Annotated in this window: 53 protein-coding genes (1 of these 53 only partly in view); 18 read left to right on the top strand and 35 right to left on the bottom strand. The window is 71.2% G+C overall.

The window, feature by feature from the left end; all coding sequences use genetic code 11:
• The 3 genes from pstA to pstS all read right to left on the bottom strand — a co-directional run.
• On the bottom strand, positions 1-488 hold the beginning of the coding sequence (gene pstA / locus AB0M26_RS20930; RefSeq protein WP_365263303.1) for a phosphate ABC transporter permease PstA. Its footprint begins 589 nt before the window's first position; only the first 488 of its 1,077 coding nucleotides appear in the window; its start codon is at positions 486-488; the stop codon falls past the left edge of the window.
• Positions 485-1,471 carry a phosphate ABC transporter permease subunit PstC gene (pstC, locus tag AB0M26_RS20925; protein ID WP_365263302.1) on the bottom strand — a complete coding sequence of 329 codons (987 nt, stop codon included), beginning with the start codon at positions 1,469-1,471 and terminating at the stop codon, positions 485-487. The genes pstA and pstC overlap by 4 nt, the downstream gene beginning before the upstream one ends.
• A gap of 124 nt (positions 1,472-1,595) precedes the next feature.
• Entirely contained in the window at positions 1,596-2,726 is a 1,131-nt protein-coding gene (gene pstS / locus AB0M26_RS20920) for a phosphate ABC transporter substrate-binding protein PstS (RefSeq protein ID WP_365263301.1), read from the bottom strand.
• Positions 2,727-3,067: 341 nt separating this feature from the next.
• Here pstS and AB0M26_RS20915 point away from each other — a divergent pair, with 341 nt between their 5' ends.
• Positions 3,068-4,144: an NlpC/P60 family protein gene (locus AB0M26_RS20915; RefSeq protein WP_365263324.1), complete on the top strand. Its 1,077-nt coding sequence runs from the start codon at positions 3,068-3,070 to the stop codon at positions 4,142-4,144.
• 60 nt (positions 4,145-4,204) lie between these two features.
• Here the strand turns inward: AB0M26_RS20915 and AB0M26_RS20910 are convergent, their stop codons facing one another.
• Positions 4,205-4,735, bottom strand: a complete 531-nt coding sequence (locus AB0M26_RS20910; protein ID WP_365263300.1) for an O-acetyl-ADP-ribose deacetylase — start codon at positions 4,733-4,735, stop codon at positions 4,205-4,207.
• Between the two features lie 168 nt (positions 4,736-4,903).
• Here AB0M26_RS20910 and AB0M26_RS20905 point away from each other — a divergent pair, with 168 nt between their 5' ends.
• The gene (locus tag AB0M26_RS20905) at positions 4,904-6,268 is read left to right on the top strand and encodes a SpoIIE family protein phosphatase (RefSeq protein ID WP_365263299.1); all 1,365 of its coding nucleotides are present in this window, start codon (positions 4,904-4,906) and stop codon (positions 6,266-6,268) included.
• 88 nt (positions 6,269-6,356) lie between these two features.
• Here AB0M26_RS20905 and AB0M26_RS20900 read toward each other — a convergent pair whose 3' ends face one another.
• The 7 genes from AB0M26_RS20900 to AB0M26_RS20870 form a co-directional block, all read right to left on the bottom strand.
• Complete coding sequence (locus AB0M26_RS20900) at positions 6,357-6,695, bottom strand: DUF2516 family protein (protein ID WP_365263298.1); 339 nt, start codon at positions 6,693-6,695, stop codon at positions 6,357-6,359.
• Between the two features lie 202 nt (positions 6,696-6,897).
• The gene (locus AB0M26_RS20895; protein WP_365263297.1) at positions 6,898-7,512 is read right to left on the bottom strand and encodes a hypothetical protein; all 615 of its coding nucleotides are present in this window, start codon (positions 7,510-7,512) and stop codon (positions 6,898-6,900) included.
• Between the two features lie 19 nt (positions 7,513-7,531).
• Entirely contained in the window at positions 7,532-7,927 is a 396-nt protein-coding gene (locus AB0M26_RS20890; RefSeq protein ID WP_365263296.1) for a helix-turn-helix transcriptional regulator, read from the bottom strand.
• 380 nt (positions 7,928-8,307) lie between these two features.
• Entirely contained in the window at positions 8,308-9,000 is a 693-nt protein-coding gene (locus AB0M26_RS20885; RefSeq protein WP_365263295.1) for a hypothetical protein, read from the bottom strand.
• A 509-nt stretch (positions 9,001-9,509) separates the two neighbouring features.
• Entirely contained in the window at positions 9,510-9,758 is a 249-nt protein-coding gene (locus tag AB0M26_RS20880) for a helix-turn-helix transcriptional regulator (RefSeq protein WP_365263294.1), read from the bottom strand.
• The gene (locus AB0M26_RS20875) at positions 9,758-10,381 is read right to left on the bottom strand and encodes a DUF2975 domain-containing protein (RefSeq protein ID WP_365263293.1); all 624 of its coding nucleotides are present in this window, start codon (positions 10,379-10,381) and stop codon (positions 9,758-9,760) included. The genes AB0M26_RS20880 and AB0M26_RS20875 overlap by 1 nt, the downstream gene beginning before the upstream one ends.
• Positions 10,382-10,700: 319 nt before the next feature.
• Positions 10,701-11,597 (bottom strand): aminoglycoside phosphotransferase family protein, encoded by an 897-nt coding sequence (locus tag AB0M26_RS20870; RefSeq protein WP_365263292.1) that lies wholly within the window; start codon positions 11,595-11,597, stop codon positions 10,701-10,703.
• 139 nt (positions 11,598-11,736) lie between these two features.
• Here AB0M26_RS20870 and AB0M26_RS20865 point away from each other — a divergent pair, with 139 nt between their 5' ends.
• Both AB0M26_RS20865 and AB0M26_RS20860 read left to right on the top strand, forming a co-directional pair.
• Complete coding sequence (locus AB0M26_RS20865) at positions 11,737-12,177, top strand: cupin domain-containing protein (RefSeq protein WP_365263291.1); 441 nt, start codon at positions 11,737-11,739, stop codon at positions 12,175-12,177.
• 321 nt (positions 12,178-12,498) lie between these two features.
• On the top strand, positions 12,499-13,263 hold the full coding sequence (locus AB0M26_RS20860) for an ATP-grasp domain-containing protein (RefSeq protein ID WP_365263290.1): 765 nt from the start codon (positions 12,499-12,501) through the stop codon (positions 13,261-13,263).
• Positions 13,264-13,438: 175 nt separating this feature from the next.
• On the opposite strand, the gene AB0M26_RS20855 is transcribed toward AB0M26_RS20860, so the two are convergent.
• The 3 genes from AB0M26_RS20855 to AB0M26_RS20845 all read right to left on the bottom strand — a co-directional run bounded on the left by AB0M26_RS20855 (position 13,439) and on the right by AB0M26_RS20845 (position 16,602).
• Entirely contained in the window at positions 13,439-14,509 is a 1,071-nt protein-coding gene (locus AB0M26_RS20855) for a phosphotransferase (protein WP_365263288.1), read from the bottom strand.
• 432 nt (positions 14,510-14,941) lie between these two features.
• Complete coding sequence (locus AB0M26_RS20850; RefSeq protein WP_365263286.1) at positions 14,942-15,634, bottom strand: HAD family hydrolase; 693 nt, start codon at positions 15,632-15,634, stop codon at positions 14,942-14,944.
• Between the two features lie 59 nt (positions 15,635-15,693).
• The gene (locus AB0M26_RS20845) at positions 15,694-16,602 is read right to left on the bottom strand and encodes a GntR family transcriptional regulator (protein ID WP_365263284.1); all 909 of its coding nucleotides are present in this window, start codon (positions 16,600-16,602) and stop codon (positions 15,694-15,696) included.
• Between the two features lie 349 nt (positions 16,603-16,951).
• Between AB0M26_RS20845 and AB0M26_RS20840 the strand changes: the two genes are divergently transcribed.
• Positions 16,952-17,149: a hypothetical protein gene (locus AB0M26_RS20840; RefSeq protein ID WP_365263282.1), complete on the top strand. Its 198-nt coding sequence runs from the start codon at positions 16,952-16,954 to the stop codon at positions 17,147-17,149.
• Positions 17,150-17,176: 27 nt separating this feature from the next.
• Here the strand turns inward: AB0M26_RS20840 and AB0M26_RS20835 are convergent, their stop codons facing one another.
• The 3 genes from AB0M26_RS20835 to AB0M26_RS20825 form a co-directional block, all read right to left on the bottom strand.
• Positions 17,177-18,424: a GNAT family N-acetyltransferase gene (locus AB0M26_RS20835; protein ID WP_365263280.1), complete on the bottom strand. Its 1,248-nt coding sequence runs from the start codon at positions 18,422-18,424 to the stop codon at positions 17,177-17,179.
• Positions 18,425-18,625: 201 nt separating this feature from the next.
• The gene (locus AB0M26_RS20830; RefSeq protein WP_365263278.1) at positions 18,626-19,675 is read right to left on the bottom strand and encodes an asparaginase; all 1,050 of its coding nucleotides are present in this window, start codon (positions 19,673-19,675) and stop codon (positions 18,626-18,628) included.
• Positions 19,672-20,232: an ABC transporter substrate-binding protein gene (locus tag AB0M26_RS20825; RefSeq protein WP_365263277.1), complete on the bottom strand. Its 561-nt coding sequence runs from the start codon at positions 20,230-20,232 to the stop codon at positions 19,672-19,674. The genes AB0M26_RS20830 and AB0M26_RS20825 overlap by 4 nt, the downstream gene beginning before the upstream one ends.
• 143 nt (positions 20,233-20,375) lie before the next feature.
• Between AB0M26_RS20825 and dtd the strand changes: the two genes are divergently transcribed.
• Positions 20,376-20,801 (top strand): D-aminoacyl-tRNA deacylase, encoded by a 426-nt coding sequence (gene dtd / locus AB0M26_RS20820; protein ID WP_365263275.1) that lies wholly within the window; start codon positions 20,376-20,378, stop codon positions 20,799-20,801.
• A 143-nt stretch (positions 20,802-20,944) separates the two neighbouring features.
• Here the strand turns inward: dtd and AB0M26_RS20815 are convergent, their stop codons facing one another.
• The 5 genes from AB0M26_RS20815 to AB0M26_RS20795 all read right to left on the bottom strand — a co-directional run bounded on the left by AB0M26_RS20815 (position 20,945) and on the right by AB0M26_RS20795 (position 27,779).
• Entirely contained in the window at positions 20,945-21,856 is a 912-nt protein-coding gene (locus AB0M26_RS20815) for a carbohydrate ABC transporter permease (protein WP_365263274.1), read from the bottom strand.
• The gene (locus AB0M26_RS20810) at positions 21,853-23,241 is read right to left on the bottom strand and encodes an ABC transporter permease subunit (protein WP_365263272.1); all 1,389 of its coding nucleotides are present in this window, start codon (positions 23,239-23,241) and stop codon (positions 21,853-21,855) included. The genes AB0M26_RS20815 and AB0M26_RS20810 overlap by 4 nt, the downstream gene beginning before the upstream one ends.
• An 11-nt stretch (positions 23,242-23,252) precedes the next feature.
• A complete protein-coding gene (locus AB0M26_RS20805) occupies positions 23,253-24,614 on the bottom strand; it encodes an ABC transporter substrate-binding protein (RefSeq protein ID WP_365263270.1) in 1,362 nt (453 codons plus the stop codon).
• Positions 24,611-26,266: a glycoside hydrolase family 13 protein gene (locus AB0M26_RS20800; RefSeq protein WP_365263268.1), complete on the bottom strand. Its 1,656-nt coding sequence runs from the start codon at positions 26,264-26,266 to the stop codon at positions 24,611-24,613. Before AB0M26_RS20800 ends, AB0M26_RS20805 begins: the two co-directional genes overlap by 4 nt.
• A gap of 238 nt (positions 26,267-26,504) precedes the next feature.
• Positions 26,505-27,779 (bottom strand): ABC transporter substrate-binding protein, encoded by a 1,275-nt coding sequence (locus AB0M26_RS20795; RefSeq protein ID WP_365263266.1) that lies wholly within the window; start codon positions 27,777-27,779, stop codon positions 26,505-26,507.
• 204 nt (positions 27,780-27,983) lie between these two features.
• Between AB0M26_RS20795 and AB0M26_RS20790 the strand changes: the two genes are divergently transcribed.
• The 3 genes from AB0M26_RS20790 (at position 27,984) to AB0M26_RS20780 (ending at position 31,914) form a co-directional block, all read left to right on the top strand.
• Positions 27,984-28,490: a PadR family transcriptional regulator gene (locus tag AB0M26_RS20790; protein WP_365263264.1), complete on the top strand. Its 507-nt coding sequence runs from the start codon at positions 27,984-27,986 to the stop codon at positions 28,488-28,490.
• A 245-nt stretch (positions 28,491-28,735) separates the two neighbouring features.
• Positions 28,736-29,485, top strand: a complete 750-nt coding sequence (locus tag AB0M26_RS20785) for an ABC transporter ATP-binding protein (RefSeq protein ID WP_365263323.1) — start codon at positions 28,736-28,738, stop codon at positions 29,483-29,485.
• 5 nt (positions 29,486-29,490) lie between these two features.
• Positions 29,491-31,914 carry an FtsX-like permease family protein gene (locus AB0M26_RS20780; protein WP_365263262.1) on the top strand — a complete coding sequence of 808 codons (2,424 nt, stop codon included), beginning with the start codon at positions 29,491-29,493 and terminating at the stop codon, positions 31,912-31,914.
• 197 nt (positions 31,915-32,111) lie between these two features.
• On the opposite strand, the gene AB0M26_RS20775 is transcribed toward AB0M26_RS20780, so the two are convergent.
• The 3 genes from AB0M26_RS20775 to AB0M26_RS20765 all read right to left on the bottom strand — a co-directional run bounded on the left by AB0M26_RS20775 (position 32,112) and on the right by AB0M26_RS20765 (position 34,419).
• Positions 32,112-33,077, bottom strand: a complete 966-nt coding sequence (locus tag AB0M26_RS20775) for a folate-binding protein (RefSeq protein ID WP_365263260.1) — start codon at positions 33,075-33,077, stop codon at positions 32,112-32,114.
• A gap of 10 nt (positions 33,078-33,087) precedes the next feature.
• Positions 33,088-33,684 carry a transcriptional repressor gene (locus AB0M26_RS20770; RefSeq protein ID WP_365263258.1) on the bottom strand — a complete coding sequence of 199 codons (597 nt, stop codon included), beginning with the start codon at positions 33,682-33,684 and terminating at the stop codon, positions 33,088-33,090.
• Between the two features lie 171 nt (positions 33,685-33,855).
• On the bottom strand, positions 33,856-34,419 hold the full coding sequence (locus AB0M26_RS20765; RefSeq protein WP_365263256.1) for an FABP family protein: 564 nt from the start codon (positions 34,417-34,419) through the stop codon (positions 33,856-33,858).
• 281 nt (positions 34,420-34,700) lie between these two features.
• Between AB0M26_RS20765 and AB0M26_RS20760 the strand changes: the two genes are divergently transcribed.
• Positions 34,701-35,063, top strand: coding sequence for a DsrE family protein (locus AB0M26_RS20760; protein WP_365263254.1), 363 nt, complete (start codon positions 34,701-34,703; stop codon positions 35,061-35,063).
• 314 nt (positions 35,064-35,377) lie between these two features.
• Here the strand turns inward: AB0M26_RS20760 and AB0M26_RS20755 are convergent, their stop codons facing one another.
• From AB0M26_RS20755 to AB0M26_RS20725, 7 genes are all read right to left on the bottom strand, one after another.
• Positions 35,378-35,635: a DUF3099 domain-containing protein gene (locus tag AB0M26_RS20755; protein WP_365263251.1), complete on the bottom strand. Its 258-nt coding sequence runs from the start codon at positions 35,633-35,635 to the stop codon at positions 35,378-35,380.
• Positions 35,636-35,828: 193 nt separating this feature from the next.
• Entirely contained in the window at positions 35,829-36,119 is a 291-nt protein-coding gene (locus tag AB0M26_RS20750; protein WP_365263248.1) for a DUF1416 domain-containing protein, read from the bottom strand.
• Positions 36,120-36,165: 46 nt separating this feature from the next.
• Positions 36,166-37,005 (bottom strand): sulfurtransferase, encoded by an 840-nt coding sequence (locus AB0M26_RS20745; protein WP_365263245.1) that lies wholly within the window; start codon positions 37,003-37,005, stop codon positions 36,166-36,168.
• Between the two features lie 551 nt (positions 37,006-37,556).
• The gene (locus AB0M26_RS20740; RefSeq protein WP_365263242.1) at positions 37,557-38,267 is read right to left on the bottom strand and encodes a DUF2993 domain-containing protein; all 711 of its coding nucleotides are present in this window, start codon (positions 38,265-38,267) and stop codon (positions 37,557-37,559) included.
• A gap of 272 nt (positions 38,268-38,539) precedes the next feature.
• Positions 38,540-39,811: a hypothetical protein gene (locus AB0M26_RS20735; protein ID WP_365263322.1), complete on the bottom strand. Its 1,272-nt coding sequence runs from the start codon at positions 39,809-39,811 to the stop codon at positions 38,540-38,542.
• Positions 39,812-40,139: 328 nt separating this feature from the next.
• Positions 40,140-40,397, bottom strand: a complete 258-nt coding sequence (locus AB0M26_RS20730; RefSeq protein WP_365263321.1) for a MoaD/ThiS family protein — start codon at positions 40,395-40,397, stop codon at positions 40,140-40,142.
• A gap of 338 nt (positions 40,398-40,735) precedes the next feature.
• On the bottom strand, positions 40,736-41,701 hold the full coding sequence (locus AB0M26_RS20725) for an alpha/beta fold hydrolase (RefSeq protein WP_365263239.1): 966 nt from the start codon (positions 41,699-41,701) through the stop codon (positions 40,736-40,738).
• Positions 41,702-41,985: 284 nt separating this feature from the next.
• On the opposite strand from AB0M26_RS20725, the gene AB0M26_RS20720 reads away from it, so the two are divergent.
• The 5 genes from AB0M26_RS20720 (at position 41,986) to AB0M26_RS20700 (ending at position 47,548) form a co-directional block, all read left to right on the top strand.
• On the top strand, positions 41,986-42,846 hold the full coding sequence (locus AB0M26_RS20720; protein WP_365263236.1) for a response regulator transcription factor: 861 nt from the start codon (positions 41,986-41,988) through the stop codon (positions 42,844-42,846).
• Positions 42,847-42,870: 24 nt separating this feature from the next.
• The gene (locus AB0M26_RS20715; protein ID WP_365263233.1) at positions 42,871-43,893 is read left to right on the top strand and encodes a LacI family DNA-binding transcriptional regulator; all 1,023 of its coding nucleotides are present in this window, start codon (positions 42,871-42,873) and stop codon (positions 43,891-43,893) included.
• A 177-nt stretch (positions 43,894-44,070) separates the two neighbouring features.
• On the top strand, positions 44,071-45,219 hold the full coding sequence (locus AB0M26_RS20710) for a trypsin-like peptidase domain-containing protein (protein WP_365263230.1): 1,149 nt from the start codon (positions 44,071-44,073) through the stop codon (positions 45,217-45,219).
• 77 nt (positions 45,220-45,296) lie between these two features.
• A complete protein-coding gene (locus AB0M26_RS20705) occupies positions 45,297-46,028 on the top strand; it encodes a response regulator transcription factor (protein ID WP_365263227.1) in 732 nt (243 codons plus the stop codon).
• Positions 46,025-47,548 carry a HAMP domain-containing sensor histidine kinase gene (locus AB0M26_RS20700; RefSeq protein ID WP_365263224.1) on the top strand — a complete coding sequence of 508 codons (1,524 nt, stop codon included), beginning with the start codon at positions 46,025-46,027 and terminating at the stop codon, positions 47,546-47,548. Before AB0M26_RS20705 ends, AB0M26_RS20700 begins: the two co-directional genes overlap by 4 nt.
• A gap of 193 nt (positions 47,549-47,741) precedes the next feature.
• Here the strand turns inward: AB0M26_RS20700 and AB0M26_RS20695 are convergent, their stop codons facing one another.
• Positions 47,742-49,229, bottom strand: coding sequence for a DUF2993 domain-containing protein (locus AB0M26_RS20695; RefSeq protein WP_365263221.1), 1,488 nt, complete (start codon positions 49,227-49,229; stop codon positions 47,742-47,744).
• Between the two features lie 150 nt (positions 49,230-49,379).
• Between AB0M26_RS20695 and AB0M26_RS20690 the strand changes: the two genes are divergently transcribed.
• Entirely contained in the window at positions 49,380-49,916 is a 537-nt protein-coding gene (locus tag AB0M26_RS20690) for an archease (protein ID WP_365263218.1), read from the top strand.
• A gap of 285 nt (positions 49,917-50,201) precedes the next feature.
• On the opposite strand, the gene AB0M26_RS20685 is transcribed toward AB0M26_RS20690, so the two are convergent.
• Positions 50,202-51,617: an RtcB family protein gene (locus AB0M26_RS20685; protein WP_365263215.1), complete on the bottom strand. Its 1,416-nt coding sequence runs from the start codon at positions 51,615-51,617 to the stop codon at positions 50,202-50,204.
• A gap of 303 nt (positions 51,618-51,920) precedes the next feature.
• Positions 51,921-53,729 carry a bifunctional metallophosphatase/5'-nucleotidase gene (locus AB0M26_RS20680; RefSeq protein WP_365263212.1) on the bottom strand — a complete coding sequence of 603 codons (1,809 nt, stop codon included), beginning with the start codon at positions 53,727-53,729 and terminating at the stop codon, positions 51,921-51,923.
• 677 nt (positions 53,730-54,406) lie between these two features.
• Here AB0M26_RS20680 and mshD point away from each other — a divergent pair.
• Together mshD and AB0M26_RS20670 are read left to right on the top strand one after the other, a co-directional pair.
• Positions 54,407-55,285 carry a mycothiol synthase gene (gene mshD, locus AB0M26_RS20675; protein ID WP_365263320.1) on the top strand — a complete coding sequence of 293 codons (879 nt, stop codon included), beginning with the start codon at positions 54,407-54,409 and terminating at the stop codon, positions 55,283-55,285.
• Positions 55,286-55,362: 77 nt separating this feature from the next.
• Positions 55,363-55,562: hypothetical protein (locus tag AB0M26_RS20670; RefSeq protein ID WP_365263209.1), on the top strand; the 200-nt coding region annotated here is incomplete at its 3' end.

Here is a 55,562-nt window from a genome sequence, read left to right as displayed (position 1 = left end):
GCGGTGAGCAGGCCGATCGGGGCGGCGATCAGCGTCGCGATGCCGACCTGCTCCAGGGTGCCGATCATGGCGTGGTAGACGCCACCGCCCTCGTCGCTGCTGCCGAGACCGGCCATCGAGTGCGAGAGGAAGTCGGCGTCCAGGACCTCGGCGCCGCGGTCGATCGTGCCCCAGGCAAGCGAGACCAGCGGGATGATCGCGACGATGAAGCTGACCCAGACGAGGCTGGTGGCCACGCGGTCCTTGGCCTGCCGCCTGCCCTCGACGGAGCTGGTGATCGCGTACGTGGCGAGGACGTAGAGCAGACCGGCGATCAGGCCCCACTGGACCTTGCTGTGCCAGCCCGCGCCGACGCCGATGCCCGCGCCCGCACCGAGCGCCCCCGCGGCGATGCCGAGCGGGGCCCAGCGCGGCAGGCGGCGGTGGGTGAGGGTGGACGGGCCGGGGGCGCCGGTGACGGAGGGCTTTTCCATGACGAGGTTGCTCATGCGTTGGCCCCCGAGTACTCCTTGCGGCGGGCGATGATCAGGCGAGCGGTGCCGTTGACCAGCAGCGTGATGACGAAGAGCACCAGACCGGAGGCGATCAGCGCGTCACGGCCGTAGTCGTTCGCCTCGTTGAACTTCGCGGCGATGTTCTGGGCGAACGTGCCGCCGCCCGGGTCCAGCAGATGGCCGGAGAAGAGGAAACTCGGGGAGAGCACGGTGGCCACGGCCATCGTCTCGCCGAGCGCGCGGCCGAGGCCGAGCATCGAGGCGCTGATGATGCCGGAGCGGCCGAAGGGCAGCACCGACATGCGGATGACCTCCCAGCGCGTGGCGCCGAGGGCCAGCGCGGCCTCCTCGTGCATCTTGGGCACTTGGAGGAAGACCTCGCGGGTGACGTTGGTGATGATCGGCAGGATCATCACGGCCAGCAGGATGCCGACTGTGAAGAGTGAGCGGGCCGGGCCCGAGCCCTCCTTGTCGAAGATGTACGTCCAGCCCAGGTACTCGCTCAGCCAGCTGTTGACGCCGCCCAGGTACGGGACGAGGACGAGGGCGCCCCACAGGCCGTAGATGATGCTGGGGACCGCGGCGAGCAGGTCGATGACGTACGCCAGCGGGGCCGCGAGCTTCCGCGGCGCGTAGTGCGAGACGAACAGGGCGATGCCGACCGCGATGGGGACGGCGATGACCATGGCGATGATCGAGCTGACGACCGTGCCGTAGGCCAGGATCGCGATGCCGAACTCCGGCGGGCTCCCCGCCGGGTTCCACTCGAAGGCTGTGAGGAAGTTGGCCTCGTCCTCGGAGACGGCCAGGTACGCGCGGTAGGTGAGGAAGACCGCGATGGCCGCCATGATCACCAGCAGCAGAATGCCCGAGCCGCGCGAGAGGCCGAGGAAGACCTTGTCGCCGGCGCGGGTGGCTTTGCCCTTGGGGGCGGCGGGTGGCGGTGGCGAGGCAGATGCGGTGGGAGTCATGTCCATGTTCGCTCCGGTCTGTGAGGACCACTCCTGATGGGGGTGGCCCTGGCGGCGGTGCACCGGATGGGTGACCTCGGGCGTACGGCCCCGCCCTGTTTCTGAAGATGGGCGGGGCCGTACACCGAGGTCAGGAGAGGGTCGGGACGGTTTCGCGGACCTTGTTCGCGATCTCCTCGGGGAGCGGCGCGTAGCCCTCCTCGGTGAGGATCGACTGACCGTCCTTGCTGGCGGTGTAGGTCAGGAAGGACTTCACGGCGTCGAGCGTGTCGGCCTTGTTGCCCTTGTCGCAGGCGATCTCGTAGGTGACCAGGATGATCGGGTACGCGCCCTCGACCTTGGTGGTGTAGTCGAGGTCCATGGCGAGGTCCTTGCCCTTGCCGACGACCTTGGCGGCCGCGATGGCCTTGGAGGCGTTGTCGGAGGTGGCCTCGACGGGCTCGGCGGCACCGGTGTCGACCTTGACGGTGTTGATCTTCTGCGAGGTCGCGTAGGAGAGCTCGAAGTAGCCGATCGCACCGTCGGTCTGCTTGACCTGGGAAGCGACGCCGGAGGAACCGCTGGCGGACTGGCCGCCCTTGGCGGGCCAGGACTTCTCGTCCTCGTAACCCCAGTCCTTCGGCGCGGCCTTGCCCAGGTACTTGCCCAGGTTCTGGGTGGTGCCGGACTCGTCGGAGCGGTGGAACGCCTGGATCTCGGTGGAGGGGAGCTTCGCGTCCGGGTTCAGCTTCTTGATCGCCGGGTCGTCCCACTTCTTGATCTTCGAGTCGAAGATCTTCGCAATCGTCGGAGCGTCGAGGACCAGGTTGTCCACGCCGGACACGTTGTAGCCGATGGCGATCGGGCCGCCGAGCATCGGCAGGTTGATGCCCTGGCCACCCTTGCAGATCTTCTTGGACTCGGTGACCTCCTCCGGCTTCAGTGCGGAGTCGGAGCCGGCGAAAGCGGTCGAGCCCTGGAGGAACTCGGTGATACCGCCGCCGGAGCCGATGTCCTTGTAGTTGATCTGGGTGTCCTTGCAGGCCGTGGTGTAGGTCTGCACCCAGGCGTCGATGGCGTTCTTCTGCGCCGAGGATCCGGAGGCCAGGAGCTGGCCCGAACCGTCACACTTGATGTTGCTGGCGGCGGCCGTGTTGGTGGCCGCGCCGTCCTTCGCGTTGTCGTCAGAACCGCAGGACGTGAGGACAAGGGCACCGGACACTGCGACCGCGCCGACGGTCAGGGCGCGCAGTCCGCGGCCGTTCTTACGCTGAAGCTTCACCTTCGAGGTTCCTTCCTGGGGCCCGCCGGCGGACGGCGAAGCAGAGAGGGTGATTTCCGCATGGTCCGGCGGACGCACCGGCCCACCGGTAAGGCTGAAATTAGGCAGATCAGGTGAATCGATCGACGGGCACGAGTGAACGTGAGGTGAACCTCGACCGTCGGAGCGGCGACTCTGCCGATGGGGACCACTACGTGCCTCTGTTGCATTGCTGATGGAGACCACTACGTGCCTCTGTTGCATTACGGAGAGGCATGGCAACATCCGCACCGGGGACAACACGACACCAACGCGGATCGGTCGGTCGATACAGGAGGTGGCCGGTGAGGCGGCAGGGGGGCATGGGCGTAGGGCTCGTGACGGCGACTGCTCTGGTCTGTGCGATGAGTGCGCTGGTCGTACCCGGAGTGGCGAGCGGGGCGCCCCGCGAGCCCGCGCCGAGACCGTCGGCCGACCGGAGCCTGGAGGACGTCCGGAAGCAGGTCGAGAGGCTCTACCGGAAGGCCGAGGCGGCCACCGAGGCGTACAACGCCGCCCGCAGCGCCTCCGAGAAGCAGTCCCGGGAAATCGTCCGCATCGCCAAGGAGATCGTCCGCGCGCAGAAGAGGATGGACCGCCTCAAGAACCGCGCGGGCGCCCTCGCGCGCGCCCAGTACCGGGGCGGTTCGCTCCCCGACCAGGCCCAGCTCCTCCTGAGAAGCAGGCCCGAGGAGTTCTTCCACGACGCCGACCTGGCCCGCAAGGGCCAGCAGGCCACGAAGAGCCTGATGGGCGCGCTGGCCCGGACGCAGAGCGATCTGGACGAGTACGCGCACTCGGCGAGCGAGCAGTGGCAGAAGCTCGAGGAGAACCGAAAGAAAAAGGCCACCGCGAAGCAGGAGATCAAGAAGCGCCTCGCGGACGCCAAGAAGGTGGAAGAACGGCTCGAGAAGGACGAGTTGAAGCGCCTGCGCGAGCTGGAGGACGAGGTCGCCCGCGAGGCGCAGGCCAAGTGGCTGGACTCCGGCGTGCTCGACGAGATCAGCGACCGGGCTTCGAAGAAGGGCCGCAAGGCGATCGCCTTCGCCACACGGCAGATCGGCAAGGACTACGTGTGGGGAGCCGAGGGCCCCGACACGTACGACTGCTCCGGGCTGACGTCACAGGCCTGGCTGGCGGCGGGCCGTCCCATCCCGCGCACCTCGCAGGAGCAGTGGCGGCAGTTGCCCCGCATCAGGATCCGGGACATGCGCCCCGGAGACCTGATCATCTATCACCACGACGCGAGCCACGTGGGGATGTACGTCGGGAAGGGTGCGATCGTGCACGCCCCGCGGCCCGGCCGGCAGGTGACGCTCGCCGGCGCGGGTTCGATGCGGATCCTCGGGGTCGTACGCCCGGACAAGCAGCCCACCGGCCCTGCCGCGCCCAGGAGTTGACGGCGCGACAGGTGCGGGGAGCGCGGGGCGTGCGCTCGGGGGGTTCGCCGCGCGTGCCGGTCAGCGCTCCTCCCGCAGCGCGTCCCATGCTGTTGCGAACGCGTCGTACGCCTCCCGGCCGAAGAGCACGAAACGCGCCTCCGTGACCACCGTCGTCTTCGCGTCGCGGACCGCCGAGAGCGCGATGCGCGCGGCGTCCTCGAGCGGCCAGCGGTACACGCCTGTCGAGATGGCCGGGAAGGCGACCGTACGGGCGCCCAGCTCGTCGGCGACGCGCAGCGACTCGCGGTAGCAGGAGGCGAGTGTCTCCGACCGGTCTTCGCTGTCCGACCAGACCGGCCCTACCGTGTGGACCACCCAGCGGGCGGGGAGCCGCCCTGCCGTCGTCGCCGCCGCTTGGCCTGCCGGGAGCCCGTCCTCGTAGCGCGAGGCGCGCAGCGTCCGGCACTCCTGGAGGATCTCGGGACCGCCGCCGCGGTGGATGGCGCCGTCGACGCCACCGCCACCGAGAAGTGAGGAGTTCGCGGCGTTCACGACGGCATCGACCGTCTGGTCCGTGATGTCGCCCATGGACAGGGTGATGTTCGTCATTCCCCGATTGTCTCGCTTCCGGTCAAAAGCCCAGCAAGGAGCGGCATATGACAGGTGCGGTTTCCGATTCTCCATTCCGCATTGGTGCGATGGAACGCTAGGGTCGCCTGTCAGCGTCCGTCGTCGGGCGTTTGCTGTGCCCTCGGGGGGAGGGAAGGAAGAAGAGGAATGCCCGTACCCGTACCGCAGCAAGGGGAAGCTCTCGCTGCGGGAGGTGCCTCGGCCGGCACCCCGGTCCGCTCCGGGGCGGAACGGCCGGTGCTGCCGCAGCAAGCCGGGCCGGTCGACAGCGCCGGGCCCGGCCATACCTCCATACCCGGCTCCGGGCCCGCGGCCGCCGGTGAGGCGCCTCACGGTCCCGGGCTGACACTGCTGGTGATCGAGGACCACCCGGCCGTTCCGCTGAACCTCCCGGAGATGCTGGACGCCGAGGGCAAACGGGTCCGGATCCGCACCGCCCGCAACCTCACCGAGGCCGAGCGGCTGCTCACCGACGACGTGCACTGCATCCTGCTCGACCTCGCCCTGGCCGTCCCGGGCAAGGGGAAGGGCGAGGGCGACGAGCTGGACACGCTGCGTCATGTGCTGGAGCTCGCACCGCGTCACGCGGTGCTCGCCCTGACCGCCGAGGCGGACGCCGAGCGCGGCGCCGAGGCCGTACGCGTCGGGGCGCAGGACTACCTCTTCCGCAACGAGCTCGACGAGCAGTTGTTGAACCGCGCCATCCGCTACGCCGTGGAGCGCAAGCGGGCCGACGTGGCGCACCGCCGCCTCACCGAATCGGTTCTGCGCAGCCAGGAGAACTCCCGGCTGGAGCGCGGCCTGCTGCCCCGGCCGCTGCTCGACGGCTCCGACCTGCGCTTCGCTGCCCGTTACCGCCCCGGCCGCAGCCGGGCGCTGCTGGGCGGGGACTTCTACGACACCGTCCGCACGCAGGACGGCACGGTGCACGCGATGATCGGCGACGTCTGCGGGCACGGCCCCGACGAGGCCGCGCTCGGCGTCGAACTCCGCATCGCCTGGCGCGCCCTGACCTTCGCGGGCCTGTGCGGCGACGAACTGCTCGGCACCCTGCAGAAGGTGCTGGAGAACGAGCGGGCGGACGAGGAGATCTTCGCCACGCTCTGCACCGTGGACATCGCGCCCGACGGCCGGCGCGCCGGGCTGTGCCTGGCGGGCCACCCCGCACCCCTCGTCGTCCGCCCCGGCCTGGGGCCGCAGCTCCTGCCGTACGAGGAGGGTGGCCCGGCGCTCGGTCTGCTGCCGCGCGCCCGCTGGCCGCGGCTCCAGGTCGAGCTGGGCGGTGACTGGAGCCTGATGATGTACACCGACGGCCTGATCGAGGGCCGCATAGGGCAGGGCACGCAGCGGCTCGGCCAGGAGGGCATGGTCGCGATGGTGGCCCGCCTGCTCCGTACCGGCATGCGCGGGGAGGCGCTGCTGGACGCGGCACTGGCGGAGGCGCGCTCGCTCAACGGCGGCGAGCTCAACGACGATGTGGCGGTGCTGCTGCTCGACCGCGGGCAGTGCTGAGGCACCAGCGGCCGAAAGACCTTGAGGGAACGTTCCTCCGGGGCGAGGGAACGCTGATGGCGTCCACGTCCGACGCCATGGCCAAGGGTCAGCGCCCGCCGTTGAAGGGCCCGTACGGGCCGTCGGAGCTGCTGCCGCGCCGCTTGCCGCCGCGGCCACCGCCCGGGAGCGACTTGATCGCGGGCCGGACATCGACGATGTAGACGATCGCCGCGATGAGCCCGATGACCACGAGGAAGAAGAACTCGAAGACGTTCACGACGACCGCGAGACCGAGGATGATCAGCCAGAACGGCTTGGTCTGCTTGTCCGCCGCGCGGAACGCGTCCTCGCGCCGGAGCAGGGCGTCGCCGAATGCGAACCCCGTGAACAGGAGCACGCCGAGGGCGAGCCAGTCCAGTACGTCGTTGAAGCCCTCACGCAACACGCCGTCCACCACCTAGAGAGAGCCGTGAGTCCATCGGACGCGCTGCGTCCCGCCCGCCACCGTACCCGTGGCGACCGGTCCCGTGCACGGAGGGCGACCGGCCTCCGTGCACGGGACGGGGGCACACCGGGCTCCGTGCGACGACCGGAGGGCCGGGCACGCGGTGCGCGCCCGGCCCTCCGGTCGTTCCCGGCGCCGTCGGTCACTGTCCCGGCTTCGCTGCCGGCCTCTTGGCGACCGGCTTGCGGGCCGGGGTGGGCTTCTTCGCGCCCGCCGACTTGGCCTGCTCGGCCTTCGGCTGCTGGGGCTTGCCGTTCGACGCCTGTACCTCGGCCTCGGCCTCGGCCTCGGCCTCGGCCTCGGGCTCGGGCTCGACGGCCACGGCGATCTCCGCGATCTCCTCGGCGGTCTCACCGCGCCAGGTCCGGACGGCCCGCTGACCGCGCTCGGCGAGCTCGTCGTACGTCTCACGGGCCTTGACCGCGTACTCGGCGGCCTTGCCGACGCCCTGGAGCGCGATGTCCTGAGCCTGGTCGCGGAACTTCTTCAGGTCGGTGTCGAGGTTCCCGATGACCTCGTTCACCTTGGCCTGGACGACGGTCTGGGCCTCCTTCGCCTGCTTGGTCACCCGCTCCTGAACGGCCTTGGGGTCGGTGGACCGTACGGCCGCGATGCGCTCGGGAGCCTCGGCGCGGAACTTCTCGATCAGCGCCGGCACCTCACGGAGCTTCTCGGCGGCGAGGTCGGTGGCCCCGGCCGCGACGTAGAGGGGGGTCGGGTCGGTCAGGGTCTTGCGCAGGTCGTCGGTGATGGCCATGGCTATGGGTTCTCCCGGATCAGTTGGAGGGTTTGCTGGCTTCGTGGTCCGGCTTGTCGTCGCCCGTCACGAGTCCGTTCTCCTTGCGGAACGACTCGTAGATCTGCAGCAGCACCTGCTTCTGCCGCTCGTTGATCGTCGGATCGGTGAGTATCGCGCTCTGCACCTCGACTCCCTCCCGGTCCCGCTCGTCGAGGATCCCGGCCTGCACGTAAAGGGTCTCCGCGGAGATGCGCAGCGCCTTGGCCAGCTGCTGCAGGATCTCCGCGCTCGGCTTGCGCAGGCCGCGCTCGATCTGGCTGAGATACGGGTTGGACACTCCGGCGGCGTCCGCGAGCTGTCGCAGGGAGAGCTGCGCGCTGCGCCGCTGCTCCCGCAGGAACTCGCCCAGGTTGCCGACGTTGAGTGAAGCCATGGTTCAATCCTGCCTCCGCGTGCTAACTTTTGCAAGCAGGCGCTTGCAAAAGTGTCGTACCCAACATGTCAGGGCTGGGGACTGGGACCGGGCGGGATCGGTGTCGTGCGTGCAGGACAACCGATGTGCCGAGTGCGGTCCGCCCCTCGGAGAATCGTGGTCACGGGCACGCCCCTCGGTCCGGTGTATCCGCGATCCGGGATGACGCGCACACAATTCCCCGGGGGGCGTCGTCTCGGGGGCCGGGAGAAGATGGGCGGCGCCACCGAGGTCGGTCAAGGCTCGTCGCCTCTGCCGCTTTGCTGCGGAGCGGCGTGCCCGGAGGCGGAGCGACCCGGATCTGCGGGGGCCCCCGGGGCACGGTCGGGCGTGCCGGGAGGTCAGGGAGTGAGCTCGCCGAGACTCACCTCATCCGCCTGGCAAACGCTGAACACGCCCACGTCGCCGCTGTCGTCGGTCACGTCGACATTGCGGTACTCCTCGTCGGGCAGGGCGACCTGGACCTCGCTCGCCTGCAAGCAGCTGTCGGGGTCTTCCCCGCCCTGGGGGACGTCGGGGTATGCGACAGGGGCCGACACGCTCATTCCCGGCCCCACCTCGATCGGCTTGTCGCTGAGCTCCGCGTTGTCGACCATCACGGCGTCCTCCGCCGAGAACTCGATGCCGCCGGTGATGAGACACGTTTCGTCAGTGATGTTCTCGATCGTCACATGGGACGTCGCGTACTCGGTCTCGGACCCTTCCTCCCCGAGGGCGAAGCTCACGTCGGTGATGTCGTTGGTGCAGGGCGGCGCCTCGTCCTGGCCGGCGCCGTCACCGCCACCACTGCCGGAGATGTCGCCGTTGTCGCTGTTGCCAGAATTGCTCTTTCCGGAACCGCCGTTGCCCTTGCCGTCGTTGCCGGAGCCGGAACCGCTGTCGCCCTTGCCCTCGCTGCCCTTCGAAGTGGCCGACGCGGACGAGGTGGGTTTTTCGCCTCCGGCGTTGTCGCCCTTGTTTCCCTCGCAGCCTGTCAGGCCCAGGGTTGCCACCAGGAGGGCACTCGCGGTGGCGGAAATGGCTCGAACTCGCATCGATGTCTCCGTCCGGAATCTCGCCTCGGCCACGGCCCTACGAATCGGGCATGGCCACGTCACGTAGGCAGGAGACTCGCGATCGGCCGAGGGTTCAGCTCCTCCGGAGTGACGCACGTCACGCCGGAAGAGGGTCCGTAGGTCGTCACGCCATCTTCACAAAACTCAACTCACTGCAGCAGGGCCCAACTGGATGTCCGCCGCTCCGTTCTGGATCGCCCCTTTCATCAGGAGGACCGGCCCGCCCCCACCAGCCAAACGGACGGGCGGACCGTCGCTCCGCCATGTTGAGAGATAGGGAGATCAGTCGTCGGACGTCTTACTCGGGCTTCATCAATCATTCACATCGCTGGGAGCGGCGATTCACCGATCCTCCACCGGATGCCGACGGTTCGGTCACGGTGGTGCGGGAGCCCTCGGCCCACCCGTCCGGTCGCCTTCGCCGGACTCACCGACATCGTCCACCGACATCGTCCGCGGGGCCGAATGCCGCATCGCACGGGAGGGGTTCACGCGGGGCTGTCCGCGGCCGCCTCCCTGTGCGCGAAGGTGAGGAGCTCCCCGGGCTGGCATTCGAGTTCACGGCAGATGGCGCTCAGTGTGCTGAAGCGGATCGCCTTGGCCCGGTCGTTCTTGAGGATGGACAGGTTCGCGACCGTCACGCCGACCCCTTCGGCCAACTCCGCCAGCGTCATGCCCCGTTCGCCGAGCAGCCGGTCCAGGTGGCAGGTGATCTGGTGCGGCTCCTCCGGCGGCATCAGACCAGCCCTTCGGTGTCGGCGTGCAGGCGTGTGCCGCGGCGGAACGCCTCGGAGGCGCCGCCGACGAGCAGTGCGAGGAAGACGACGCCTACCTTCAGGTCGTACGGGGTCCAGACGGTGGACTGCACGTCGTGCCCGCTGACGAGCAGGTGGGTGGTGATCACGTCCAGGGCCGGGACGACGGCGCCGATCAGGAACAGGGTGACGGCGATGACCCGGAGGCGCCGCGTGTTCCGGGCTGCGAAGAAGTCGCGCACCTGGAAGGTCTGCGCCAGGTGCAGGACGGCCAGGAGCATCACCACGACCAGCACGCCCCGCGTGAGTGTCGGAAGCAGGAGCAGTACGCGTTCGATGAGGTCGGGATCGGCGATGTTCAGCACCGCGTGATCGGTGCCGCTCACCGACACGGGCCCGCGGTCGAACCCCGAAGCCGCGGCGTCGGGTATCTCGGTGGTCGCCCGGACGTGCACGGCGCGGACGTCGTGGGAGCCGGATGCCGGGCCAGCGATGGCGACGAGCGGGATCAGCACATCGGCGAAAGCCACCAGCAACAGGCCGAGGCCGATGATCAGTTCGAGAGCCCGGTTGTTGAGCCGCGCCCACCAGGTGGTGTCGTTCATGGTTCTCCTGCTTCCCTGGGTCATGCCGTTTTTCGATATTATCGATAAACGATATGGCGTCAAGGGGTCGCGCAACCGGGTCCCCGACGCCGGCGTCCATCCGTCCAAGCCCGAGATCGCGACCCGTCGGTGCGGTTCGTGGACATCTGCGCTTGCCCGGCTTCCGTCCGGAGGCGCTGGTGGGGGGCGTAGGGCGGTGGCGCGGCGGGTCGGGGGCGTAGGGCGGTGGTGCGTGGTCGGGAGGTGTGGGGCGGTGGCGCGTGGGCGGATGCGTACGGCGGCGCGCCCCCGTGCGGTCACACGCGCCGGCGGCCGCCGGTCACACGCTCCCGTGGTCGCCGAGGACCTCGCCGATCACATGGCGGGCGTTGGCCGCCATCGCCGGGTTCGTGTCCCGGTAGTACGGGAGTTGGATGAGCGCCATCGACAGAGCCCGTCCGCGTCCCCGTGCCCAGGTGGCGTCATCGACCGCGAGCGCGGCGCGGAAGGTGCCCCGCGCGCCGGGCGGGAGGAGGTTCCAGGCCGGAATCAGATCGCAGGCGGGGTCGCCCACGCCCACGGTCCCGAAGTCGATGACCGCGCTGAGCCGCCCGTTCTCGACGAGCAGATTCCCCGGCATCAGGTCGGAGTGGACCCATACGGGCGGCCCGGACCACTCCGGCGCCTCCGAAGATGCCTCCCAGGCCGCCGTCGCCGCATCGGTGTCGATGATTCCCCGCAACTCCTCCAGGGCCGACCGTGTCTCGGCGTCCTGCGTCGTCAACGGCCCGCCGCGGTAAGCGGGTGGCGCGTCAGCGGGGTCGATCCGCCGGAGCGCCGAGACGACCGCGGCGAGATCGGTGGCGAGGCGGGCGGGCTCGGTGAGGCGGCCGACGACCGGGTGCTCCCCGTCGAGCCAGCGGTGTACGGACCAGTGCCAGGGGTAGCCCTCCCCCGGCACTCCCTTCGCCAGGACGGCGGGGACGGCGACCGGAAGCTTGGGGGCGAGCCACGGCAGCAAGCGGTGCTCGGTCTCCACGTCCTTCGCGCCGCCTTCGATGCGGGGCAGCCGTACGGACATGGCGTCGCCGAGCCGGTACACCGCATTGACCGTCCCCGACGACGGGAACGGTTCGACGGGCAGGTCCGCCCACTGCGGGAACTGCCCGGCGATCAGGCGGCGCACGAGGTGGACGTCCGTGCTCGGCTCGTTGGCGTGCATCGTGCCGACGCTCATCAACACCTTCTTCACCGGAGCGGACCTCGACGGCCATGGGAGCGCTCCGGGGTCGTGCCCGTCAACCGCCTTTCGGCGTGGCGGAGGGGGGGCCTTCGAGCGGGTGGCTCCGGGGCACATCAGGGCGCAGGATGGTGGGGTGAGCAACCGACCGACGGAGCCGATCGACCTCCGGATCGCGCTGAGCGCCTTCGATGCCCTGTGGAGTCCGCGCATCGTGACGCGGGTGAACGACTACGACGTACGGATCGCCAAAGTCGCCGGCGAACACGTCTGGCACGTGCATGAGGACACCGACGAGTTCTTCCTCGTCCTCGACGGGGAGCTCGACATCGCCCTGCGTGACGCCGGGGAGGGGGCGGACGGCGAGGGAGCCGCGGGGGCCCGAGGCGGTGAGCGAGTGGTCACGCTGGAGCGCGGTGCCGTGTTCGTCGTCCCGCGGGGCACCGAGCACAAGCCTTCCTCGGCGTCGGGCGCCTCGATCCTGATGTTCGAGCCTGCCGGGACGCCTTCGGTCGGCGACCGGCATGACCCGGTGCCCGATCACGTCGACGCGACCACCGGGCACGAACTCGGCTGATCCGGAAGGGAATCGGCCGGCTGACGGCCGTCGTGCGGCGGCATCCTCGGGGGTGTGGGCCCGCTCCCGGTGTGCTGTTCAGCCGCCGTACGGCCTGACGCCGCCGCATCGCCGCACCCGGGCCACCCCCGTGCGGCCGCCCGTACCCCTCCCGAGGAGTGCCCTGGGAGCGGATGCGGGCGGCTGCGTAGGATCCGCACATGAGCCAAGATCCGACAGCAGATCCGACCGCCGCTGCCCTGCCCGGCCCCGACGCGAAGACCGGCTTCCCGCGGATCCCGGGCCGGAGGCCATGGGCGCTTCCCGGCCCGGAGTGAGCCTGTGACCCACCCCGGACTGCTGGTTCTCACCTCGCAATACACCTCCTCGGGCGCACTGCTCGCGCAGGCCGCGGCAGATCGCGGGATGCTCGTCGAACAACTGCCGCCATGCCGCCGGGTACCGGAACCACTGCGGGACATACGCCCCGCGCATCTCTACGGTGGGCCGCGCTTCACCGCCGCCGTGGCACCGCAGATCGGGGTGAAACCGCTGGAACCGGCGGCGCGTTGGCTCTCCCGACTGCCCTACCGTTTTGTCAGCCGGGCGATCCGCGAACTGCCGCTCTCCGCGGCCCGCCAGCTCCAGCAGCCCTTCTTCGCCAAGCCGCTCGCGGACAAGGCCTTCCCCACCGACGTTTACGCATCGGGGGTGCGACTGCCGGGGGGTCTGCCCGACGCCACCCCGGTGCAGGTGAGCGAAATCGTCACTTTCGCCGCCGAGTTCCGCCTCTTCGTCCTCGACGGCGAGGTCCGAACGGGCAGCCGGTACGCCACCTTCTGCCGTCTCGACCCGGCCCCGCTCACCCACTGTCCCGAGCGTGACGAACTGCTCGACTTCGCCAAGGACCTGCTGACGGCCCGCGCCCGTTCGCTGCCCCGCGCTTTCGTCCTGGACCTGGGCCTGATGGCCGACTTCGAGGGAGCGGGACCGTGGGCGGTGGTGGAGGCGGGACCGGCGTGGTTCAGCCCGCTCTACGCCTCGGAGGCGGGGGAGGTGCTGGACGTGGTGCTGGAGTCCGTCGCCCCGGCCGACGAGGCGAACTGACCGGTCCTGGCACCCGTACACCCCTGACCCGCACCCGCACCGGCCCCACCGGCACCGGCACCCGCACCCCCCACCGGCACCCGCTCCCCCCACCGGCACCCGCACACCCCCACCGGCACCGCACCCGCACACTCCACCGGCACCCGCACCGTAGGCCGTACGGGCTGGGGCGGCACTAGGTACCGGACCACGCCCGGAATGTCGCCTCCACCTCCCGCACGCCTGGCACCCCGCTCATGCCCAACGCCCTCTCCGCGCGCGCGAGTACGGGTGCGATCCGCTCGGCGGCGTCCCGCAGGCCCGCCCGCGACGGGGCGTCGCCCAAGGACAGCGCGGCGCGGATGACGTCCGTGCAGACGGACTGGGCCCGCTTGAAGTCGAGGTGGAGCGGGAGGTCTTTCTCCCAGCCGTTCAGGCAGGCGGGCCGGCTGGCTGCGACCGCGTCGCGCCAGCAGGCGATGGCCTCCGCCTCCTGCTCCTCCGGGTACCCCATGAGGTGGAGGTGGGTGGCGAGGTCGTACAACGGATCACCGATCGCGGCGAGTTCCCAGTCGATCGTCCAGATCCGGCCGTCGGCGTCGACGATGAAGTTCTCGCGGTGGAGATCACCGTGGAGGAGGCAGAAGGGGCGGTGGGCGAGGTCGGCCGCCCGCTCGTGCAGACGGCCCAGCCCGTCCTGCGGGACACCCAGCGCGGAGAACAGCTCGCCGTACTGGGCGTTGTGGCGGCGGAGGACCTGGTGTTCGGTGAAGTGGATCAGACCACGGAGGAAGCCGGTGGTGTCGCCGTCGGGGTTCCGCGATTCGCCGCCGCATCCGGGCTCCACCGTTAGTTCGCCCGGCTTGACGGCGACGAGCTGCTCGAAGAGCTTTCCCAACTGGCGCAGACAGCCGGGTGGTAAGCGGGTGCCGACCGGGTGGCCGGCGCCGAGGGTACTGCCCTCGATGAAGCCGTGGAGCGGGAAGCCCTGGCTCATGTCGATCACCGGTATGTGCTGGATGCGCCCGGCCAGCGCGGCGAGGAGCCGGGTCTCGTTCCCGAAGGAGCGGCGGTCGAACCAGAGGAGACCGGGCCGCGGTTCGCGGAGCTTGGCGCGGCGGAAGTGGCCGCTGAGGGAGCTGGCCGGGGGGAGGGGGACCGCGTACGCCTCGTGGTGGTAGCCCTTGAGAGGACCCTCGACCTCCTGGTCGGCCGTCAGCCAGGCGGCTTTCCGCGGGCCGGAGGGCGAGGCCGCCGTGGGTGTCATCGAGGGGCACTCTCCGGAGAGTGAGAAGGAGCAGCGTAGGGCTCTTGCCCGCCTTCTCCGTGCTTAACGGCCCGCGCCTCCGCGGCTGCGGGGCCACAGCCCGTCACCGCCGTTCCTGACGTGACTCCGCCGTTCCTGAGGGGACACCGTCGTTCCTGAGGGGACTCCGCCGTTCCTGAGGGGACACCGTCGTTCCTGAGGGGACTCCGTCGTTCCTGAGGGGACACCGTCGTTCCTGAGGGGACTCCGTCGTTCCTGAGGGGACACCGTCGTTCCTGACGTGACTCCGCCGTTCCTGAGGGGACACCGTCGTTCCTGAGGGGACTCCGCCGTTCCTGAGGGGACTCCGCCGTTCCTGAGGGGACTCCGCCGTTCTTGACGTGACACCGCCGTTCCTGAGGGGACACCGCCGTCCCTGCCGACGCCTCGTCGTCAGACGACGGCCACACGGAGCAGGGCGTCGTGGATCTCTCCCATGCTGCCGACGACGTGGTCCGCCCCGGCCGCCCTCAGTCGTTCCGCCTTGCCCGGGGAACAGGCGTACCCCAGGAAACCGGTGCCGACGGCGGCGGCGGCCCGGACATCCGGTTCGGAGTCACCGATCAGCAGACTGGAGCGGGGCGCGGCACCGAGCGTTCCCAGGGCCCGTTCCAGGACATCGGGGTGGGGCTTCATGCGCCGGTGGTCGGCGGAGCGCCCGAAGACACGGCCCTCGAAGACCGTCAGGAGACCGGTGCGGCCGAGCAGGACACGGATCGCGTCGGCCGAGTTGTTGGAGGTCACGGCCAGAGGGACGCCGAGCCGGTGCAGTTCGCACAGGACGGCCTCGGCCCCCGGTGTGGGGACCGCGCTCTCGGTGGCGGCCGCCATCTCCTGGTCGTCCAGACAGGTACGCAGCGCCGCGTCCAGGGCCTCCCGATGCGGCGTACTCGGCCGGTTGCGGAGGCTGTCCAGCGCCGCGCAGTAGAGGGCGAGCGGGTCGTCGGGGTTCGGCAGCGCCGGGAGCAGTTCGTCGTGCTCGACGAGAATCTTCTCCAGCAGCCGCGCGGTCTCGGGGGCACGGCGCGGTACGCCGGGGCGGCGGGCGGCGTAGAAGTCGAACATGGGGCCGTCGAGATCGAACATGACGGCCCACCTCTCGTGGACCACCGTCGAGAGGAGGCGGGTGAGGTCGGAGATCACGATCAGTCGTCGAACCTAGCGTCGTGGGCCAGATGGTCCCAAAGCGAATCGAACCACCGCTGGGCGTGATCCACGAACGTCGCGTCCTGGGACACCGTCTCCGTGTCGCCACAGGTGAAGGGGAAGAGGGTCGCGCCCAGGCCCATGACGTCGAAGATCTCGAGCTTCTCCGTCCTGCCCGAGTCGTCCGCCGCTCTCACGTCCACCGGCCGCTTGACCACGCGGTACATGCCGAACAGCGCATGGCGGCGGTTGATGATGTAGAGCTTGGCGATCGGCGTCAGGGGCATGGTCCTGATCTCGACCGAGACGTCCTCCACCAAGTCGCGGTTGCGCAGCTCGATGATGGCGTCGCGCAGCGCGCCGGCATGACGCTTGGTCAGCATTCGATGCCGGTCGCGCGGGCGCTCGTCGTTCGGATCGGCGACGGAGCGCGGCAGCGCGAGGGTGATGTCGGTGCTGGGCAAGAGTAGCCGTACTGCGATGCGCTGTGGCTTGATTTCTTCGCTGTGGATGCGCAGTGTCTGGGCCCGAATATGCGCGTCCATCGATTCGGCCGTGAGGGTCATCAGGTCGAGCGTGACCGTCGGCGCCTCGAACGCCTCTTCGATGTACGGCTTCAGATGCACCATCGGTGACGACGGGCCCGTGTGGTGCGAGGGTCTGCGGGCCACCACGGCGCCACTGCCCTGACGGGACTCGATCCAGCCTTCGTGCTGCAGGTCCTGCAGGGCCCGGCGGACCGTGTCGCGGGAGACGGCGAACCGCTGGACGAGTTCCCGCTGGGTGGGGATGCGCTGGCCGTAACGGTACTGGCCGTCGCTGATCTCCATCCGCAGCACGTCCGCAACGTGCTCGAACTTCGGGTCACTCGCCTTGGCTTCGCCCGGAGCGGAGCGGTCCTGAGTCACCTCACCACCCTACAACTGCGTCGTGCCTGTACGTAATTGGGCTGCTGAAGGTCGAGTGTGTTCCTGTGCGACCGGGCCGATGTCCGGTCCGACGCAGGAGACTTGGTGAGGTTATGCATGCGGATGTATGGCCACGTTGGCCTTCGTGTCTACTTCCGGTCAACTGTATCGACCAAGTTGGCAGGTTGGTTAGACGTCCTTCGTGCTAGGGCACAACCTTTGTAGGGCTAACCAGGCCAATTTGATGGGTAGTTGATTGATCCGGTGTCTGTCCCGTCTCGCCCATCCAACGGAGTGTGGGTGCAGAGCTTGCCGGCCGTTCGCGCACCATCCCGAGGGAGGGACCATCATGAACGAAACCCAGCTCGCACCCGTCGTCGCCCTCCTCCTCGCCGTTCTCGTCGTCGGATTCGAGCAGCTCGTGCAGTGGCGTTTCGGCGCCATGGGCATCATCGGGCTGACGATGCTGGCCGTCGGCATGAAGGCGAAGAACACCACCTGCAGTTGCATCGGAGCCGTGGTCCTCACGATGCTGCTGGTGCACTGACCGATGCCCGCCGCCCTGCCCGCGGCGTCAGAAGACGTCCGGGCACCACGGGCGGCGGGACGTCCGCAGCAGTGTGTCCGCCAGCCGCGCCGCCCCCGCGCGCTCTTCCGCGACGCGCCCCAGAGACGCCAGGCGCACCGCCGATTCGTCACCCAGGTACAGCGCCCCCAACTCGCCCACGCGCAGCGTCAGATCGGCCGCGGCCGTCGTCGGCGTGCAGGAGGCGCCCTCCGGGGAGGCGTCCAGACGGAAACGGCCCTCTGCGAGACCCGCCTCATCGTGAACGTCCAGCACCAGCGAGCCCGCCGCCGGGTACGTCCTGGCCTCCAGCGCCCGCGGTACGTCCAGCAGCCGGACCCAGAGGAAGTCCGCGTGCGTCGTCAGGCGCGCGGCGCGCGGATCGGGAAGGAGGAGCGGCAGGAGGTCGTCGGGTGCCCTGAGGCCCGAGCCGACCGTGGTGATCCAGTCGACCGACAACAGGAAGTTCCACAGGGCCCGCTCCGCCGCCGGGGTCGCCGCGATCATGCTGCGTACCTTGGCGCTGCAGTTCGGCTGCTTGGCCTCCCACCGGTTCTTCGCCGTGTAGACGAGGAGGCCGTCGATCCTGCCGCTGCCGTCCGCAGGGCGGTGGACCGCGTAGAACGGCTCCGTCCACTGATCCGAGGCGATACGGGTTTCGCCCGTGGCCCGCAGCCACCAGCGCTCGTCGCGGTCCACCACGCCGTGTTGCACGGCCCGCAGCCGCTCGTGCAGCTCCGGTCCGGCCTTTCGCACCTCCGCGCCGTCGGTCAGATCGACGCGGCTGCCGTCGTCCGGGCCCGACCAGCGCGGGTCGACACCGGACCGTGCCACGTCGACCTCCCACTCGGCGGTCCACGTCGCGGGGCCGAAGCCGTACCGTCCGTAGATCGGGTACTCCGCGGCGATCAGCGTGGAGACGACGTCGCCGCGCTCCTTCGCCGACGCCTGGTCCTTCTCCATCATCCGGCTGAGCAGGCCGCGCCGCCGGTGCGTTGGGGAGACGGTCACATTGGAGACCGCGTTCGCCGCCACCGAACCGCCGCCGACGACGGTGAGCCGCTGATCGAAGCTGCGGTACGTGCCGACGCAGCGGCCCGCGTCGAACGCTCCCTGCGTCCGGTCGGGGTCGATGGCGGGACGGCGCGCCTCGACCTCCGCCGCCGATATCTCCGGTTCCTGCAGGAAGCCGGTCGCCATGGCGCGCATCCAGTCGCGCAGTTCGACGTCGCTGACCGTCCGGACCTCGAGGCTCATACGGCCACGCTAGGCCAGGGGACCCCCGCGGGTCCCCTGAATTTTCCGGCGCTCAAACGGCGCTCATCCGGAGCAAGTCCGACGCTCCTACGGAGCAAGTCCGGCGCTCGCACGGCGGCCGTTGGCTGCGTCCGTACTCGCCCGTACTGCGCCCCTTTGCTGCGCTCGTTCGGCCGTCGTACCGCCCGGCGCCCCGCCGCGTCAGAACGCCGCGCGCACCTCGCCCGCGGGCCGGCCGCCGCCCAGCAGCGGAGAGTCGGCGATCCGGTCGAGGACCGGAGTCGTGACACTCATCAGCCGGAGCGCCCGGGCCAGGACCGGCCCCACGGCCCGCTTCCCCCCGTCCTCGATCTTGAAGGCGAGGGCGCGGCCGTCCTCAAGGGCCACCGCCTGCACGGCTTCGGCCCCCACCTTGGCCAGCGCCCCGTGAACGTCCCGCATCAGCCAGGTGTCGATGCGGCGCGTCCCCGCCACGTACTCGGGGTGGGCCCGCATCGCGTCCGCCACGCGCCGCTCGGGGGTGCCCGGGTCGGCCAGGACATGGTGGCGGAACGCGCGGGCGAGCCCGGTGAGGGAGAACGCCGGCAGCGGGGCACCGCACCCGTCGACCCCGATGTGTGCGACCTTCTCGCCGCTCGCCTCCTCGATCGTCTCCCGCACGAGGAGCTGCAACGGATGATCCGGATCCACGTAGCCGTCCACGGGCCAGCCCGCCGCGACACAGGCGGCGAGCATCGCGGCGTGCTTGCCCGAGCAGTTCATGGAGACAGGGTCGGCGGACCCGCCGGCGGCCAGATACGCCTGTGACTCGACCGGGTCGATCGGGAGGTCCGCCGGGGTCCTGAGGGCCGCGGCCGTCAATCCGGCCTCCGCAAGCATCGTCCGGACGAGCTCGCGATGGAACGGTTCGCCCGAGTGGCTTCCGGTGGCGAGCGCCAGACGCTCGCCGGAGAGGTCGGCACCGGCGCGCAGCACACCGGCCGCCTGCATGGGCTTGTTGGCGGACCTGGGGAAGACGGGGGAGACGACGTCGCCGAGTGCGAGTTCCACCTCGCCGCCGCGACCGAGGACGACCAGGGACCCGCGGTGGAGGCTCTCGGTGAATCCGGAACGGACCGCCTCGGCGAGCACCGGAGCGATCGCCCTGCCGGAGTCCGGCGGAGCGGACTCCCGGTCTCCTCGCGCGGCCTCGGCCGCCGCCTCCCGTACCCGCACCCCGTTCGTTGTGCCGTTCGCTATGCCGTCCATCATGCCAGCAGATCATCCACCTGGGCCTCGCCGTCGCGGTACCGGCGGGCGATCTCCGCGCTGCAGCCGTCTGCCGTCCGCTGGAGCTGCTGCCGCCGCCGCGACACCTGCTGCTCGCAGCGCACCAGCCGGCCCATCGCGCCGAGCAACTCCTCGTCCGTACGCGACTCCAGGTCCGACAGCTCGACCTCGGACAGCATGTCCTCCGCCAGTTGGCGGTACTTCTCGCTGTGCGGGGTGCCCAGCGTCACGTGCCGTGCGGAGCGCCCGCTGCTGGGCCCGTCCGCCAGGATCTCGTGCAAGCGGTCCACGACGGGTGCCTCCGGCGCTGCCCGCCGCGCCTGCTCCGCACGGAGGATGTCGATCCGTCCCTGCAGCAGCCGCCGTACGTAACTCAGGTCGGCCTCCTCCTGCTGCGACTGGCGGCGCAGAGACCGCAGTTCGGGCAGTCGCAGGGACTCCAGGTCCGGCTGCGGGGCGTCGGTCAGTGCCACCGGTGCCGCGCGCTGTGTGGGCGGGCGGCTGGTGGTGGCCGCGTGGCCGGTGCCGGGTGTACTCATGCCTCATCCGTCCCCTCGTCCGGTGCGGCAGCAGGGTGCCGTGATGCGCACCGCTTGTGATGCATCGTGCCACTATCGCCGGTGCACGTGCACCGGCACCGCTGCCGATAAGACCCGGACGGACGCAGGGCATCATGGTCCGTATGCGTGCTGTGGTGCAGAGGGTCAACGGGGCGAGCGTCGTCGTCGAAGGGGAGACGGTCGGCGAGATCGTCGGGCCGGGGCTGTGTGTGCTGGTCGGGGTCACGCACGACGACACGGTGGAGAAAGCCGCTCAACTGGCGCGCAAGCTCTGGTCGGTACGGATCCTGGAGGGGGAGAAGTCCTGCTCCGACCTCGATGCGCCGCTGCTCGTGATCTCCCAGTTCACTCTCTACGGTGACGCCCGCAAGGGGCGCCGGCCCACGTGGAACGCGGCGGCTCCCGGCGAGATCGCCGAGCCGCTCGTCGATGAGGTCGTGGCGCAACTCAGGGCCTTGGGCGCGCATGTGGAAACGGGCCGGTTCGGAGCGGCCATGAAGGTCTCGCTCACGAACGACGGCCCGTTCACCGTGCTCGTCGAAGTCTGAGCCCGCCGGGGCCCGGCTTTCCCCCTGCGGAGTCGTCCCCGCCCGCGGAGCCTTGTTCGAGCGGGGGCCGGAAGCCCGGAGAGCGGACCTCCGAGGGGAGCCGGGTTCCCCTGGAGATCCGCCCTCGTGCCGCTCAGGACGGCTCACTTCACCGAGCCGGCCATGACTCCCTGGACGAAGTGCTTCTGGAAGGCGAAGAACACCACGACCGGCACGATCAGGGACAGGAAGGCACCGGGCGCCAGTACGCCGATGTTGCTGCCGAACTGGCGCATCTGCGACTGCAGGGCCACCGTCAGCGGCTGCGAACCGCTGTCGGAGAAGATCAGCGCCACCAGCATGTCGTTCCAGACCCAGAGGAACTGGAAGATGGCCAGGGACGCGATCGCCGGCCGGCCCAGGGGGAGAACGAGCTGGACGAAGATCCGCCACTCGCTGCCACCGTCCATCCGCGCTGCCTCCAGCATCTCCCGGGGGATCTCCGCGAAGTAGTTGCGCAGCAGGAAGACGGCGAACGGCAGACCGTAGGCGACGTGGAAGAGGACCACGCCGGGGATGGTGCCGAAGAGGCCGACGGCGCCGAACATCTTGGCCACCGGCAGCAGGCCGACCTGAACGGGCACCACGAGCATGCCCACGACGATCAGGAAGATCCAGTCGCGGCCGGGGAACTCCAGCCAGGCAAAGGCGTATCCGGCGAGGGCCGCGACGACCACCACCGTGACCGTGGCGGGCACCGATATCGCCACCGTGTTCCAGAAGGCGCTGACGATGCCGGAGTCCTCGAGGAGGGCCGAGTAGCTGTCGAACGACAGGCTCCCGGCCCCGGAGAGGGCCGTCCACCAGCCGCTGGCGGCGTTGTCCTCGTCGCTGCGCAGCGAGGAGACGAACAGGCCCGCGGCCGGGGTGAGCCATACCAGCGCGACGAGAGCCAGGCCGACCTGCACCAGGCCGCGGCCGGCTCGCCGGCTCAGCCAGGCGGCGGGGCCGGGCTTCCGCGCTGCCGTCCTCGCATGACGCCTGGCGGTCGTCCGGGGAGGGGCGTCGACGGTCATGACTGGCTCCTGCGGAAACGTCGGATGTTGAGGATCATGGCCGGGACCACCAGGAGCAGCAGGAACACGGCCAGCGCGCTACCGAGGCCCTGGTTGTTGCCGCCGCCGAAGGAGACCAGCCACATCTGGAGGGCCAGCACGTTGGCGTCCTGCTTCACGGGACCCGGGGCGATGATGTAGACGAGGTCGAAGACCTTCATCACGTTGATCACCAGGGTCACGAAGACCACGCCGAGCACGGGTGCGAGCAGCGGCACGGTGATCTTTCGGAAGATCTGCCACTCGTTCGCCCCGTCCATCCGCGCCGCTTCCATGACGTCGCGGGGCATGGCCGAGAGTCCGGCACCGATGAGCACCATCGAGAAGCCGGTCCAGATCCACAGATAGGCGCCGATGATGGCGGGGGTGATGAGAGCCGGACCGAGCCACTCCACACCGCCGTACGGCTCGGAGAAGTTGTCCGCGGGGAGCCGTACGGAGTAGTCGCCCGACTTCAGGTCCGTGAAGCGGTACGAGCCGTCGGCCGCGGTGGTCGCCGTGTCCACGACCTTGCCGTCCTTGACGGCTTCGACGGTCATACCCGGCAGACCCTTCTCCTTCGGGTCGACCTTGTTGTCCTTGCCGCCGCCGCCGAGCGTGAAGTCCACCCAGACCACTCCGCGGAGTTCGCCGTCGGCGGCGGGCTCGGTGGAGGCGGCGCGGGCGAGCTTCGCGTCTTTCGGCAGCTCCTTGGGAGACACGCCGACGAGGCCGAGGTCGACCGTGTTGCCGGGGGACGACTTGTCCTTCGTCGTGTACGAGCCGTCCTTGCCCTTGGCCAGGACGGCGTCCGTCTTGGGGCGGGCGGAGGGGTAGCCCTGGCTCTCGTCGAAGGCGTCGTGAATACCGACCGCGGCCGCGTTGAGGACGCCCTTCTCGGGGTCGTGCTCGTACACGACGCGGAAGATGATGCCGGCGGCGAGGAACGAGATCGCCATCGGCATGAACATCACGAGCTTGAACGCGGTGCCCCAGCGGATCTTCTCGGTGAGCACCGCGAGGACGAGACCGATGCCCGTCAGCAGCGCGGGGGCCACCACGACCCAGATCGCGCTGTTGCGGACCGCCTTGAGGGTCGCGGGGTCGGCGAACATCTCGGCGTAGTTCTCGCCGCCGACGAACTGCGTGCCGGAGGCGTCGAAGAAGCTGCGGCCGATCGTGAACAGGATCGGGTACGCAACGAGCGCCCCCAGCAGGAGCAGCGCAGGCAGCAGGAAGACCAGGGCGACGAGCCGTCGCCGCCGGGCCGCCTGCTGGCGCGGGTTGGGGGCGCCGCCCCCCTTCCGGGGCGGCGCCGTGGTGGAGGTGTCGGGCGGTGCGGCGCCCTTCACGGGAGTGGCAGACATGGGTCAGGGCCTCAGTTCTGGGTGTCCTTGTACGCCTTGGCGGCTGCGGCCTCGAGCTTCTCGGCAGCGCCCTCGGGGTCGGACGGGTCGCGCAGGAAGTCCTGGAGGACCTTCCACTCGCCGGCGCCCTGGGTGCCGCCGAAGGCCGCCGGGGCCAGGTCGGACATGTCGAACCGGACTGCGTCGCCGGCGTTGACGATCGACTCGGCGGTCTTGCGGCTGGTCGCGTCCTGGTAGGCGTCGAGGTCCAGCTTCTCGTTGGGGGAGATGAAGCCGCCGGCCTCGGCCCAGATCTTCGCCGCCTCCGGCGTGGCGAAGAACTCGACCAGCTTCATGGCCGCTTCGCGGTTCTTGCCCGCCTTGAGGACCGCGGCGGCGTCACCGCCAGCGACGACCGGCTCCTTGCCGCCCTTGACGGCGGGGAAGCCGAAGAACTTGGCGTCCTTGCCGACCTTCTTCTTGAACTCGCCGGAGACGATGCCGCCGACGAAGTCGCCCTCGTAGACCATGCCGGCCTTCGGCTCGTTGCCGAAGACGTTCTCGACGGACTCGGGGAAGTCGGTGCGCAGCGCCTCGGACGTGCCGCCGGCGACCATGTTCTTGTCCTTGAACAGCTTGCCGAGCGTGGTGAGGGCCTTCACCACGGACGGGTCCGTCCACTTGATCTTGTGCTCGGCGAGCCGGTCGTACTTCTTCGGGCCCTCCTGGGAGAGGTAGACGTTCTCGAACCAGTCGGTGAGCGTCCAGCCGTCCTCGCCCGCGACGGAGAAGGCGGGCAGGCCCGAGTCGGAGAGGGTCTTGCCGGTCTTCAGCAGGGCGTCGAAGGTCTTCGGCGGCTGAACTCCCGCCTGCGCGAAGGCATCCGGGCTGTACCAGACTGTCGACTTGTGGGACGCCTTGAAGTACAGGCCGTAGTACTTGCCGTTGATGCTGCCGTAGTCCCGCCACACCGGCGCGAAGTTGATGCCCGCCTTCTCGTACACGTTGGCGGACAGCGGCTGGAGCCAGTTCTTGTCGGCGAACTGCTTGAGCACACCCGGCTGCGGCACCATGACCACGTCGGGCGCGTTGCCGCCCTCGATCTTGCTGCCGATGACGGTGGAGACGTTGTCGCCGGTGGAGATGAAGTTGGTCTCGGCACCGGTCTTGTCCTCGAAGGCCTGGAGCACCTTCTTGAAGTTCTTCTGCTCGACGCCGGTCCACACACCGGCGACCGTCACCGACTGGCCCTTGAGCTCCTGCTTGCTGTCGCTCGACGTGCCGCCTCCGCACGCGGTGGCGGTCAGGGCGAGGCCGAGGACCGCGGCCCCCGTCGCGGCTGCACGGCGGCGCCCCCGGTCGTTTCTGCTGGCGCGCTTCATCGGGTGGCTCATGAACTGGTTCCCTTCGTGGAGAGGTCGCTGATCCACCAGGCAGCGGTGGAGCCGGGGAGGATCCCCGGAGGGCAGTCGCCGCTCGAGAGCAGCGGAGTCCCGGCAAGGGGCGCCGGTACGGGTTCGAGGCCGAAGTTGACCGCGCAGACCAGGCCGTCGCCCCGTTCGAAGGCGAGGACTCCCGGCTCCGTCTCCCGCCAGCGCAGCGGGCCTTCGCCGAGCTGGGGCAGGCTGCGCCGCAGCGCGAGCCCGTCGCGGTAGAGGTGCCAGAACGAGCGGGTGTCGGACAGGGCCCGGTCGGTGGCGTGCTCGGCGAACCACTCCGGCTGGGGCAGCCACGGTCGCGCCGCCCCGTCACCGCCCGCCGTGAAGCCGAACGGCGAGGCCTGGCCGGACCAGGGCAGCGGCACCCGGCAGCCGTCGCGGACGCGCAGCCGGCTGCCGGTCCTGCGGAAGATCGGGTCGGTGAGCACGTCGTCCGGGAGGTCCACGACCTCGGGCAGACCGAGCTCCTCGCCCTGGTAGACGTACGCGGCGCCCGGCAGGGCGAGCATCAGCAGGGCCGCGGCGCGGGCGCGTGCGGCGCCGACCGCGATCGACCCACCGGCGTAGCGGGTGACGGTCCTGACCTGGTCGTGATTGTTGAGGACCCAGGTGACGGTGGAGCCGGTCCCGGCGATGTCGGTGAGGGCCTCGGAGATGGTCTTGCGGAAGGCGTCGTGGTCCCAGTCGGCGCTCAACAGGTCGAAGAAGAAGGCCTGGTGGAGTTCGTCGGAGCGGACGTACTTGGCGTGCTCGCGGGCCGTGGGCACCGACACCTCGCCGACGAGCAGCCGGTCGTAGCCGTCGCGTGCGGTGTACTCCTCGCACACCGCCCGCCACTGGCGCCACACGTCGTGCACCTCCGGCTGGTTCCAGGCGAGCGGGTTGACCGAGTCGCGGGCGCGCTCGTCCGCCTCCGGGTCGGGTGAGTCCGGCAGCTCGGCGTGCTTGAACAGCCCGGCCGCCACATCGATGCGGAAGCCGTCGACTCCGCGGTCCAGCCAGAAGCGGAGGATCTCGTCGAAGGAGCGGGCGACCGACGGGTCGCGCCAGTTGAGGTCCGGCTGCTCCGGGGTGAAGAGGTGCAGGTACCACTGGCCGGGCGCACCGTCCGGCTCGGTCACCCGAGACCAGGCCGGGCCGCCGAACATGGCTCGCCAGTTGTTGGGCGGCAGTTCGCCGTTCTCGCCGCGCCCGTCGGCGAAGTGGAACCGCTTGCGGGCCTCGCCCCCCGGACCGTCCGCGAGGGCGTCGCGGAACCAGGGGTGCTCGCTGGAGCAGTGGTTGGGGACGATGTCGATGAGGACCTTCAGCCCGAGCCGCTGGGCGTCCGCCACCAGGTGGTCGAACTCCTGCAGGTCGCCGAAGACCGGGTCCACGTCGCGGTAGTCGGCGACGTCGTAGCCGTGGTCGTGGTGCGGTGAGGGGTAGAACGGGCTGAGCCAGATGCCGTCCACGCCCAGCTTCCGCAAATAGGGCAGTCCCGCTCGGACCCCGGCGAGATCGCCGATGCCGTCGCCCGTGCTGTCGAGGAAGCTGCGGACGTAGACCTGGTAGATCACCGCATCCCGCCACCAGTGTTGGGTGGCGGCGGCCGTGGCTATGTGCATTCCCGTTGCCTGTCTGTCTGGCTCGACGCGCCCCGCGATCCACTCCGCCCCGGCGCGTTATGCATGCATGTTAAGTAATTCTTTCCAGCAGGTGTCAATGAGTCTGCGGCAAAATGAGGGATACCCCAGGAGGACTTGTCCGGGTATGGGGAAGAATGGTGGGAGGTGCCTGTACCTAACAGATAAGTAGTAGTCATGCTCAGGCGCGATGCTCAGCGCCCAGGCGTCCGCCGAGGTCTCAGCCCCGGCGCACGATCGCCCCGAGCTCCCGCGCCAGCCGCTCGACGGCCTCCTCCGGCGTCTCCCGCTGCGCCATCGCGTCGTGCACGACTGCCTGGACGGCCAGGTTCACCTGCTCGTAACGCGGGCTCTTCGGGCGCGGTTTGGCGGCGAGCACGCTCTTCTTGAGCGTCGGCAGGTACGGGTACCGGCGCACCAGGCCCGGATCCGTGTAGACATCGGCCCATACCGGCGGCAGGGCGCCCTCGGTGAGCACCCGGCGCTGGACCTTCTCGCTGGAGAGGAACGCGAGCAGGTCCTGCGCCGACTCCTTGTGACGGGAGTTGGTGTTGACGGCGAGGTTCGAGCCGCCGAGGACGCCCGCCGCGGTGCCGTCCGGGCCCGGCAGCGGTACGACGCCGAACTTCCCCGCGACCTTCGAGCCCGCGCCGCCGGCCAGCTGGTGGGCGTAGGGCCAGTTGCGCATGAAGAGCAACTTCCCGTCCTGGAAGGCCCGCCGGGACTCCTCTTCCTTGTATGTCAGGGCTTCTTTCGGGATCCACCCGTCCCGTACGCCCTCCGCCAGGAAGGCGACGCCCTTGCGGGCGGCGTCGGAGTCCACGGTCACCCGCGCCCCCTCGTCCGCCAGGATCGAGCCGCCCGCCGACTGCACGGCCTCGATCGCGTTGACGGTGAGCCCCTCGTACGGGAGGAACTGCCCTGCGTAGCCGTCCAGCCCGTACTTCGGGGCCACGGTCCTCGCCAGCCGCGTCAGCTCGGTCCAGTTGCGGGGCGGATTCCTGCCCTCCTTGTCGAGGACGTCCTTGCGGTAGTAGAGGAGGCCCGCGTTGGTCACGTACGGCAGGGCGTACAGCCGCCCGCCGAAGGTGGCGGTGTCCACGACGGGCGGCAGGAAGTGCTTCAGCGGGAACCGGCCGGCCTCCAGTGGGGCGATCCACCCCGCGGCGGCGAACTCCGAGGTCCAGGCGACGTCGATGTTGAGGACGTCGAAACGGTCGCTGCCGGAGCGCAGGCTGGTCGTCATCTGGGCGCGGACCTCGTCCGCGGCCTCGGGCAGCTCGACGAGGGTGACCTTCTCGGCGGGGTGGCTGCGGTTCCAGTCGGTGAGGACGCCGCGCAGATAGCTGGTGGTGTCCCGGCCGGTCACCAGGGTCATCGGGCCGCGGCCGTCGCCGTCGGCCGGTTCGCCCGCCGATGCGCCCGTGCCCCCGTAACCCGCGAGTATCAGCGCCGCCACCAGGAGCCCTCTACCCGCGGCGCGCCTCCACCGCATAGGTTCCTCCTTGGCACACGGGTGCCGGCCCGCCCTGCGTCTTACGGGCCCCTGTATACCTGTTAGGCATGCGCGATACTAGACGTCGCGGGCATATTGCAGGGCGATGCGGCTCACAGCGTGGGACTGCCCAGTTCAGGAGCCCGTATCGTCACCTAACGAGCAGGTAACAGCGCAAGGCAGCGGGGAGGGAGGAGGGCAAGCGTGCGTCTGCCCCTCCTGGCACTTCTCGCCAAGGGTCCCGCCCATGGCTACGAGCTCAAACAGGCTCTTGAGAAGCTTCTGGGCGCCGCGTACCCTCAGCCCAACGTCGGACAGATCTACGTCACTCTCGGCAGGCTCGAGAAGGCCGGGCTGATCGAGGGCGAGGAGGTCGCCCAGTCGAGCCGGCCGAACAAGCGCACCTACCAGCTCACCGACGCGGGACGTGAGGCGGTGGCCGCCTGGTTCGAGGAGCCGACCGACGAGCCCCGGGTGCGGGACGAGTTCTTCATGAAGCTTGCCATCGCCCCGGACACGGGGATGGCCGATCCGGTCGCCCTGATCAACAAGCAGCGTCGCCAATACCTCAACACCATGCGTGATCTGTCGAAACTGGCCGCGGCCGAGGACCGGGACAACCCGGTCTCCCAGTTGCTCATCGAGGGCGCCATGCTGCACCTGCAGGCGGACCTCGACTGGCTGGAGCGCTGTCAGGAGGAGCTGGAATGAGCCGCGAGCCACGCGAAGCCGCTCCCGCCGAGGACGGCGGGGGCACCGCCGCCGTGCCGACCGCGTACGCCGCGGGCATGGCGGGCGCCGGCGCCACGGGCCCCGGGGCTGCGGATGCCACGGGCCCTGGGGCTGCGGACGCCAGGGGCATCGGGCCCGCTGACGCCACTGCCACCGCCACTGCCACAACCACGGCCGCGGCCGCCGGCGCCGCCACGGACGCCGGGAGCAGCGTCGATGCCGTCATCCGGGCCGAGGCACTGGTCAAGACGCACCGGCCCGAAGGCGCCCCGGTCGAGGCCGTACGGGGTGTGGACTTGTGCGTCGAGCGCGGCGAGTTCGTCGCCGTCACCGGCCCCTCGGGCGCCGGCAAGTCCACCCTGCTCCATCTGCTCGGCGGTCTGCACCGACCCGACAGCGGGCGCCTCTGGCTCGAGGGCGAACGGGTCGACACCTACAGCGAGGCCCGCTGGGCCCTGCTGCGCCGCCGCCGCATCGGCATCGTCTTCCAGTTCTTCAACCTCGTCTCGCACCTGACGGTCGCCGACAACGTCGAGTTGCCCGCCCTGCTCGCCGGAAGCTCCCCGCGCCAGGCCCGGGAGAGCCGCACCGAGCTGCTGGCCGAGCTCGGCCTGGAAGGCAAGGAGAACTCCACCCCGGGCGAGCTGTCCGGAGGTGAGCAGCAGCGCGTCGCGCTCGCCCGCGCGCTGGTCAACCACCCCGGCCTGCTGCTCGCCGACGAGCCCGCGGGCAGCCTCGACAGCAAGGGCACCCGTGAGGTGCTGCGCCTGCTGTCCCGATACCACCAGCGCGGCCAGACCATCGTGCTCGTCACGCACGACGCCCGGATGGCCAGCGCCGCGGATCGCGTGATCAGCCTGTTCGACGGGCGGATAGCCGACGACGCGACGCTCGGCGACTCCGCGGGCCAGGGCTCCTCGGGCAAGCGGCGGCCGGGCGGCGGCGTCTCCGGCATGCTCGAGCTGAAGGGCTGACGAGGATGCGGGCCACGGCGCGCCGCCCCCGCGGCGCCGCCCCGCGCAGGGTGGGCATACGCGCCGCCGCGCACGGGCTCGTCCTACGTGCGGCCGAACCGGGCGCCGGGGCGCGCGCGACCTCCCGGTGGGTGCGCGCCGACCTCCGCGCGCACCGCGGCGAAGCACTCTTCCTCGTCCTCGCCACGGCCGGGATCATCGTCTCGCTGCTGCTCGCCGGGGCTTTCCTCACGTACGCCGCCAACCCCTGGCAGCGCGTGTTCACCCAGTCCGACGGCGCCCACGTGTGGCTCCAGACCAAGGGCGCGGCCGACGCAGGAGCCCTGGCCGAACTCGACGGCGTCGAGGCCGTATCGGGCCCGTTCGGTACGGCCGGGGCCACCGCGGAGCTCGGCGGCACCCGGGCCACCGTGCAGCTGCGCGCCGCAGAGTCCCGGCCGCCCGAGATCGCCCGTCCGCTCCTCCGATCCGGCCGCTGGCTCGACGCGGACGACGAGCGCCGCGGAAACGGGATCGTGCTGGAGTTCTCGCTCGCGCGCGCCCTGTGGGCCGAGCCGGGCGACGCGCTGAAGGTCCGCGGCACCGGCGGGGAGATCCGTGCGCTGCGCGTAACCGGCATCGCGGACACCGCCGAGGCCCGTTACAGCCCCGGGGAGACCCCCGGCATCGCCTGGGTCTCCCCCTCGGCGCTGCACAAGGTCGAACCCGACAGCGACCGCCGGGGCCAGACGATCGGGCTGCGCCTCACGGATCCCGACGACACCGACTTCGCCGTCCAGCGGGCCGTTACGGAGGTCGGCACCGACCAGGTCGCCAAGGTCTCCACCTGGCAGGGCGCGCGGGCCGACGCCGAAGGCGGCGACCGCCTTCTCGGGCTGCTGCTCGGCCTGTTCGGGCTCGGGGCCCTGCTCGCCGCCGCGCTCGCCGTGGCCGGAGCGATCAGTACGCGCATCCGCGGCCATCTGCGGGACATCTCCATCCTCAAGGCCATCGGATTCACCCCCGCCCAGCTCGTCCGCACCTTCCTCGTCGAGCACGCGGCCCTCGCCTTCCTCGGCGCGGTCCTCGGCGCGGTCCTCACCGAGACCCTGGGCCCGCAGCTGCCCGGCCGCGTCGGTGAGGCGATGCGGCTGTGGCAGGCGCTGCCCGCGCACACCTGGATCCCGCTGATGATCCCCCTCGGTGCCCTGCTGCTCATCACGGGGACGACGGGTCTCGCGGCGTGGCGCGCCGGCCGCGTCCCGCCCGTGCCCGTGGCCCACGCCGCCCTCCCCGCGGTCCGGCGGATGACCGGCACCGTACGGCGTGCGCTCGGCCTGCGGCTGCCGCCCGCCCTGGTCCTGGGCTGGCGCGGCGCCTTCCACTCCCGCGCGCGGTCGCTGGCGGCGGTGGCGCGGCTGGCCGTGCCCCTGCTGCTGATCACCGTCGTCCTCGGCACATGGAGCACGCTGGACCGCTTCGAGAACCAGCCGGAGAAGATCGGCATCCCGGCCCCGCTCAGCGTCCGCGGCGATGGCGTGGACGACGGCTCGGTGCGGCGGATGCTGAAGAGCCGCCCGGAGGTGACCGCGGCCTATCCGGGCGCCGAGGTCGAGGCTCTGGTCCCCGGCCAGACCGGAACGATCACGCTGCGCGGCCTCGGCACGGACCGCGACCCGTACCCGTTCACCATCGCCGAGGGGCGGGCCGCCCACGGGCCCGACGAGGCGGTTGCCGGGCAAGGGCTGCTCGATCTGCTCGGTGTGGAGGTCGGCGACTGGGTGCGCATGACGGTCGAGGGAAGCCCGCAGGTGCTGCACATCGTCGGGCGCAGCATCGAGCCCGAGGACAGCGGGCGTGTGATCTCCACATCGGTCGACACCCTGAAGGAACGCGACCCGACCCTGCGGCCCGGCTTCTACCACCTTGCGCTCGAGAAGGGCGCGGACCCCGGCGCGGTCGGCGAGAAGCTGTCCGAGGCGCAGGGCGGGCGGCTGGACGTACGCGAAATCCCCAACCCCGCGGACGAGTTGTCGGCCGTACGCGGAGTCCTGGCCGGACTCGTCACCGTCCTCGCGCTGATCGGGCTCGCAGAGCTGTCGACGACGATCGGCGCGGGCGTACGCGAGCGGCGACGGGACCTCCTCGCCCTCAAGGCCATCGGTCTGACCCCGCGCCAGATCATGGCGGTGATCGTGGCCGGGACGGGATTCACCGCGCTGGCGGCCGCCGTGGCCGGCACCGCGACCGGTGTCCTGGCCGCGGGCTGGCTCATCGACCTGCAGGGCAGCTCCAGCGGCATCGGGGCAGGGATAGCCCAACAGCCCCCGCTGGCCGCGCTGTTGCTGCTCGGGGCGGCGGCGGTGGCGGGTGCTGTGGCCGTATCGGTGCTTCCGGCGTCGCGCGCGGTGCGGCAGCGGCTGGCGGACACGCTGAGCGACACGCTCTAACGGGCTCTGCGGACTCCGGCTGTCCGACGGCTCCGACGGCTCCGACAGGCCCTGAGCGGCTCCGACGGGCGCCCTGAGCGGCTCTTAGGGGCTCTGACGGGCTTTGGGCGTCGGAGAGTTACGGCGTCATGACGCCAACGGGCCTGCGGCCGCGGCCCGTTCGGCATACCGATTTCCCCGGCCGCGAGGGCTCGCTGCTACGGCTCGACGACGACTTCCTGCGCCGCGGCCGTCGAGTCTGCGATCAGCTCCGCGTCCGTGGGCACGTTCCGCTTCACCAGCGCCAGAGCGATCGGCCCCAGCTCGTGGTGGCGCGCCGACGTCGTGACGAAGCCGAGCTGCCGCCCCTCCTCGCCGTCCGCCGCAAGCCGCACCGGCGCCCCGTGGCCCGGCAGCTTCACCTCGCTGCCGTCCAGGTGCAGGAAGACCAGGCGGCGCGGTGGTTTCCCCAGGTTGTGGACGCGGGCCACCGTCTCCTGGCCGCGGTAGCAGCCCTTGTCCAGATGGACGGCCGACTCCAGCCAGCCCAGCTCGTGCGGGATCGTGCGGTGATCGGTCTCCAGCCCGAACCGCGGCCGGTGCGCCTCCACGCGCAGGGCCTCCAGTGCCGTCACGCCGATGGCCGGGCCACCCGCCGCGGCGAAGGACTCCAGGTCGAGGCGGGGCAGAAAGAGGTCGCGGCCGTGCGCGGTCTCCCGTACGGCGACGCCTTCCGGCGTCTCGGTGATCGAGCCTGCGGGCAGGTGCACGACCGCGTAGTCGCCCGTCGCGTCCTTCACCTCGACCTGGTAGAAGAACTTCATGCTCTCCAGGTAGGCGATGAGATCGCCCTGTGTGCCCGGCTCGACGTGGGCCCAGGTCGTCTCGCCGTCGTCCACCAGATAGAGGGCGTGCTCTATGTGGCCGTGCGCCGACAGCACCAGGGCCTCGGTGGCGCGGCCCGGCGGCAGTTCGCTGACGTGCTGGGTGAGGAGCAGGTGCAGCCAGCTCAGCCGCTCCGCACCGCTGATCGTGACCACTCCGCGGTGCGAGAGGTCGACGAAGCCGGTGCCGTCGGCGAGCGCGCGCTGCTCGCGGAACAGGTCGCCGTAGTGGGCGGCGACGCCTTCGTCGGGGGCCTCGGCGGGGACGGCGCCGGGCAGCGACAGCAGGGGGCTCTTCATGGCTATTAGCCTACGGTCCGGTGCGCGGTCCGCCAGGGCGCCCTTCGCCCCCTCCGGCCGGTGCTCCGCCTCGCGCTCCGGCAGGTGCTCCCGTACGCGCCCCCCGGGCCCCTTCGCCGCTCGTGCCCGCCGCTCCGGACCGCTCGCCCGCCGCGACGTCCCCGGCCGCCGCTCCGGACCGCTCGGCCGCCGCGGCCGTGCAGTCCCGGCACGTGCCGAAGATTGCGAAGTGCTTGAGATCGGTGTCGAAACCGAACGTGGCGCGCAGCTCCCGTGTGAAGTCCTCGGCCACCGACACATCGGCCTCGATCACATCCGAGCAGTCGCGGCAGACCAGATGCAGATGGTGGTGCCGGTCCGCCAGGTGGTACGTGGGCGCGCCGTGCCCCAGGTGGGCATGGCTGACCAGCCCGAGCTCCTCCAGCAGCTCCAGCGTCCGGTAGACCGTGGAGATGTTCACGCCGCCGGCAGTGCGCCGGACCTCGGTGAGGATGTCGTCCGGAGTGGCGTGCTCCAGCTTGTCCACGGCCTCCAGCACGAGCTGGCGCTGCGGGGTCAGGCGGTACCCGCGCTTTCTGAGATCGCTCTGCCAGTCGGTGGTCACCACACGGTCAGTGTAGGAGGAGACCGGAGGACGCGGCCGGGACGGCGGGCGCACGCCGTCGAGCACGAGCCCGCATCCGGCGGCTTCTGCCCGAGGGCGGACAGGGGAAAGCCGGGTTCTCGTTGAAGCAGGGATCCGCGGAGCAGAGGGCCCGCGGGAGCGTGAAGGAGGTTCCTACTTGAAGAAGGCGATGCCGTCGTCCGGCAGGTCCTTGAGGTCCCTGGCCCACTCGCGCGGGTCGACGACCTGCTTGAGCTGCGCCGACATGTACGGACGCAGTTCGACCTCGGGGGTGGCCTTCTCACCGACCCACATCAGATCGCCGTTCACGTAGCCGTAGAGCCGCTTGCCGCCGGAGTACGGGCCGGAGGCGGCGGTACGGGCCACGGCGTCGGTGGCCAGGTCGATCTGCGGCTTCTGGTCGGCGAGCTCGCCGTACCAGACCTCGACTACCCCCTGGTCGCGGGTCATGACGACCTCGACCTTGCGCTGCTTGTCGATCCGCCAGAACCCCGTCTCGCTCTCCAGCGGACGGACCTTCCCGCCCTCGCTGTCGAGGACCCAGGTGTGCGAGACGTACTCAAGGAAGTCCCGGCCGTCGTGGCTGAAGATCACTTCCTGGCCGAAGTTGCACTTCTCGTCACCGGGGAAGTCGAAGACTCCAGCGCCTTCCCAGCGGCCGAGGAGAAAAGCGAGGGGGACGAGGTCCGGACTGAGGTCGGACGGGATCTCGATCATGAACTCAGGCGATCTGTGGGAGGGGTGTTGCCTCTGGCGGTCAGCGCTGGCCCTGGAAGAGCTTCTTCACGGTCAGCCCGGCGAACGCGACCACGCCGACGGCGACGAGGACCAGCATGGCGGTGAAGAATGCATCAAGCACGAGCGCGCTCCTCGGCGGATCGGCGGGGTGGGGTTCGTGAATCCTGCGTCGATTCTAATCGGCGCCCAACGGGGCCCGCGCCGCACCCCTCGTTCTCCCGCGGCGGCGGCCGCGTACCGCGCAGCTCTAGAGTTGCCGTATGGCGAAGAAGCTCGTGATCAAGGTGACGGCCGGTGCGGACGCACCGGAGCGGTGCTCGCAGGCGTTCACGGTGGCGGCGGTTGCCGTGGCCAGCGGCGTCGACGTATCGCTCTGGCTGACCGGCGAATCCGCGTGGTTCGCCCTGCCGGGCAAGGCGGCGGAGTTCGACCTTCCGCATGCCGCACCGCTGCCCGAGCTGCTGGACTCGGTGCTCACGGGCGGCCGGGTCACTCTGTGCACGCAGTGTGCGGCGCGCCGGGACATCACGGAGAAGGACGTGATCGAGGGGGTCAGGATCGCGGGGGCCCAGGTCTTCGTGAGCGAGGCGGTGGAGGACGGGACGCAGGCGCTCGTCTACTGACGGACTGGCCGGTGGAGGACGGGACGCGGGTGCTCGTCCACTGACGGACTGGCCGGTGGAGGACGGGACGCGGGTGCTCGTCCACTGACGGACCGGCCGGTGGAGGACGGGACGCAGGCGCTCGTCTACTGATGGACCGGCCGGTGGCGACGGGACGCGCGGGCGCTCGTCCACTGACGGACCGGCCGGTTCGGGCGGGACGGCGTACCGGCCCGGGGCGACATGGCGGCGGGACGACGGACCGGCCGGGTGCCTCCTCCTACCGGCCCTCCGCCTGTCCGGCCGACCGCTTCTGGCGACGGTTCCTGCCGCTCCTAGCGCCGGTTCTTGCCGTCGAGTTCGTCCCACCACAGGTCGGACTGCGGGTCCCCCGAGGGGTCGTCCCACCAGCGGTCGTCGGGCCCGCGGCGGTTCGCGACGATCGCGGCGACCGGCGGGATGACCATGGCGACGATGCACATACCGACGGCGGCGGGCACCGACCACAGCCGTACGACGCCCCAGGCCAGCACGAAGAGCCCCACGCAGAGCCCCATGAGGACGAAGTAGCGCCGTCGTCGCACCGCGTACATAACTCCAGCGTACGACCGGAACCTCCGCCTGTCCGGCACCGATACGGCCGCTCCCGACGCTCGCTCCGGGCATGGCGGAGGGCCGCACCCCGCAGAGCTGTCCAACCCTGGGATGCGGCCCTCCCGCCGGGAAGCCGTGACGGGCGTCGCGCAACGCCCGTCGAGGCTGCCGGATGCCCTCGGACGGGGGCCGTCAGACGGCGATCGCGACGTCCGCCGCGGCGCCCTGCTGGGCGACGACCGTACGGTCCACCGTCGCGCCCGGCACGAGGGCGCGCAGCGTCCAGGTGCCCGGGGCGGCGAAGAACCGGAACTGGCCGGTCGCCGAGGTCGGGACCTCGGCCGTGAACTCGCCGCCGCCGTCGAGGAGGCGGACGTAGCCCGAGACGGGCTCGCCGTCTCGGGTCACCGAACCCTGGATGATCGTTTCCTTGGCCACGTCAACACCTGCCAGGTCCGGGCCGCCGGCTGTTGCTCCACACATGTGCGTCCTTCTTCTTTCGGGGAGGGGATCGGCCGTAGGCCAGGGGTTACTTGGCGGCGCCGAGCTCGATCGGCACGCCGACGAGGGAGCCGTACTCGGTCCAGGAGCCGTCGTAGTTCTTGACGTTCTCCACACCGAGCAGCTCGTGCAGGACGAACCAGGTGAGCGCGGAGCGCTCGCCGATCCGGCAGTACGCGATGGTGTCCTTGGAGAGGTCCACCTCTTCGCCGGCGTACAGCGCCTTGAGGTCGTCGTCCGACTTGAAGGTGCCGTCGTCGTTGGCGTTCTTCGACCACGGGATGTTGCGAGCGCTCGGCACGTGGCCAGGGCGCTGCGACTGCTCCTGCGGCAGGTGCGCCGGGGCGAGCAGCTTGCCGCTGAACTCGTCGGGGGAGCGCACGTCGACCAGGTTCTGGGTGCCGATGGCGGCCACCACGTCGTCGCGGAAAGCGCGGATCGCGGTGTTCTGCGCCTTGGCCTTGTAGTCGGTGGCCGGGCGCTCCGGGACGGCCTCGACCAGGTCGCGGGAGTCGAGCTCCCACTTCTTGCGCCCGCCGTCGAGGAGCTTCACGCTCTCGTGGCCGTAGAGCTTGAAGTACCAGTAGGCGTAGGAGGCGAACCAGTTGTTGTTGCCGCCGTAGAGGATCACCGTGTCGTCGTTGGCGATGCCCTTCTCCGACAGCAGCTTCTCGAAGCCGGTCCGGTCGATGAAGTCACGCCGCACCGGGTCCTGGAGGTCCCTCTTCCAGTCGATGCGTACGGCGTTGCGGATGTGGTTCTTGTCGTAGGCCGAGGTGTCCTCGTCAACCTCCACGACGACCACTTTCGGGTCGTCGAGGTGGGCCTCGACCCAGTCGGCGTCCACGAGGACGTCACTGCGGCTCATGTTCTTCTCCTCCGGGGCTGGGTGCACCCCCAGGTGAAGCGCTGGGGGTGGCTGATTGCGCGAGCGGTTGCGGGCTGTGCGGTGCGCGCGACGGTTCGTGGCGCGCGGCGAAGGCGCGCCGCTTCGGTGAGCGGAGTCGGCCGCCAAAGGGCCTGCGGAGAGCGGGAGTCGGAGACTCCGCTTCAGAAGCTGCGACAGAGCATGGCGGCGACACGGCACAGGTCGACAGCCCGCCGCTTCGTGAGATCCGCCTGTCGAGTCATGCCCCGATCGTAAGGAGGGGTCGGTGGGCATGTCACCGGCGTGTCAAATAATGAGATGCGGATATCCGCGATACGGGACCGTGTAATGGCCGATGTGCGGTGCGACAGCCCTGTGCGGCCCGTCGGGCCCTCGCCTTCTGCGGTACGGACATCGGCGTCTCGCCCTTCGGACCGGCCCACTCCCCGAGCCCGTTCCCGCCCCGGCCGGACGACGTTCCCGCCGGACCGGGAGCTGCGTCCCGAGGCCGGCCGCGTACCCCGAGCCCGAGCTCCGAGCCCTGGGAGCCGTCAGCCCGCGAGCCGCACCCGGCTGCCGGTGACCCCTATGTCGACCCCGTCGGGCGTGGCGACGACCTTGTCCAGCTCGATGCCCTCCGGCAGTCCGACGAGCTTCCGTTCGAAGTCGATCCGCTCGCGGACGACCTTCTCCAGGCCGGGTACCGCCGAGCCGGGAACCGACTCGGCGCGCAGCCGGATCGTGTCGCCACGGACGATGCTGACCGTGCTCACCACGCTCCGCTGGAAGGTCTGCCCGAGGACCGGAAGCTGCAGCCGCGCGGTGACCTTCACCTGGCTCTTGCCCGCCTGGTCCCGTCCGCCGTAGCCGACGGTCACGCCCTCGCTCGACGCCTTCGACAGGTCCGCGTACGAGATGTGGGCCGAGCCGGTGGCACGCTTCGCCGTCGCCGAGGCGAAGTCGCTGTCGATCTTCAGGTCGTGCAGCTCGGCGCTCATCCTGCTGACCCGGATCTCCTGGCCGGCCGCGCTGGCCGTGGCGCCGTCGAGCTTCACCTCGACCTCGTCGAGGTTCTGGCTCATCACCTGGGTGAGGAAGGGGAAGCCCTTGATCGAGACCTCGGGATCGCCGCTCAGGCCCTGGGTGTTCTTGATCTTCTCCGCGGCCTCGTCCTCGGCGAGCCCGACCGCGATGCGGTCGGCTGCCACGAACAGGCCCCCCAGGACCACGGCGACGATCACGAGTATTCGCAGTGCGCGCATTGAGCCGGCTTCCCCACCCTCTGGATCAGACCCCGTTCAGATCCGCTGTCCCGCGAGCCTAACGGCCCGGCCAACGGAAGGGGAGGATCACCCGAACGAGCGAGTTTGTGTCACGGCCCGTCCTGAAGCGGGGGCGTACGGGACGGGCGGGCCCAGTGGGCCCGGGAACCAAGGGAGTTGACGAGAAGTGCCGGGGCCGGGGGACCGAACGGGAAGTACGAGGGCCATCGGCGTGGCAATCGGTGGCTCCGATGCCGGGCCCGTGGGCGACGTCAGCCCAGGGCCCGGCCCAGCACGTAGACGGCGGGCGCGGCCATGGCGAGGGGCAGTGCGACGCCCGCGGTCATGTGGACGAAACGGGACGGATAGTCGTAGCTCGCCACACGCAGCCCGATCAGGGCGCAGCCGCCCGCGACCGCGCCGAGCAGGGCGGCCGGAGCGCCGCCCACCCCCGTCGCTCCGCCCGCCACGATGCCCACGCCCGCGGCGGCGATCAGCGCGGCGGCGGGGGAGGCGTACGGCGGCAGGCGCAGGGCGCGGGCCGGCGCCGCCACGGCGACGGCTGCCGCACCGATGACCACGGCGTCGTCCGAAAAGTCGACGGCGGCGAGATGGCCCGCCGCGAGCACGGTGAAGGCGCTGGACGCGACGCCGGCCGTCAGCGCGTAGAGCCGTTCGTCCGCCGAACTGTGGTTGCGGAGCTGGAGGACCAGGACCAGCAGGCACCACACGCCGAGGGTGCCGAGCGCCACCGTCGGCGCGTGCTGGTGCGCGGTCGCGAGGAGCACGATGTCGGTGGCCAGGCCGCCCGCGAAGGCGAGGACGATGCCCTGGCGGGCGGGCCACATGCCGTTGAGCCGGTACCAGCCCGCGGCCGTCAGCGCTTGCAACAGGAGTACGGGCACGGCGAGCAGGAAGGGGCCGAACGGACCCGGCACCAGCGCAGCGAGCGCCAGCAGCGACGACAGAGCTGCGGTCACCAGCGCGGGCTGCATCCCCGGTGGAATGACCGGTGAACGCCCCTCGGCCCGGGCCCGCTGCGCGGGGGTGAGGGATACGTCCGACGTCGCCGGGACGGCGGCAGCGGCCGCCGCGCCGCCCGGGTGCCCCGTGCCCGTGCTCTCGGCGTGGGCCTGCGCCCCGGGGGAGTGGGCGGGCGTCTGTGCGTGACCGGGCGTCTGTGCGTGACCGGGAGCCTGTGCGTGACCGGCGGACCGGGGCTGGGCCGAGGGGTGGGGATGGTGGCCGGTCCCGGGTCCCATGGCCGGGGCATGACCGGGGGGCTGCGTGTGCCCCGGCGTCTGCGTGTGCCCCGGCGTCTGCGTGTGACCGTGAGCGTGTGTGTGGCCCGGTGGCTGGACGTAGCCGGGTGTCTGTGCTTGTCCCAGGCCTTGCACGGGGCCGGCGGGTGCCTGCGCGCGTCCCGCGCCCTGCATGGGACCGGGTGCCTGCGCGCGCCCCGGCGCCGGGGTGTGGTGCTGAACGGGTTGTTCCGGCGGGAGGGGGCCGGGAGCCTGGTGCTGCCGATTCCGGTACGGCGGCAGATGATGGAACTGCCCGCTGTCGTGCGTCGGGCCACGCCAGGTCTGCGTCTGCGGATCCTCGTACGAGTGCCCGCTCGCTGCACCCGGCCGCGGCCAGTCCGCGCTCTCCGGTGGCGGCCCGGAGGGCCCGGCAGGAGGCCCTGTCGGCCCCGGGGCCCCGTGCTGCGCCGGCTGCGGTGCCTGGTGGGCGTACGGGTCATGGGGACCGTAGGTGTGGTGTGCGTCGTACGGCTGCCGGTGGTGCGGGTTGCCCGGACGAGAGCCGTACGGATCGTGCCGCCCGTACGGCCCCTGCGGATTCTGCGGCTGGTCGTTCATCGCGTCGCGCTCACCCTCCTGCGAACGGCGGGAGCACCTCGACCGTGCCGCCCTCGGCCAGTGTGACCGCCCCATGGCTGCGGGTCCCGACCGGGGCCCCGTCGACGAGGAAGGAGCAGCGCCGGAGCACACGGGCGAACTCGGGCCGCTCGCTGTGCCGTTGGCGCGCCGCGTCCAGGGCGTCGGCCAGGGTCGCGGCGTCGTACGGCTCCTCCGCCGTCCCGGCCGCGGCCTTGGCCGCCGCCCAGTAGCGGATCGTGCCGTGCACGCGGCCGCCCGCCGCGGCGGTGTCCGCCGGGCTCGCGCCGGTGCCCGCGCTGTCGCCGGTGCTCGCGCTGCCCGCGGTGCTCGCGCTGTCGCCGGTGCTCGCGCTGTCGGCGGTGCCCGCGTCCTCGGGCCGCGGGCGGCCCGGTTCGGCCGCGGCGGCGTGCGCGCGCGGGGTGGCCTGGGATGCGGCCATGGGGGCTCCTTCTCCGTCCTCGGCGGTCGGTGGTGCTCCTCACGGAGCGCCGCCCTCCATCATGGCGTGTGCGGCGGGTGGCCGGAGCGAGGCGTGCGTCCCCGGCCGGGCCGGGACCGGACGGTGGCAGCCGCCCTGGTACCCGCTCAGCCGCCCGCCACCAGCCAGTCCGCGATCCGGTGCAGCACTGCGGCCTCCGCGGCGTTCTCCGCGTGTCCCAGGCCCTGCTCGATCCACAGTTCGGCCGCGCCCTCCGGGGCCGCAGCGGCCAGCGAGAGCGGATGGTCCAGCGGGAAGTACGGGTCCTGGTCGCCGTGGACGATCAGCAGGGGTACCGGCGGGATCAGCGGCACCGCCTCGACGGGCGAGAGCGGCACCGGATTCCAGTCCTTCGAATGGATACGGGTGCGCAGTCCGAACCGTCCGACAAGGCGGCCGACCGGCCGCTGTACCACCCAGTGCACCCGCCGCATCGGAGCGGTGCCGCGGTAGTACCAGCGTGCGGGGGCGCTGATCGCCACGACGGCGTCGGTGTGTGCGCCGGGGCGTGACCGCGCGCCGCCGATCCCGTCGCCCGGCCGTGCCGCGTCCGGCCGCAGTATTCCGTCCGGCCGGGTCGCCGCACCCGCCGACGGGTTCCTGTGGAGCGCCGCGTGCCGGATCACGACGGAGCCGCCCATCGAGAACCCGACGGTCGCGACCCGCGTGTGCCCGAGAGACCGGGCCCAGCGCACCGCGGCCGCCACGTCGAGCACCTCCCGGTCGCCCACCGTCGAGCGTCCGCCCGACCGTCCGTGGCCGCGGAAGGAGAACGTGATCACGGCCGCGTGCCGGCCGAACTCGTGCGCGGCTCGCTGCAGCGCGGGGCGGTGCAGCGAGCCGGTGAAGCCGTGGGCGACCACGACGGCGAGGTCGTCGCCCGGCCCTGCCGCGGTCCCGGCGTCACCGGCCGTGCCGTCACCGACCGCGGCGCCCGCCCGGGGCTCGTACGCGGCCTCGATCCGCACCCCGTCGTCCGTCAGCAGCGTCGTGCTCCGGCGCCCATGGCGGATACCTGACGTGATCGGGGGAACACGTGACCGTGCACACGCGGCTCCCGGCTCGGAACTCATGTGGGCTATTCTTGCTGCACAGAGGATCCGGGCAGTGCAGCCCCCGGGTCCTTTCGTGCTTCCAGGCGCCTCGTGCGCGGATGAGCACGGGCGTGCTCCGTGGCGCGGGGCCGCCGCCGTACGACGGTACAGAGCCGTGCCGCAGACTTCCCCAGGCCACTGGGTTGTGCCCCATCACGGGACCGAGGAGGAACCGACGTCATGGGCAAGCCAAGCGTGCGAGCCGTGCAGAGCCGTACGATCCGGACATACGGATACCTTTCCGCGAGAGAAGGGGGCCGTCGATGAGTTCACTGCTGCTGCTCACGAACGCCCTGCAGCCCTCGACCGAAGTCCTCCCCGCCCTCGGACTGCTCCTGCACAGCGTGCGCGTGGCACCGGCGGAGGGCCCGGCTCTGGTGGACACCCCGGGTGCCGATGTGATCCTCGTCGACGGGCGGCGGGACCTCCCGCAGGTCCGCTCGCTCTGCCAGCTCCTGCGCTCCACCGGCCCCGGCAGCCCGCTCATCCTCGTGGTGACCGAGGGCGGTCTCGCGGCCGTCACCGCCGACTGGGGCGTCGACGACGTCCTGCTCGACACGGCGGGGCCGGCCGAGGTCGAGGCCCGGCTGCGGCTGGCGATGGGCCGGCAGCAGATCACCGCCGACGACAGCCCGACGGAGATCCGCAACGGCGACCTGTCGGTGGACGAGGCGACCTACAGTGCCAAGCTCAAGGGCCGGGTGCTCGATCTGACCTTCAAGGAGTTCGAGCTGCTGAAGTACCTGGCGCAGCACCCCGGCCGGGTGTTCACGCGGGCCCAGCTCCTCCAGGAGGTGTGGGGGTACGACTACTTCGGCGGTACGCGGACCGTGGACGTCCATGTACGGCGGCTGCGCGCCAAGCTCGGCCCCGAGCACGAGTCGCTGATCGGAACCGTCCGCAACGTCGGCTACCGCTTCGTCACCCCGGAGAAGGCCGAGCGGGCCGCGGAACGTGCCGCCAAGGAGGCCGAGAAGGCCGAGGCGGCGGCCGCCGGAGGGGGCCCGGGCGAGCGCTCGTCCGGTACCGGAGGCGGTACCGGAGGGGGTACGGGACGCGGTGAGGCGCGAGAAGTGGCGCGGAACGGCGCACAAGCCGTTGCCGCACGCCCGGCGAAGGGCTGAGTCATCACGCGTAGACTGCCCGCCGTGGCCAAGGTGACGCGTGACGATGTGGCAAGGCTGGCGGGGACCTCGACCGCGGTGGTCAGCTACGTCATCAATAACGGACCCAGGCCGGTCGCCCCGGCCACCCGCGAGCGGGTTCTCGCCGCCATCAAGGAGCTGGGTTACCGGCCCGACCGGGTTGCCCAGGCCATGGCGTCCCGGCGCACGGACCTCATAGGGATGATCGTCCCGGACGCGCGGCAGCCGTTCTTCGCGGAGATGGCCCACGCCGTGGAACAGGCCGCCGCCGACCGCGGAAAGATGGTGCTCGTCGGCAACTCCGACTACCTGGACGAGCGCGAGGTCCACTATCTGCGGGCGTTCCTCGGCATGCGCGTGGCCGGTCTCATCCTGGTCAGCCAGGGCCCCAGCGAGCACGCGGCCGCGGAGATCGACGCCTGGGACGCGCGCGTCGTGCTGCTGCACAGGCGCCCGGACGCGATCGACGACGTGGCCGTGGTGACGGACGACATCGGCGGTGCGCAGCTCGCCACCCGCCACCTCCTGGAGCACGGCCACGCGTACGTCGCGTGCCTCGGCGGCGTGGCGTCCACGCCGGTGATCGGCGACCCCGTGACCGACCATGTCGAAGGGTGGCGGCGCGCGATGCGCGAGGCGGGGCGGCCGACGGAGGGCCGCCTTTTCCAGGCCCAGTACAACCGCTACGACGCGTACGAGGTGGCGCTGGAACTCCTCGGCGGCCCGAACCGGCCCCCGGCGATCGTGTGCGCCACGGACGACCAGGCGATCGGCGTGCTGCGGGCAGCGCGCGAGCTCCGCATCGACGTACCCGGAGAGCTGGCGGTCGCGGGGTTCGACGACGTGAAGGAAGCGGCGCTGACCGACCCGCCGCTCACCACGGTCGCCTCGGACCGCGAGGCGATGGCACGGGCCGCGGTGGACCTGGTCCTGGACGACGGGCTGCGGGTCGCCGGGTCGCGGCGCGAGAGGCTGAAGCAGTTCCCGTCGGGGCTGGTGATCCGCAAGTCCTGCGGCTGCCACTGAGCGGCTCCGGGCGCCGGCGCACGGGCGTCAAGGTCCCGGCCGAGCGCCGCCCCGGCCCGGGTCTTCCGTATCCGCGTCCGGCCCGGATCTTCCCGCATCCGCCCCGGCCCGGATCTTCTGCCCGGGTTCTCAGGGCGGTCTCAGAGGTTTCTCATCTTGCGCGGTGAGAGTCGGTGCATGACCGACAACGATGCGTTTCGCAATCCGTATCAGGCGCCGCGAATCCCGGAGCGGCCCCGGCACGAGCCGCCGGTGGCCGGGCCCGGAGGCGTCACCATCTGGCCGGGCGGAGGCGGTCCGGCTCCGGTCGGCCCTGGTGGGAGCGGTGCCGCTCCCGGCGGTTCGGGCAGCGCCGGTGCTCCTCCCGGCGGTCCGGGTAGCGCCGGTGTCGGTGACGCCGGCAGCCGCGGTGTCATCCCCTCGTTCGGCGGCTCGCACCGCCGGGCACGCAAGCCGGTCGCCCTGATCGCCGCCGTGGCCATCCTCGCCGCGGGAGTGGGCGGTGGCACCGCGCTGTTCGTCGACCATCTCGCCGCCGGTACGGGCGACGGGCGCAGCAACTCCGTCGCCGGTACGTTCACCTCGAACTCCGTCCCCGCCGACGGCACCGTGGCGTCGGTCGCCAGTGCGGTCGGCCCGAGCGTCGTCGAGATCACAGCGACCTCGCCGAACGGCCGCTCCACCGGCTCCGGCGTCATCACCACAGCCGACGGCGAGATCCTGACCAACAACCACGTCATCTCCGGGGCCTCGTCCATCAAGATCAGGTTCAGCGACGGCAAGACCGCCACCGCCGAAGTCGTCGGCACCGACCCCGATCTCGACATGGCGCTCGTGAAGGCGCGGAACGTCAGCGGGCTGAAGCCCGCCGCGCTCGGCGACTCCGACCAGGTGAAGGTCGGCGACGAGGTCGTCGCCATCGGGTCGCCCGAGGGCCTGTCCGGCACAGTCACCAGCGGCATCATCTCCGCGCTCGACCGGGAGGTGACCGTCCAGAAGGAGGACGGCGACGGCCGGCGGCCGGGCAGCGGCGACCAGTGGCCCTTCGAGTTCGGCGGGGGCCGGTACAACGGCGACGTCGGCGAATCCACCACCACCTACAAGGCTCTGCAGACCGACGCCTCGCTCAACCCCGGCAACTCAGGCGGCGCGCTCGTCAACATGCGAGGCCAGATCATCGGCATCAACTCGGCCATGTACGCGCCGGCGTCGGCGACCGGCGGGCAGTCCGGCAGCGCAGGCAGCATCGGCCTCGGCTTCGCCATCCCGGTCAACGACGTCAAGAAGATCCTCGACGACCTGCGGGACGGCGGCAGTGGCGGCTGAACCTCCGCCGCCGTCCCTGGCGTGCGAGGCTGACGGTGTCCGCCCTCCTGCAGAAGACCACCGAGGTACGAGTCCGTATGAGCCCCGCCGAAGGCGACCACCGGATCCTGATCGTCGACGACGAACCCGCCGTGCGCGAGGCACTCCGGCGCAGCCTCGCGTTCGAGGGGTACGACACCGAGCTGGCGGTCGACGGGCTCGAGGCGCTGGAGAAGGTCGAGGCCCTGGAGCCCGATCTCGTCGTGCTCGATGTGCTGATGCCCCGTATGGACGGGCTCACCGCGGCCCGGAGGCTGCGCGCGTCCGGCGTGCGCGTGCCCATCCTGATGCTGACGGCGCGCGACACGGTCGGCGACCGCGTGACCGGCCTGGACGCGGGCGCGGACGACTATCTGGTCAAGCCGTTCGAGCTGGACGAGTTGCTGGCCCGGATCCGTGCGCTGCTGCGCCGCAGTTCGTACGCCGCGTCCGCCGGGGTGCCCGAACCGCCGGACCATGTGCTGTCGTTCGGTGATCTGCGGATGGACCTCGCCACGCGCGAGGTGACCCGCGGGGAGCGGGCGGTCCAGCTCACGCGGACGGAGTTCACGTTGCTGGAGATGTTTCTCTCCCACCCGCGCCAGGTGTTGACCCGCGAACAGATCCTCAAAGCCGTCTGGGGTTTCGACTTCGAGCCGGCGTCCAACTCCCTGGACGTCTACGTGATGTATCTGCGCCGCAAGACCGAGGCGGGAGGGGAGCCGCGGATCGTGCACACGGTCCGCGGCGTCGGGTACGCCCTGCGCGGCGCGGACGGCGGTGCCTCATGACCAGCCGCTTCCGCCGGCTGCCGCTGCGCTCGCGGCTGGCCCTCCTCGCGGCGCTCGCCGTGGCGGTGGCGGTGGCGGTGTGCGCGACGGCGTGCTGGTTCCTGGTGCGGGGGGCGCTGATCGACTCCCTCGACGAGTCGCTGCGGGACAGCCGCGGCCGGTTCCCCGACCGCGCCGTCATCGCGCTCGTCGACTCCGGCGACTGCCGGGCGACCCCGCCCCCGCAGAACGGGCAGGGCCTCGACGACCCGTTCCGCTCCACGGTCCAGGTCGTGACGCGCGACGGCACCGGCTGCGTCGTCTTCGGCCGCCAGTCGCTGGACGTGACGGCCGAGGACACCGCCGTAGCGGCCGGCTCGTCGGACAAGGCCGTGCACGACGCCAAGGGCTCGAACGGTGCCGAGTACCGCGTCCTGACCACACCCCTGCGCGGTACCGACGCCGCCGTGTCGGTGGCCCGACCGCTCGGCGAGGTCGACGACTCCCTCGGCTCGCTCGCGCTGGTCCTCGGCCTCGTCGCGGGGGTCGGCGTGGTCGGTGCCGCGAGTGCCGGGCTGTGGATCGCCAGGGCCGGACTCAAACCGGTCGACCGGCTGACCGAGGCGGTCGAGCACGTGGCGCGAACGGAGGACCTGGCCGTACGGATCCCGGCAGAGGGCGGGGACGAAATCGCCCGGCTGTCACGGTCGTTCAATGCGATGACCGCCGCGCTCGCCTCCTCCCGCGACCGGCAGCAGCAGCTCATCGCAGATGCGGGGCACGAACTGCGCACCCCGCTCACCTCGCTGCGCACGAACATCGAACTCCTGCTGCGCAGCGAGGAGACCGGCCGCGCGCTGCCGCCCGGCGACCGGCGCGCGCTGCTGGACTCCGTCCGTGCCCAGGTCGCCGAACTGGCCGCGCTCATCGGCGATCTGCAGGAGCTGTCCCGCGCCGACGAGGTGGCCGGGAGCGCGGGGGCGGAAGTCGTGGCGCTGCACGAGATCGCCGACCGGGCCGTTCAGCGGGCTCGGCCGCGCGGCAAGGATCTGACGATCACGGCCGACCTCGATCCCTGGTACGTGCGCGGCGAATCCGCGGCGCTGGAGCGTGCGGTGATCAACCTCCTCGACAACGCAGTGAAGTTCTCCCGTGGTGGCGAGGGCGGTGGTGACGTTGGTGGTGAGGGCGGTGGTGAGGGCGGTGGTGAGGGCGGTGGTGAGGCCCGGGACAAGAACGCGCCCGCGGCGGGCACCGGCAGCACGCGCAAGGGCCGTTCCGTCGAAGTCGCCCTCAAGGCAGGCGAGCTGACCGTACGGGACCACGGCCCCGGTGTTCCGGCCGACGAACTGCCGCATGTCTTCGAGCGGTTCTGGCGCTCCCCGTCGGCACGGAGCCTCCCGGGCTCCGGCCTCGGACTCTCCATCGTCGCCCGCGCCGTCCAGCAGGCCGGCGGCCAGGTGGCCCTCCGTCCGGCCGAGGGCGGCGGGACCGTCGCCGTCGTCACCCTCCCTGGGGCCGACCGGCCCCCCGCGGAGTAGCCCGGCCTCAACCGGGGCCGAGCGACCCGGCCCACCCCTTGCCGTACCGTCCCCCCACACCTGCACCCGGCGCGTGTGGGTCCGGGCACCGTCTTCAAGTCCCGTCTGCCCCGCGGCGTCTGGCCCCCAGCTACCGCTGGGAGGTGCCCCCACCCCAGCTACGCCGCGAGGCCCGCCCTGCGGGCGGACGACGCTACTTCGAAGACGGTCCTTGTCCCCGGGCCGCTTCGCCGAGCGGCAGGTCCATGCCGGACAGGTCGGCGCGGATCCCGTCCCGCTCCACCGAGATGTTCCGCAGCCGTACGTACCCGGGCACCTCCGGCAGTTCGAAGGCAAGGGAGAGTCGCTCCGCGAGCACCGGGGGCGTCAGCTTCGTCAGCCCCGCCAGCAGCGACCGGTCGATGCCGACCTTCTCCAGCAGCCAGGGGTGGTCGGCCACCACATCGACGAGGTTGAGTTCCATGGCCCGCTTCACGAACCGCGGCGACCCGGTGATCTCGCTCACCCGCTCGTCGCTGCGCAGCGTCGCCTCCAGGGCCGACGCCGGCACGCCGAACCGCTGCGCCAGTGACGGCACCGACAGCAGCCCCTTGGCCTGCGCCACGTTGCGCCTGACCTTCTCCGCGCCCTTATGAGTGAGCTGTAGCCCGGCCTTTTTGCCCGGCCGGTACGTGGCCACGTCCGCGATGTCGAGCCGCATCCCGGTGATGTCGGTCTCGATGCCCCGTCCGCCCACACGCCGGATGTGCGCCTCGGCCTGCATGCGCAGTTCGTGGCCCGCCACCGGCAGCGCCCCCACCGCCCGGACCGAGTCGCGTCCGCGTTCGGTGAACCTCACCTGGGACGAGCCCAGTTCGCGGTTGAGGTCATCGAAGGAGAGCAGCACTTCGCCCTTCATACGCCCGATGACCGCCCCCTTGATGGACGAGGGAAGACTGCCGGTCAACCGGACGTTCCGCGCGGACGCCTCCACTTTCGCGAGAGAGACGCGGTCGGCCGCGACATCGGGAATGGCCACATCCACACGGTCGAGGCGCTTGCCTGCCAGCTGCGTCAGGAACGGGAAGCCATGGATGTCGACCTCCGGATCCGCCGCCAAATGCAGGGAGTTCTTGAGCTTCTCCTCGGCCTTCTTCTCCGCGTAGAGCGCCGCCCAGCGATCGGCCACGGTCAGGAACGCTGCCGCGACCAGCACTGCGACGACCGCCTTCATGACCATCGGCAGCGCGGCGAACCTCCCGCGGCGGCGGCGCGACCGGCGGTGGTCGGGCGGGGTCCAGGCATCCTCCGAGGCGTCGCCGTCCTCGCGGAGACCGAGGCCCAGCGGGTCGTCGTCACCGCGGTCGTCAGCCGGGGCGTAGAACGCGTAGTCCTCCTCGGGATCGGCGAGCGCGGCCAGATCCTCGTACGGATTGCGCGGCGTGGCGCGCGCGGACGCCGATGGGACACCGGGGTCGTGCGGGACGGTGCCGTAACCGCCCTGGGGGGCCGTGGTGCTGTCCATCTCGGCGGCCGGCGCGTACGCGTACTCGCCCTGGACATGGGCGGGTTCGGCCCAGGTGGCACCGACCGGAAGGGCTTCCGCATAGGGGCCCTCGGCGTAGGGGCCGTCCGCGTACGCGGGCTCCGCGCAGGGGTCGGGCGCGCTGTGCCGCAGGGGTATGCGTGTGGGGGTTCGCATCGGAACATCCGATCATGTGGGCCACCCCCGATCGCAACTTCTGAGGGCGGGTGTCGGCCAGTGCGTCCGATGTCACACCCGGGCCTGCCGAACCTAGACTCCTTGCCGGCAATGCCAGCAGGCTGTCCGGCCCCGACAACGAGGTCCTCCATGACGACGCCGACGCCCATGCGCGGCCACCGCGCGGTCCCCCATACCGCTGACATCCGCATCGAGGCCTGGGCGCCTACGCGCGATGAGTGCATCGCGGAGGCCGTACTCGGTCTGGTGGATTCCTTCGCGGATGTGACGGGGGTGCGGCCCGAGCGGTTGGTGACGGTGTCGGTTCCCGAAGGACCGGCCGAGGACATACTGCTCGCGGTGCTGGACGAGGTGATCTATCGGCTGGAAGTGCACGGTGACGTGCCGGTCGACATCGAGGCCGCTGAGGTCGAGGCCGCTGAGGTCGAGACGGAGGGGGGCGAGGGAGCGCAGGGCGGCTCCGGGTCGGAGGCGGGTGCCATTGGGGCGGAGACCGGCGACGAGGAGCCGGTGGCCGCCGAGGGCGCGCTGGACCTGCGGCTCGCCGTGACCGGCACCGAACATGTGGAGGCGGTGGGCGCGCAGCCGAAGGCGGTGGCGCTGCACGGGCTGCGCTTCGCCGCCGAGCACGGACGCTGGTCGTGCGCGGTGACCGTCGACGTCTGATCCGGGGCCCACCCCGGGTCCGGGCCGATGCCCCGCCGGAGAGCCTGCCGCAGCGGCCTGCCGCGGGGTCCGGCCGCGGGCGTCCGGCCGCGTGGTGCGACCGGGGGCGACCGTGGTCCGCACGGTCGATCAGCCTGCGGCGACGTCGGGTCCATGACGACATAGTGCCCGTGCCGATTTCGGCCCGTGCCGACGTCCTGTCCGCGGAACGGCGGCCGTCCCGTGACGACATCCTGTCCGTCGAACGACGTCCGGTCCGTGGATACTTCTCTTCCCGCGGCGGCGTCAGCCCTTGACGACGCCCAGAGGGGTGAGCCGGACGACCTTCCGGCACAGCCCCGCCGCCTCGCTCGTCTCCACCACCGCGTCCACGTCCTTGTACGCCTCCGGCGTCTCCTCCGCCAACCCCCGCCAGGAACCCGCCCGTACGGCGATCCCCTGCCGCTCCAGCCGGTCCCGCAGCTCCTTGCCGGGCACCGTCCTGACCGCCGCGTGCCGGCTGAGCACGCGGCCCGCGCCGTGGCACGTCGACGCGAACGCCGTCCCGCCCGCCACCCCGGTCAGGACGTACGAGGCCGTGCCCATCGTCCCCGGGATCAGCACCGGTTGTCCGAACGGCCGCAGACCGGGGGGCAGTTCGGGGTGGTCGGGGGGTAGTGCCCGCGTCGCCCCCTTGCGGTGCACGCACAGCCGCCGCGGCTCGCCCCCGACATCGTGGGGCTCCGACTTGGCGAGATTGTGCGAGACGTCATAGACCAGCTCGAGCGGGGACACGGTGACCTTGGCGAAGACCTGGCGGGCGGCGTCGGCGAGCAACTGCCGGTTGGCGCGGGCGTAGTTGGCGGCGGCGGCCATCGCCCCGAGGTAGGCTCGCCCGCGCGGCGAGTCGACCGGCGCGCAGGCGAGCTGCCGGTCGGGCACCTCGATGCCGTGGCGCGCCATGTCCGGCTCCATCGCCCGTACGTGGTCGGTGCAGATCTGGTGGCCCAGGCCGCGCGAACCGCAGTGGATCATGACGCAGACCTGGCCCGGGCGCAGCCCGAACGCCGCCGCCGCGGCGTCGTCGTAGACCTCGGCGACCTGCTGCACCTCCAGGAAGTGGTTGCCGGAGCCCAGGCTGCCGACCTGGCCGAGACCGCGGTCCAGGGCGCGGCCGCCCACCTGCCCGAGGTCGGCGTCGGAGACCGCGCCGTGGTCCTCGCACCGCTCCAGGTCGCGGGGCTCGCCGTGGCCCGCCTCCACGGCGTAACGGGAGCCGCCGGCCAGGACGTTCTCGAGCTCGTCCGGTCCGGAGAGGTGCCAGACGGCGCCGCGTCGCATGCCCCGGGGGGTCACGCGGCCGAGGCCGTCCATCAGCCGCTCCAAGGCGGCCCGCGTCAGTTCCGACGCGGTGAGGCCGGCCGCCAGCAGCCGTACCCCGCAGGAGATGTCGAAGCCGACGCCGCCGGGCGAGACGACGCCGCCCCGGTCGATGTCGGTGGCCGCCACGCCGCCGATGGGAAAGCCATAGCCCCAGTGCACATCGGGCATCGCGTACGACGCGGTGACGATGCCGGGCAGCGTGGCGACGTTCACGACCTGTTCCAGCGCCTCGCCGCCCCGGGGCAGCAGGTCGCGGGAGGCGAACACGATGCCCGGCACTCTCATCGGGCCGTCGCGGGCGATCCGGAAGCGGTGGGGTGTCTCCTCGACGATGTCCATGGCGTGTCCGTGGCTCCGGCGGTGGCCGTACCGTCCCCGTGGGGTCACTTCCGGAGTGCCCGCGAGACGCCGAACCATGCGCCGACGGCGCGGCCGTACGGCTCATGAAGTCGTGCGGCCGTACGAGCCTGACGGGCCTGACGGGCCTGACGGGCCCGACGGGCGTACGGGCCTGACGGCGGGACGCCGACGGCCCGGCGGGGTGGTGTCCCGCCGGGCCGTCGCCGGTAGTGCGGTGGTGGTGCGGTTGTGGTGAAGGGCGGCCGCTGCCTCACGACCGCGGATCCGCTGCGGTCGCGACCGCTACTTCACGACCTCGATCCGGTCCGCCTTCGGCGGGGCCAGGGGCTCGGAGGCCGAGGAGTGCTCGCCGAAGTAGGCGATGAGCGCCTCCAGGTCGGACTTTCCGACCAGCTTGTTCTTGCCTTCCTTGAAGGCCGCGAAGCCGTCACCGCCGCCGGACAGGAACTCGTTCATCGCGACGCGGTAGGTCTTCGCCGGGTCGATCGCCTCGCCGTCGAGCTTGACCGAGTCCTTCACGACGCGGTCCGCGCCGGACTTCGTCATGTCCAGGGTGTAGGTGAAGCCCTTCGAGACCTGAAGGATCCTGGGCGAGGCCTCGTTCGCGCCGCTGACCTGCTGCTGAAGCGCGGTGATGAGCTGCTCACCGGTGAGGTCGATCGCGGTCATCATGTTGGTGAACGGCTGGACGGTGAACCCCTCGCCGTAGGTCACGACGCCGTCGCCCTCGCCGCCCGACGCCTTGTGCACCAGGTCGGATCGGATGCCGCCCGGGTTCATCAGCGCGATCTGCGCCCCGCCCTTGTCGGCCGGGGCCATGGCCTCGAGCTGCGCGTCCGAGATCAGGTCGCCGAGCGGCGTCTCGGGCGTCGTGGCGCCGCGGCCCGGGATGTCGGCGGAGATGTAGCCGATGGGGCGGCCCGCGATCGGCGCGGCCAGCTTGTCCCAGCGCTTGATCAGCGAGGTCATGTCCTCGGCCTTGGGCTGGTCGCGGCGCACGACGTGGTTGGCCGAGTCGACCTTCGTACGGACGATGTCACCGCTGCGGCGGTCGTACGTGAGCGTGGTGTCCGTGTAGAGCTTGCCGAACGAGGACGCCGAGGTGACCATGCGCGGCTTGCCGTCCGGGTCCGGGACGGTGCACACGTACGCCTGGTGCGTGTGGCCCGTGACCAGCGCGTCGACCTTCGGCGTGATGCCCTTGGCAATGTCGGAGATGGGGCCGGAGATGCCGTCGCCCGGACCGGGGCTGTCGCAGTCGTAGTTGTAGTTGGGGGAGGCGGGCGACCCGCCCTCGTGGATGAGGGCGACGATCGACTTCACGCCGCGCCGCTCCAGCTCCTTGGCGTACTTGTTGACCGTCTTGATCTCGTCGTGGAACTTCAGGCCCTTGACGCCCTCGGCGGAGACGACGTCCGGGGTGCCCTCCAGGGTCACCCCGATGAACCCGATCTTGACGCCGTGCTTCTTCCAGATCGTGTACGGCTTGAGGATCGGCTTGCCGGTCTTCTCGTCCGTGACGTTGGCGGCGAGGTAGGGGAAGTCGGCGCCCTTGAAGACCTTGCCGTCCTCGAAGCAGCCGTCCTTGGGGTGGCAGCCGCCCTTCTGCATGCGCGCGAGTTCGGCCCGCCCCTCGTCGAACTCGTGGTTGCCGACGCTGGTGACGTCCAGGTCGAGCTTGTTCATCGCCTCGATGGTGGGCTCGTCGTGGAAGAGCCCGGAGACCAGCGGGCTGGCACCGATCATGTCGCCCGCGGCGGCTGTGACGCTGTACGGGTTGTCCTTGCGCGCCTTGCGGAGCGAGGTGGCGAGGTACTCGACGCCGCCCGCGTCGATCTTCGTCGTGCTGCCGTCCGCGTTCTGCTCGGTCACTTGGCCCGAGGAGCCGGCCGGGGGTTCCAGATTCCCGTGGAAGTCGTTGAAGGAGAGCAACTGCACGTCGACGGTGCGGCCGTGGCCGCCGCCGTGACGGTCGGTGGTCTCGGCTCCGGCCGGCAGGGCGGCGGTCAGGACGCCGGCCGCGGCGGCCAGCACGGCCGCACCTGCCGTGAACCGGCGGGCGGCGCGGCGACGTTGAGGTGTCGCTGGCATGAGTTCCCCTTCGTGGACAGCGAGATGCCGCGGAACGACGGTCTCGGGTTGGGGGCAGCCTACGGTCAACGCGCGTAGCGTGTCAGGACTGTTGAGGTAACGAGCACATTGCACCTGGGTGGATGATCACCCCTATGGGCGGACAACAGTGACGAATGCCGCGAGTTGGTCTGATGGTCGTGGGCGGGAGCGCCTCGGCGAGGGCCGGACGAACTCCGGGCGCACGGCTGCCCGGAGCGCGCCGCACCCCGTACGAGCCGTGGAGGTGCCTCCGTGACGGGAGGTCCGTGCGCGTGCCCGTCCGATGCGGGGCCCGGCACGTTGTACGGGCGCGAACGCCCGGGGTCCGGACGCCCGCGGGTCGCGAACGGCCGCCGGGTGCGCACTCCGCGGGTCGCGAACGGCCGCCGCGCGCGCACGTGAACGGCCTCTCGGTGCGCCCGGGAACGGCTGCCCGGCGCGCACATGAACCGCCTTCGGTGCGCCCCGGAACGGCTGCCCGGCGCACAAGTGAACCCCGCCCGGCGCGCTCCTCCCGAGGTTTCCCGCATCCCGCCCGCGCCCGGGTGGTCCGCCACCAAGGCACCTGGTCGTAGGCTCAGGTCATGAGCAATCTGGTGGACGGTACGGGCGCCGCGCGCAGCATCGAGGTTCTCGACGAGGTCGGGCCCGACGCGATGCCTGACGTACTGGAACTGCTCCGGGAAGCGGCTCGCGTCGACGGGCAGCAGGCCGTGTCGGAACAGGGCCGCCTGCAGCTTCGCGGCGGAGCCCGCGACGGCGTGCGGCACCTGCTGCTGCGCGAGGACGACGGCGAGAGCGGACGCCTCCTCGCCGGATACGCCCAGCTCGAAGAGACCGATCCGGTCGAAGCCCCGGCCGCCGAACTCGTCGTACGCCCAGAGCGGCGCGGGCGCGGCCACGGGCGGGCTCTGGGCGCTGCGCTGCTCGAAACCTCGGGCAAGCGGCTGCGGCTCTGGGCGCACGGTGGCCACCCGGCGGCGCGCCACCTGGCACAGGTCCTCGGCCTCTCGCTCTTCCGTGAGCTGCGGCAGATGCGGCGTCCGCTGGCCGGTCTCGACCTGGCGGAGCCGATCCTGCCGGAGGGCGTGACCGTACGGGCCTTCCGCCCAGGCGAGGACGACGCGGCGTGGCTGGCCGCCAACGCCGCCGCCTTCGCGCACCACCCGGAGCAGGGGACGCTCGCGCAGCGGGACCTGGACGACCGCAAGGGCGAGCCCTGGTTCGACCCGGAGGGCTTCTTCCTCGCGGTGCGGAAGGAGCCGGAGGGCGAACGGGTCGTCGGATTCCACTGGACCAAGATCCACGCCGAGGACCAGCTCGGCGAGGTGTACGTGCTGGGTGTCGTCCCCGGCGAGCAGGGCGGCGGCCTGGGCAAGGCCCTCACCGCAGTGGGCCTCAGGCATCTGGAGGCCCAGGCCCTGCCGACCGCGATGCTTTACGTGGACGCGGACAACACCCCGGCGGTGACGGTCTACGAACGGCTGGGCTTCGTCACGCACGCAGCGGATCTGATGTACCGGACGGAGACCTGAGCCAACGGGTGCGGAACACGGTGCCCCGAGGGCGCCTCGTCCGATGCGGCCCGGGGACTGCGGCCGGGTGCCGCCCGGTGGGTGGGTTCGAGCAGGAGCGGGGCGGGACGGGGCGGGCGGAGGACCGGAAGACGCCCGCCGCACCCGGCGATCCGGCACGGCCGCACCCGGCGATCCGGTACGGCCGCACCCGGCGATCCGGTACGGCCGCACCCGGCGATCCGGTACGGCCGCACCCGGCGATCCGGTACGGCCGCACCCGGCGATCCGGTACGGC

This window comes from Streptomyces sp. NPDC051776 (assembly GCF_040681345.1).
In the GTDB taxonomy this organism is placed as follows: Bacteria; Actinomycetota; Actinomycetes; order Streptomycetales; family Streptomycetaceae; genus Streptomyces.
This window is presented reverse-complemented; position numbering and strand designations above follow the sequence as displayed.

What these genes read in the sequence shown, in the direction of transcription:
- pstC (WP_365263302.1), bottom strand. Translation starts at nt 1,471, where the DNA reads ATGGACATGACTCCCACCGCATCTGCCTCGCCACCGCCACCCGCCGCC.
- AB0M26_RS20915 (WP_365263324.1), top strand. Translation starts at nt 3,068, where the DNA reads ATGGGCGTAGGGCTCGTGACGGCGACTGCTCTGGTCTGTGCGATGAGT.
- AB0M26_RS20910 (WP_365263300.1), bottom strand. Translation starts at nt 4,735, where the DNA reads ATGACGAACATCACCCTGTCCATGGGCGACATCACGGACCAGACGGTC.
- AB0M26_RS20905 (WP_365263299.1), top strand. Translation starts at nt 4,904, where the DNA reads ATGCCCGTACCCGTACCGCAGCAAGGGGAAGCTCTCGCTGCGGGAGGT.
- AB0M26_RS20895 (WP_365263297.1), bottom strand. Translation starts at nt 7,512, where the DNA reads ATGGCCATCACCGACGACCTGCGCAAGACCCTGACCGACCCGACCCCC.
- AB0M26_RS20890 (WP_365263296.1), bottom strand. Translation starts at nt 7,927, where the DNA reads ATGGCTTCACTCAACGTCGGCAACCTGGGCGAGTTCCTGCGGGAGCAG.
- AB0M26_RS20885 (WP_365263295.1), bottom strand. Translation starts at nt 9,000, where the DNA reads ATGCGAGTTCGAGCCATTTCCGCCACCGCGAGTGCCCTCCTGGTGGCA.
- AB0M26_RS20880 (WP_365263294.1), bottom strand. Translation starts at nt 9,758, where the DNA reads ATGCCGCCGGAGGAGCCGCACCAGATCACCTGCCACCTGGACCGGCTG.
- AB0M26_RS20875 (WP_365263293.1), bottom strand. Translation starts at nt 10,381, where the DNA reads ATGAACGACACCACCTGGTGGGCGCGGCTCAACAACCGGGCTCTCGAA.
- AB0M26_RS20870 (WP_365263292.1), bottom strand. Translation starts at nt 11,597, where the DNA reads ATGAGCGTCGGCACGATGCACGCCAACGAGCCGAGCACGGACGTCCAC.
- AB0M26_RS20855 (WP_365263288.1), bottom strand. Translation starts at nt 14,509, where the DNA reads ATGACACCCACGGCGGCCTCGCCCTCCGGCCCGCGGAAAGCCGCCTGG.
- AB0M26_RS20850 (WP_365263286.1), bottom strand. Translation starts at nt 15,634, where the DNA reads ATGTTCGATCTCGACGGCCCCATGTTCGACTTCTACGCCGCCCGCCGC.
- AB0M26_RS20840 (WP_365263282.1), top strand. Translation starts at nt 16,952, where the DNA reads ATGAACGAAACCCAGCTCGCACCCGTCGTCGCCCTCCTCCTCGCCGTT.
- AB0M26_RS20835 (WP_365263280.1), bottom strand. Translation starts at nt 18,424, where the DNA reads ATGAGCCTCGAGGTCCGGACGGTCAGCGACGTCGAACTGCGCGACTGG.
- AB0M26_RS20830 (WP_365263278.1), bottom strand. Translation starts at nt 19,675, where the DNA reads ATGATGGACGGCATAGCGAACGGCACAACGAACGGGGTGCGGGTACGG.
- AB0M26_RS20825 (WP_365263277.1), bottom strand. Translation starts at nt 20,232, where the DNA reads ATGAGTACACCCGGCACCGGCCACGCGGCCACCACCAGCCGCCCGCCC.
- dtd (WP_365263275.1), top strand. Translation starts at nt 20,376, where the DNA reads ATGCGTGCTGTGGTGCAGAGGGTCAACGGGGCGAGCGTCGTCGTCGAA.
- AB0M26_RS20815 (WP_365263274.1), bottom strand. Translation starts at nt 21,856, where the DNA reads ATGACCGTCGACGCCCCTCCCCGGACGACCGCCAGGCGTCATGCGAGG.
- AB0M26_RS20810 (WP_365263272.1), bottom strand. Translation starts at nt 23,241, where the DNA reads ATGTCTGCCACTCCCGTGAAGGGCGCCGCACCGCCCGACACCTCCACC.
- AB0M26_RS20805 (WP_365263270.1), bottom strand. Translation starts at nt 24,614, where the DNA reads ATGAGCCACCCGATGAAGCGCGCCAGCAGAAACGACCGGGGGCGCCGC.
- AB0M26_RS20800 (WP_365263268.1), bottom strand. Translation starts at nt 26,266, where the DNA reads ATGCACATAGCCACGGCCGCCGCCACCCAACACTGGTGGCGGGATGCG.
- AB0M26_RS20795 (WP_365263266.1), bottom strand. Translation starts at nt 27,779, where the DNA reads ATGCGGTGGAGGCGCGCCGCGGGTAGAGGGCTCCTGGTGGCGGCGCTG.
- AB0M26_RS20780 (WP_365263262.1), top strand. Translation starts at nt 29,491, where the DNA reads ATGCGGGCCACGGCGCGCCGCCCCCGCGGCGCCGCCCCGCGCAGGGTG.
- AB0M26_RS20775 (WP_365263260.1), bottom strand. Translation starts at nt 33,077, where the DNA reads ATGAAGAGCCCCCTGCTGTCGCTGCCCGGCGCCGTCCCCGCCGAGGCC.
- AB0M26_RS20765 (WP_365263256.1), bottom strand. Translation starts at nt 34,419, where the DNA reads ATGATCGAGATCCCGTCCGACCTCAGTCCGGACCTCGTCCCCCTCGCT.
- AB0M26_RS20760 (WP_365263254.1), top strand. Translation starts at nt 34,701, where the DNA reads ATGGCGAAGAAGCTCGTGATCAAGGTGACGGCCGGTGCGGACGCACCG.
- AB0M26_RS20755 (WP_365263251.1), bottom strand. Translation starts at nt 35,635, where the DNA reads ATGTACGCGGTGCGACGACGGCGCTACTTCGTCCTCATGGGGCTCTGC.
- AB0M26_RS20750 (WP_365263248.1), bottom strand. Translation starts at nt 36,119, where the DNA reads ATGTGTGGAGCAACAGCCGGCGGCCCGGACCTGGCAGGTGTTGACGTG.
- AB0M26_RS20745 (WP_365263245.1), bottom strand. Translation starts at nt 37,005, where the DNA reads ATGAGCCGCAGTGACGTCCTCGTGGACGCCGACTGGGTCGAGGCCCAC.
- AB0M26_RS20740 (WP_365263242.1), bottom strand. Translation starts at nt 38,267, where the DNA reads ATGCGCGCACTGCGAATACTCGTGATCGTCGCCGTGGTCCTGGGGGGC.
- AB0M26_RS20725 (WP_365263239.1), bottom strand. Translation starts at nt 41,701, where the DNA reads ATGAGTTCCGAGCCGGGAGCCGCGTGTGCACGGTCACGTGTTCCCCCG.
- AB0M26_RS20720 (WP_365263236.1), top strand. Translation starts at nt 41,986, where the DNA reads ATGAGTTCACTGCTGCTGCTCACGAACGCCCTGCAGCCCTCGACCGAA.
- AB0M26_RS20710 (WP_365263230.1), top strand. Translation starts at nt 44,071, where the DNA reads ATGACCGACAACGATGCGTTTCGCAATCCGTATCAGGCGCCGCGAATC.
- AB0M26_RS20705 (WP_365263227.1), top strand. Translation starts at nt 45,297, where the DNA reads ATGAGCCCCGCCGAAGGCGACCACCGGATCCTGATCGTCGACGACGAA.
- AB0M26_RS20700 (WP_365263224.1), top strand. Translation starts at nt 46,025, where the DNA reads ATGACCAGCCGCTTCCGCCGGCTGCCGCTGCGCTCGCGGCTGGCCCTC.
- AB0M26_RS20695 (WP_365263221.1), bottom strand. Translation starts at nt 49,229, where the DNA reads ATGCGAACCCCCACACGCATACCCCTGCGGCACAGCGCGCCCGACCCC.
- AB0M26_RS20690 (WP_365263218.1), top strand. Translation starts at nt 49,380, where the DNA reads ATGACGACGCCGACGCCCATGCGCGGCCACCGCGCGGTCCCCCATACC.
- AB0M26_RS20685 (WP_365263215.1), bottom strand. Translation starts at nt 51,617, where the DNA reads ATGGACATCGTCGAGGAGACACCCCACCGCTTCCGGATCGCCCGCGAC.
- AB0M26_RS20680 (WP_365263212.1), bottom strand. Translation starts at nt 53,729, where the DNA reads ATGCCAGCGACACCTCAACGTCGCCGCGCCGCCCGCCGGTTCACGGCA.
- mshD (WP_365263320.1), top strand. Translation starts at nt 54,407, where the DNA reads ATGCCTGACGTACTGGAACTGCTCCGGGAAGCGGCTCGCGTCGACGGG.